Consider the following 57,671-nt stretch of genomic DNA (forward strand, 5'->3'; position numbering starts at 1 on the left):
ACGTTCCCGACGAAGTTCGTCTCCTCGAACCCCACCCGGTGCCGGATCTCGTAGTACCCAGCCATATCGCTCAGTCACTCCTCCGGGTCGGTCACACGTTCGGTTTTCCAGGTCAAGCATGTAATACCGTCGCCGCCGGGCGACACTCCGATCGTGCTTTGACCGGCGTAAACCCCTGAAAGCACTGGTGAAGAACACAAATGTGGGCCGCTGTCCGTCCACACCGGACAGCGGCCCACACGTTCTTCCGGTCAGGCGGCGCGGCTGACGCCCGTCGCGCTCGCGTCGAAGCGCGGCGAGTTCTGGTAGGCGGCCAGCCGCCACTCACCGTCGCGCCGGACGACCAGCCAGGAGGCCCGGATCGCGCCGTTCTCCGACACCTCGGTCTCACCGGACTCGAGGACACCGCCGCTGCTCAGCAGGATCGCCACGTCCGGCCCGAGCACCCGGATGCCGATCGGCTTTCCGGTCACCTGGGTGCCCTTGTACTTGCCCTCGAACGCCTTCGCGAAGTAGTCGCGGATCTCGTCACGGCCGTTGCAGAACACGCCGGCCAGGATCATGGTGCCGTCCTCGACGAACAGGTTGGCGATCGTCTCCGCCTCCCCGTAGGCCCACCCCGACACCATCCTCTGTGTCAGTGCGGCGATCGCGGCCTGGTCCGAACTGGCGGTCATGGTTTTCTCCGTTCCTGGGGGTCAACGCTAGATGTAGAGCGAGTTGGGTTCGAGTCCACACAGGACCCGGCCGTAGAGCTCGAAGTTGGTGTTCGGGTGCATGAGGGCGTGCAGGTTGACCGCCTGGATGTCCCGGTTGATCCGCTGCATGGGGATCCCGCTGTAGATGGAGGATCCGCCACTGGCCGTTGCGAGGATGTCCACCGACTCCTTGGCCAGCCGCACCACCGCGCCGACGTCGGCGCGTGCCCTGGCCCGCTCCTCGAGCTTCCACTCGGTGCCCTCGGCGCTCTTGGTGTCCACCTGGGTCGCCAGGCGCCGAGCGTGGAACTCGGCCTGGTCGCTCTTCAGCGTCGCCTCGGCGACCTGGAAGTGGGTGACGGGCGCCTCGCGCTGGCTCTCGTAACCGGTGTAGGTGATCTTCCGGTCCGGAAGCCGCTTCAGGAAGAGTTCCTGAGCGCCCTTCGTGATGCCAACCAGCGTGCCGACCGAGGCCGCGGAGGCGACCGGCAGCAGCGGCGCGCGGTACACCGGGGAGTTGGCGTTGCGCTGGGAGGCGATCTGTCCCTGCAGCACGGCCGGCAGCGGCAGGATGCGCTCTGCGGGGATGAACAGGTCCTTCGCCACCGTGCTGACGCTGCCGGTGCCACGCAGGCCCGACGTGTGCCAGTCGTCCACGACCAGCAGGTCCGACATCGGCACCAGCGCCATGATCGGGTACGGCTCACCGTCCGGCGGGACGAGGATCGCGATGATCTCCTGCCAGTGCGCGTGGTGGGCGCCGCTGATGAAGCCCCACTTGCCGTTCACGACGACACCGCCGTCGACGGGAGTGGCCATCCCAGACGGGCTCAGCGTCCCGCACACGCGGACGTCCGGCGTCGAGAAGACCTCGTCCTGCACCTCGTCGGGGAACTGGCAGGCCATCCAGGTCGGGATCCAGTACACCGACGCCACCCACGAGGTGGAGCCACATCCCTGGCCGAGCGCCGTACCGACGTCGACCAGCGTGTTGCTGTCCACCTCGTAGCCGCCGAAGTGCTTGGGCCGCCGCAACTTGAACACGCCGGCGTCGGCCAGCGCCTCGATCGTCTCGTCGTGCAGCCGCCGGTTCTCCTCCGCCCAGGACGCGTGCTTTCGCAGGAGCGGGATCAAATCCGACGCCTTGCGCGCGATGTGTTCGCGCGTCGGGATCGTGGTGGCCAAGATATCCTCCAAGCAAAAGGAACGGGCGCCGGTAGTGCCATTTCGAGGTTGCGCTCGCGAACGCCAGAACGCATCTCCCGCCTTGCGGGTTAGGACAGTGGGCGGGCGAGCAGGTCCACGCCGTCCGGCGGTCCGGTCAGTTCGCCGACCTTCACCCATCCCCACCGGCGGTACAGCTCGCGTGCCGGCGCCTTGGTCGACGCCGCGAGCACCGCGCACCGTTCGGTGCGGTCGGCCAGCAGCTCGTCCAGCAGTCCTCGGCCGTGCCCCTGGCCCCGCAGCTCCGGGACGACCGCGAGCTCGTAGACGTAGAACAGCGGCCAGCACACGTCCGCGGGCGCGGGCGTGGCGGCTCTCGGGTGCCACCACCCGTCGTCGCGGCGCACCCCGTAGGCGAACCCGCCGAGCGCACCGCAGTCGCGGACGCCGGTCACGCAGAACCCGGGGAGCGCGGCGTGCTCGGCCAGCTGCCGGGCGAACCCGGCCGCTGCCGCCGCGTCCTCGTGGTACGGCGGTTCCCGGTAGACCCGGTGGTAGACCTCGCGGAACTCCGCGACGTCGGGGACACCGGCGGCGCGCTCATACACCGGCGGTCTCCCGCCGCGCGTGCCCGGGGAGCACCCGTTCCAGCCTGCGCAACACGAGGACCGCGCCGAGACAGCACGCGCTGAGCGCGAGCCACGGCAGGACTGGTCCCTTCGCCAGCAGCCAGGTGAAGCCCGCGGGCGCCATGACCCTGGCCACGCTCCACATCAGCTCCTCCAACCCGAGATAGCGGCCCCGCAGGTGCTCGGCCGCGATCGCCACCGTCAGCGCGCTGCTCGTCGGCGCCTGGAGCAGTTCCGCGACGGTGAAGACGACCATGCCCAGCGCGAGCAGGCCCAACGCCATCCCAGCGTCCCCCGACGGCACCATCGCGAACAACGCGAACGACACCACCCAGATGCCGGCGGCCAGTTGGAGCACCCTGGTCCTGCGGTGCCGTTCGATCATCCCGGCCACCGCGGTCTGTGCCAGCACCACCAGTGCGGTGTTGATCGCGAACAGCACCCCGGGCTGCCACGCTGGCAACCCGCGTGCCTCGATCACGTAGGCGCTCATGAGGACGGTCAACGCGAGGTCGCACAGCGCGAACACGCACACCGTCGTCAGCACACCGAGGAACGCGCGGTCGGAGAGCACCTCCCGATACCCACCGCGTTCTCGCGGTCGCCCGTCGGCCCGTCGTGGTGGCTCGCCCGAACGCCACGACGCGAAGAGCCCGGCCGCGGCGAGGAACGAGATCGCGTTGAGCAGCACGACCGCGGTGTATCCGCCGGTGCCGCCCCAGGTGACCAGCACGCTGCCGACGAGGCCGCCGACACCGATGCCGACATTGCGCAGTGCCCGCTCCATCGCGTACCAACGCACCCGCTGCCCGTCGTCGGCGACCTGGGCCACCAGCGCGGCGGCCCCCGGCCAGAACATGCTCTCACCCCACAGTGTGATCGTGACCAGCACGACCAACTGCCATGGCACGTCGGCGAACACGTAGCCGCCGAAGGTCAGCACTCGGATCAGCAGGCTCGCGATCACCACTCGCCGCGGCCCGAACCGGTCGACCAGTTGGCCTGTCAGCGGGCCGGCGGGCAGGGAGAGCAGCGCGGCGACCGACAGGATCGCGCCGACGGTGGTCAGTGGAATTCCCTTGGCGGCGTGGAAGTACACGACCGCGAACGGCAGGAAGAGCCCGGTGCCCAGTGCGTCGACGGCCTGCGCGACGATCAGGGGCACGCGCCCCCGGGTGTTGGGGAGGGCGAGCGCGTCGATGAGAGCCATCATGTCCCTCAGGCGTGGGGCAGCGGGAAGACGTTGAACTCGTTCTCGGCCAACGGTTCCGTTCGCCAGCCGAGTTCCACCGCGGCGCGGCTGATCCGGCCGTTCCCCCAGAACGGCAGCCCGGCGGGAAAGTTCGACACCAGTCCCGGCACGAGCGTGTGGACCGCGCTGAGCCCGGCGGCCTCGACGTCACAGGTGGTCATGTCGACCGTGATCACCTCGAAGCCGCGGGCCTCGACGCGGGCCAGGTACGTGGCCAGCTTTCGCTCACCGAGGTCCGGGAGGCCGTCCCATGAGCGGGTGGGCAGGTCACGCACCAGCGGCGCGACTCTCTCCCCGGCCCTCGGGTCCAGGTAGATCTGCTGCTGGCACAGCAGGTCGCGGACATCGGCGAAGTCGTCGCGGTACGAGTCGAGATAGCGCCGGTCGGCCCGGTACGGCTTGAGGTTGCCCAGGTGCGGCAGGTCCGCCTGTCCGCTGGCCAGCTCCTGCTCGTTGTCCAGGTAGTGGCAGGTGTGGTGCAGTGTGAACCCCTCGGCGAGCGCCTTCTCCGCCGCGGCCATGGCGTTGGGCCGGGTGGCGAAGCCGACGGTCAGCCACCCGGTCTCGCGGTCGCGCACCGTCGCGGCGACGACCGGGACACCGAACTCGTTGTCCAGGTGAATCAGCGTGACCTCGTAGGTGTCGAGGCTGTCGGCGATCAACGCGCGGATCCCGTCTGGCAACGGCAGTCGCGGAAGGCGGGCGGCGTTCGCCCACCACAGCATCGTGGTGTCGCGCTCGATCACCTCCTCCAGCCCTGAGGTGATGGCGTGCTCGGTGTCCACGCCGGCGGCCACACCGGCCACCAGCGGGTCGGAGTAGCGGACGGGGTCGTACTCCCCGTGGGAGGCAAGGAAAGCGGGCACCCAGACTGGCTCGCCGGTCGTCCAGGAGCGGCCCTCGACCCACGCGCACTCCGCGTCCACGGTGAGCGGCGCGAACGGGAAGCCGTCCGACTGGTACTGCCGCGCCGAGAACAGGTGCAGCCGGCGGGGGTCGAGCACGGGCACGCCCGCGCGACTCAGCTCGGCGTAGCTGCCGTGCCGGAGCCGGTCCTTGGGCAACCAGCTGCCGCAGTACCGCTCCACCGCCTCGCCGACGGCGCTGCGGCGGGCCGGGTCGAAGTCGGACCACGAGGTGCCGAAGGCCTGGCGGTCGTTGGGCCAGTCGGCGACGCGCCGCATGTCGGCCACGTCGACCGCACACACCCGCAGCCGAGCCGGCATACCAGGAATCGGGGCCAGTTCGTGCACGCCGGTGACCACGCCGACCTGGTCGTCGACCAGCAGGTTCGCCTCGGCGTCACCGCGGACCACGGGCCGGGGGCGGGTTGGCACCGGCAGCACGGTCCGGCGGAGCTGGGTGAGCGAGCCGGGGTCCAGCTCGACCTCGGGCAGGGGCTCGCCAGCGATCCAGCGTTCGAGGTGGACGCCGAGCTGCGCGGCCACCCAGCGAGCGTCGCCGCCGCGGAAACCGGGGCTGTGCTCCTCCGGTGCGGCCATGATCGCGTCGACGATCCGGGGGTCCTGCGCGGCGGACCGCCTGCGGTCCACGACGTCGGCGAAGTCGACCGTGACGCCGGGCGTGATCGCCGGCCCGAGGATCGCCCTGCCGCGTTCGCGACGCAACGGCAGCCAGCGCAGGCCGAACCGGGCGCACTCCTCGCCGATGCGGGTGAGCTGGGCGTAGGCGGGGTGGTCGAACGCCGCGACGAGCACGGTGTCGCGGACGTCCACATCGGAGAGATCCGCGGGCGCTGGCGCGACACGGGCGTAGCCGCTCAGCGCGTGTGCCAGCGCGGCGGTGAGGTCCGGCGAGCCGGTGGTGAGCACGGTGGTGCCGGCGTCCCGCGTTCCCGAGACGGGACGCAGACAACCGTCCTGCGCGAGGACGTCGACCACCTCGGCGTACTCGGGCGCCATGTCCACCAGAAGCTCGGCCCGGGTCCGGGTCCCGTCGCAGCGCGCGGCCCACGCCCGGAACTCGGTGGTCGGCGCGGAAATGTAGAACTGCCCACCGTTCGGGGTGACGAGGAGGCACAGATCCCGTTCGAGGTCGTAGAGTTCGACGTCCACGAGCTCCAGGTTCACGTCTTCTGCTGGCATTTCAGCCCCTCGTCGAATAGGATTGCGGTATTAAAAGGCCACGGCCTTGGGGGCCAGCCCAAGACCGTGGCGTGTACCTGCTCTGTCAGTCAGGTTTACTTCGCGACCGCGCGGTTGTGCGTAACCGCGCGGTTGTGCGTCACGGCGCGGTTGTGCGTGACAGCCCGGTTGTGGGTCACCGCGCGGATGCTGGTGGTCTCCACCGTCGAGATCATGCAATTACCTCCTGGTTGTTTGCGATTTCTCGCGTCACCACTCGGGGTGACGATTACTAGTGTTGGGCATATCGCCTCTAGTGCGCGACTTCTCCCGTGCTCGCCTGATGGTTGTTCGCCCCTCGCCGCATCCTCGCCAACTGTTGGACCCCCGCTGAACTCTCGACATAGCACGCAAAGAAGCAGGCCGGGTGACGTGGTCACCCGGCCTGCTTCTCTTGTGGGAGGGGAGTTCAGCGGCGACGGCGCCGCAGGGTGTCGACGGCGAACGCGCCCGACCCGAGGGTGCCGATCAGCAGGAAGATCCAGCTGAACAGCGCGGCCGGCTCGCCGCCGTTCGGGATGGGGAACAGCGCGATCGGCTGGTGGACGGTGAAGTAGGCGTAGGCCATCGCGCCAGAGCACAGCAGTGCCGCTGGCCGGGTGAACAGGCCGACCAGCACGAAGGCGCCGGCGACCAGGTGGATCATCGAGCCCCACCAGTCCGGCCAGGAGAACGCGGCGACTGTGCCGCCCAGGCCGTCGACGCCACCGAAGGCGCCCCACAAACCCACCAAACCGTGACAGATGAACAGGAACGACACCACCACGCGAGTCACGCCGAGAACAGCGGCCGGCACCTTTCCGGTGACCGGCGAGTCCGTCGACGTAGTGGGTGACTCGGTGGTGTGCAGGGTCGCAGTCATGAACTGTGCATCCTTCCGTTGAGAGGAATCCGAACCTTCTTCGTCAGGGTCGAAGAAGGCACGACCGGATCTTTCGGCCCGGTCCGAACCAGACGAACGTGGTGAGCGAGCACCTCCACGAGACTCAGGCCAGTGCGGCGAACACCCCCAGCCCCAGCAAGGTGATGCTGGACACCAGGCGCTGCCAGAACTGGAACTTCGGGTTGCGGTCCAACCACCGACCGACCGCCACGGAGCCGAGCGCGTACAGCAGGTCCAGCGCCAGCGCGATGACGAAGAACACGAGGCCCAGGATCAGTGTCTGGCTGGGCACCGAGCTCCGGTCCGGGTCGATGAACTGTGGGAACAGTGCGAGGAAGAACAGCGCCACCTTCGGGTTCAGCACGTTCACCAGCGCGGCGCTGCCCAGTGTGCGCAGCAGTGACTGGTCGGGCACCACCTGCGCCAACTGGCTTTTCGGGGCACGGGACGCCCGGTAGGCGAGGTACACGAGGTACGCCGCGCCGGCGTACTTCAGGACGTTGAACGCCACCGGCGACGCGGCGATCAACGCGGAGATGCCGATCACCGTGCCGAAGACGTGCACGAGCGTGCCAAGCTCGACCCCGAAAGCGGACGCGAACGCCGCACGGCGACCGTAGCTGATCCCCTTGCTCAGGATGAAGAACATGTTCGGTCCTGGCACGATCACGAGCAGGAACGCCGTGCCGGCGAACAGCAGGAGCGTCGCGGTCGGCGGGATGCTGAGGTTCATGGCGATGTTCCGTTTCCGTGCGCTTTCATCCGTCCCGTCCACCTCGGCGTGTCCGGCAGCTCGAGTCCGAACTGGTCGAGGACCCGGCTGACGACGTGGTCGACGACGTCGTCGACGGAGTCGGGTTTCAGGTAGAACGCCGGCACCGGCGGGACGATCACCGCGCCGAGCCGTGACAGGCCGAGCATGTTCCGCAGGTGGACTTCCGACAACGGCAGTTCCCTCGGGATCAGCACGAGCTTGCGGCGTTCCTTCAGTGTCACGTCGGCCGCGCGCGGGATCAGGCCCTCGCCGTATCCACTGTGGATCCCGGCGAGTGTCTTCATGCTGCACGGTGCGATGACCATGCCGTCCGTGCGGAACGACCCGCTGGCGATCACGGCACTCGCGTCACCTGGCGCGTGCACGTGGTCGGCGAGGTCACACACCTCGCGCGCCGAGTACTCGGTCTCCATCTCCAGCGTCGCCCGGCCCCAGCGGGACAGCACAAGGTGCGTGCTCACCCCGAGCGCACCGAGCGCCGCAAGCAGTCGGATACCGATGATCGACCCGCTCGCTCCGGTGATACCCACGACGACTCTCATCAGGCGGCTCCCTTCGCCGGCATGGCGAAGCTGCGCCGCACGGTGTCACGCAACGCGAACGGCACCGTGGCGTCGATCAGCGTCCGCTGCCCGTCGCCGGCCGGCAACCCGCGGGCACCCGCCCAGGCCGCGGTCTGGGATGGGTCCATGGCGAGCGGCCGGTATCCGGTGAACGTGACGGCGCCGCCGAGGTTGCAGCGCGTGGTGACCGCCCACCAGACGTCCTCCGCGCACCGCACGTCCACGTCGTCGTCGACGCAGACGATCAGCTTGACGAACGGGTGCCGGTCGAAGATCCGTCGCGCGAGCGGCGCGAGATCCTCGTCGCGCACGGATCGCTTGCGCACGGCCAGGAACAGGGTGAGCATGCCACCACCGGCCGGCGAGAGGTGGACGTCGTGCACGATGCCGAGGTCGTCACCCATGGCGACCGACAGCGCGCCGGCGAGGCCCAGGATCACCGACTGCTCCCGGCCGGGGCCGATCACCGCCTGGTAGACCGGATCCCGCCGCGTGGTCACCGCGGTCACCGTGAGCACAGGGACCGTGTCGCGGGCGTCGCCGTCGTAGCCGAGGAACTCCGGCATCGACACGTCCGGCACGCCGTCCACCGACTCCGCCGTGACCTGGTCGTCGAGATGGCCCTCGAGCACGATCTCCGACTCGGCCAGCACGTCGGTGTCCTGGCTGACCGCACCCGCCAGCGCGATCGACTCCCCCGCCAGCGCGCCGGCCACGGCCAGCTTGTCCGCCGTCGGCGCGAGCAGGTCCGCGGTCAACGCGGCGGCGACGACCGCGGCGGGCGGCGCGCCGATGTTCACCGAAACCGGCAGTCGCTCCCCTGTGGACACCGCACGGTCGTGCAGCGCGCGCAGGCGACGGCTCGGCAGCATCCAGATCGCGAGCCGGTCCTTGCCGACGATCAGCATGCGATGTGTGGACAGCGCGACGGCGCCGGTGTCCGGATCCCGTGCGTACACCACCCCCAGCGTCAGGTACCGGCCCGCGTCCCGGGGGGTGGCAAGCAGCGCTGGCAGCGCCGTCACGTCCACTTCGGACGCGACCAGCTCCTGACAATGCGGGCGCTCGACCCGATGTGGCGGCCGTGCCGCGGCGAGCAGGTCGGCGACGGCGACGGGGCTGGCGTGCGCCGGCAGCCCGGGCAGCCACGACCGCACCCGCGGCTCACTGCCGTACGCCCCGAGGAGCACCGGCATCGCCGCGCCGCCGGTCCGGTACGTCACCACCTTTTCCTCGCGCGCGAAGGAGTTCGCCGGGATGCCGGCGTACTGGGCGGCGAAGTGCGCGATGATGCCGTCTGCGGGCACGTCGTGCTCGGCGCGGTCGCCCTCGCACAGCGCGGCCAGCGCGGCGCGGAGCGAGTTCGCCGGGTTGCCGGTCACCGCAGACACTCCCGAAGCTCGGCCAGCCACGCGCCGGGGCTGGCCGAGGAGAGCAGCCCGGTCCCGACGAGCAGCCCGGTGTAACCCGCCTCGATCAGGCGGGCGCCGTCGGCCGGGCTGGTGATCCCGCTCGCGCTGACCGCACACAGGACGTTGGCCGCACGCAGTGCCGCCAGAAGCCGCACACTGCGGTTCAGGTCGCCATCGCCGCGTTCGCGGGTGGCGATGTCCTTGTTGTTCACCGCGACCACGCACTGCTCAGGGCGGCGCAGCGCGGCAAGCTCCTGTTCGTCCACGATCTCCACGAACGGCGTGAGACCGAGTGCCAGTACCGAGTCGACCAGCCGGTTCAGCACGTCCGCCGGCAGCAGGCCCGCGGTCAGCAGCACCGCGGACGCGCCGTGGTCGGCCGCGGTCCGCAGCTGCGCCTTGCGGGTCAGGAAGTCCTTCTGCAACACGGGAAGCGTGGTGTGCGCGGTGACCCGTGGCAGCAGGTCGGCGGTGCCCCCGAACCACCGTCCGGTCACGACGGACACGCAGCCGATCCCGTTGTCGGCGTACGCGTCCAACACGTCCTCGACAGCACGATCACCAAGAAGCGCCACACCGGCGGAGGACCGCAGCTTGATCTCCCCGATGACCGGCACGGTCGCACTCTCCAAAGCGGAGGCGAACTTACTCACGCCGCCTCCTCGCCCGCTTCGTGCCATGCCTGACGGATCGCGGCAACCCGGGTCACAGCGAGGTGGCCGTTCGCGTCGCGGGCCGCGGAGTCCACGTCGATGCCGAGGAACTGGGGATGTGCCCGGACCGCGGCGAACCGTGCCGCGTTGGTGGCGGAGATGCCGCCGGCGAGCAGGAACGGCGCGTCCGCCGCTTCCGCGACCGAAAGCGCCACCGCCGGGTCGATCTCGCGGCCGGTGCTGCCGACGCCGCCGTCCGCACCGACCGCGTCCAGCAGGAACACGTCCACGCCTGCCCGCCGGTAGGACCGCAACAGCCGCTGCTCGTGCGACACCGCACCGTCCACATGCAACACCTTGACCACGGTCGCGCCGGTGGCCTTGATCGCACGCACGACCGGCGGCGCCTGGTAGCCGTGCAGCTGTACGACGCCGATCCCGGACTCGGTCAACGCGTCGGCCACCGCGGCCGGGTCACCGGTGAACGTGACGAGAACCGGTGTCCGGCCCCGCGCCACGGCCGCCGCGGCGAGCTCCGTGAGCCGTGCGCGGTCGAGGTCGGCGTGCCCACCGGAAACGCCGTGCCACAAGCCGATCAGGTCGGCGCCCCCGTCGGCGAGCGCGGACACGTCGACGCCGCTGGTAGCGCCACACACCTTGAGGAGCGTGGCGCCCAGCGGCGTCTCGAACGGCGTCAGATCAGGCATCAGGCACAACGGGTAGATCGTTCAGCGCGGCCGCCACCCCGACGGAGTCGTACGGCTCGTCCCGCAGGTCGCCGGTCAGGTAGGCCTGGTACGCCGAGAGGTCGAAGTGCCCGTGCCCGGACAGTCCGAAGACGATGGTCTCGCCGCGGCCCTCCTCCTTGCAGCGCAACGCCTCCGTGATGGCCGCGGAGATGGCGTGCGTCGACTCAGGAGCGGGCACGATGCCCTCGGACTTCGCGAAGGTCAGACCCGCGGCGAAGCAGTCGGTCTGGCTGATCGCGACCGGCTCGATGTAGCCCTGCTCGACCGCGCCGCTGACCAGTGGCGCCATCCCGTGGTACCGCAGACCGCCGGCGTGGAAGGCGGGCGGCACGAACCCGTGGCCGAGCGTGTGCATGCGCAGCAACGGGGTCAGCCCGGCCGTGTCGCCGAAGTCGTAGGCGAACTTGCCCTGGGTCAGGGTCGGGCACGCGGCGGGCTCCGCCGCGATCACGCGCACGTCGGACCGCCCGGCCAGCTTCTCGCCGATGAACGGGAAGCTGAGCCCACCGAGGTTGCTGCCGCCGCCGGCACAGCCGATGACCACGTCGGCCTGGTCGTCGGCGAGTTCCAGCTGCCGCAGCGCCTCCTTGCCGATCACCGACTGGTGCAGCAGCACGTGGTTGAGCACGCTGCCGCCCGCGTAGTTGGTGAGCGGGTCGTTCGCCGCCAGCTCGACCGCCTCGGACGTGGCGATGCCGAGGCTGCCGGTGCAGTCCGGGTCGTCGGCCAGGATCGCGCGGCCCGCAGCGGTTTCCGTACTGGGGGACGGCACACAGCGCGCGCCGTAGGTCTCCATCAGCAGCCGGCGGTAGGGCTTCTGGTGGAAGCTGACCTTGACCATGTAGACGGTCACGTCCAGCCCGAGCAACGCGCCGGCGAAGGACAGCGCCGAACCCCACTGGCCGGCGCCGGTCTCGGTCACCAGCCGGGTGATGCCGGCTTCCTTGTTGTAGAACACCTGCGGGATGGCGGTGTTCGGCTTGTGGCTGCCCGCGGGGCTGACGCCCTCGTACTTGTAGTAGATCCGCGCCGGGGTGTCCAGCGCCTGCTCCAGCCGGCGGGCGCGGAACAGCGGGGAGGGCCGCCACTGCGCGTACAGCTGGCGCACCTGCTCGGGGATCTCGACCTCGCGCTCCGTGCTCAGCTCCTGGCGCGCCAACTCCTCCGGCATGATCGGGGCCAGGTCGTCGACGGTGATCGGCGCGCCGGTCCCCGGGTGCAGGAGCGGGTCGAGTCCGGGTAAGTCGGCCGCGATGTTGTACCAGGTAGTCGGTAGGTCCCGCTCGGTGAGCTGGAACTTGATCTGGCCGGTCATGCTGCGTCTCCTTGGCTGGTCTGGTTACGGTCGGCGTCGGCGACGAGCGTGCCGGCGACGAACCTCGTCGGGCTCGCGAACAACGCGGGGTGGGCGGCCCGGAGCCCGGTCAGCACCAGGTCGTAGGGGAAGTCGTCGAACTCCCCGTGTTCGGTGAGGAACTCCATGTGCTTGCGACCCTTGAGGTCGTACGGGTGGTGGAGGCTGTCGTGCTCTCCGTCGAAGTCCAGTGGCGCGATGCCGTACAACCGGCACAGTGTCCGGTTGAACACCGGCGTCGCGCGGACCCAGCGCTGTCCGTTGTGGACGACCGTGAGGCCGTGGAAGGTGAACACTTCGCCGCCGACCAGCTCCAGCAGCCGTGGCGAGGCGAGGTGGTTGCGCACGTCGGTCAGCAGCAGCTTGCTGGGCACACCGACCGCGCGCAGGGTCGCCGCGTAGAGCACCGACTTGTGCAGGCACATGCCCGTGCCCCGGGTGATCACCTGGCTGGCTCGCAGTCCCGCACGGGACAGGTCGGCGCCGAAGACCTCGTAGTTGACGCGGTCGCGGACCGCCTTGTACAGCGCGACGGCCCGCGAGATCGGGTCGTTCGCGTCCGCCGGGAGCCACCGGTGCACGAACTCGGCGACCTCGGCCGAGTCGTGGTCGAGGAACTCGGTCACGCGCAACTGCGCGTCGGTCACCGTCATGCCGCCCTGCTCCCGCCGAGTCCGAGAGCGCTGGCGATCCGGTTGCGCTGGATCTCCGACGTGCCCGAGTAGATGGTGCCGGCCACGGCGTTGCGCAGGTCCTTCTCCACGCCGTACTCGGCCATGTAGCCGTTGCCGCCGAGGATCTGCACCGCGGCCATCGCGGAGGCCATGTTCTGCTCGCTGGCGACGAGCTTGGTGATCGCGAGGTCGGTGGTGATGTTCTCACCGGCCGCGAACTTCGCCGCCGTGTCGTAGAGCCATTTCCGCGTGGTCTCCACGCCGATCTTCATGTCCGCGATCTTGTGCGAGACGGCCTGGAACGACCCGATCGGCGACCCGAACGCGGACCGCTCCTTCGCGTAGGCGATGACCTGTTCGAGACGGTGCTCCATCTCGCCCAGGTTGATCACGAACGAGCAGAGGATCTCCCACTTCATCACGTGGTCCAGGACGAGGAAGCCACCGCCGGGCCGGCCGACGACGTGCTCGGCGGGCACCCGGCAGTCGTCGAAGAACAGCTCGGTGAGCGGCGACGTGCGCAGCCCCATCTTCGGAATCGGGTTGCCCACGGCGAAACCCGGTGTCTCGCGCTCCACAACGAACGGGGTGATCCCCAGTGGCCCGCCGTCGGGGTGGGTGCGTGCGTAGACCACGAAGACGTCGGCGACGGCGCCGTTGCTGACGAACGTCTTGCTGCCGTTGAGCACGTAGTGGTCGCCGTCCCTGCGTGCGGTGGTACGCATGGCCAGCGCGTCGGAACCGGATCCCGGCTCGGTGATCGCGTGCGCGCCGATCCGGTCACCGTCGCAGATGGCCGGCAGGAACCGTGCCCTCAGCGCCTCGTTGCCGAAGCGCTGGACGGGAATGCCCGTGCTCACGATGTGTGTGGACACGGAGAAGTTGAGTCCACCGTCCCGGCACACGTTGCCGAGACCCTCCAACAGGTACATGGTGGTGAGCAGGTCCTGACCGAGCCCACCCCACGACTCGTCGAACGGGATCCGGAGCAGGTCCGTCTGCTGGATCAGCTTCCATTTGTCGTAAGGAAACGTGCCGGCGGCGTCGGCGGCTACGTGGTCGGCACTCAGCTTGTCCGACCACGCGGCCAACGCCTCACGTAATCGTCGTTGTTCTGGGCCCCAGTTTTGCATGATTCTCTCCGCTAGTCCGGTGCCCCATGCTGGCATGTTTCCGGACGCGGTTCTTACGCGATCGTGCTGTCCTTCAGTAGCTGGAGAACTCTGCGGCGTCGAGGGAATGGACCTCGTCACCCCGGAGTGCCGGGCTGAACACGCAGACTAATCGCAGGTCCTCGTGCGGCGAGGCGATCAGGAAGTGCGGGTCGTGGTCGTCGAGTGCGTAGAGCGTGCCCGGGGTCAGCGGGTACGAGTTGCCTGCCATGTCGACGACCTCGCCACTGCCCTCGATGCAGTAGCAGGACTCCAGGTGGTTGCGGTATTCCAAGCGGGACTTGGTGCCGGCGAGGACGATGGTGTCGGTGACGGTGTAGTTCATCCCGTCGGACTGGAGCAGGAACCGGCGGCTCACGCCGTTGCCCCAGTCGATCGAGGGAACCTCCGAGATGTGCCGGACGAACATCGTGCTACTCCTCAGGTCTGATCAGGTTTGTGACGAAGGTGGACAGTGCGGCCACCGGGTCGGACTGCTCGTTCAGCGCGTGCTCGACCGCGGACACCGCGGCGCTGCCGACGACGGCGGCGTCCGCCCCGAGCTCGCCGATCGCGGCGACGTCGCCGCGGTCACGCACGCCGAACCCCACCGCGATCGGCGCGGTCGCCGTCTGGCGCAGCGCGTCGACGGTGCCGCGCAGCTCGGTGAAGTCCTGGTCGGACCGGGTGCCGCTGCGGCCGTACCGGGCGACCAGGTACACGTAGGCTCCGGCCCGGTCCGCCGCCTCGGCAACCACTTCCGTTGCCGAGTTGGGATAGCAGGTGGTGACAATGGGCACAGCGTGCTCGGCGGCGGCGTCGTGGTACTCGTCGCGCAGCAGCGGCGGAAGTCCGTGCAGCAGCAGGCCGTCCACCGGTTCGGCCGCGACGCGGTCGAGGAACCAGTTGAGCGACCGTGGTTTCACGGTGTGGCTCCAGTCGGCGAGCAGTGCGATCTTCATGTGCCGCAGCTCCCCCGCGACGTCCCCGACGAACCGCAGTGTGCTGTCCAGGTCCACACCGGCCTCGAGTGCGCGGGTGGCGGACCGGCGGACCACCGGGCCGTCGGTGAAGGAGTTCGGAAAAGGAACCGCCAGTTCCAAACAGTCCACCCGCTGTTCGTCCAGCGCCAGCACCACGTCCCGCAGAACGGGTAGGGGCGGGTCACCGGCGTTGAGGAACACCGCGAGTCCCGGCGCGCTGCCGGTGAAGAAGCCGTCAGCCATGACGGCCTCCCGTTGGCAGCGGTGTCCGGGCGGCCAACCGCTTCGCGAGGTCCAGCGCGGCACCGTCCTCGATCGCGACCCGCGCCGCGCGCACGCCCTCGGCGAAGCCGGGAGCGACGCCACCGAGCACCGCGAGCGCCGCCGCGTTGAGGCAGACCGTGGCGACGGCCGCCGCGGGTGCCTGTCCCGCGAGCAGCGCCAGGAACCCGGCGGCGTGGTCGTCGCCGGCGGGCCTGCCCAGGTCGGCGAGCTCGCCGCCGCCGAGCCCGAGCGCGTCCGGGTCGACCGTGAACTCACCGAGGCGGTTGTCGTGCACGTGGCTGGTGGTGAGGCTGAGCAGCTCGTCGGCACCAAGATCGTTGTGGCACAGCCAGATCCGGGTGTCCGGTGTGGCCGAGGCGAGCTCACGGAAGGCGGGAAGCGCCGCCGGGTCGGAGATCCCGGTGAGCTGCGCGCCCGTCGACACGTTCGCCAGGAACGGGCCGAGTGTGTTGACGAACCCGCCGATGGCACGCAGGCCGAGCGGCACGACCGTTCTGGCCAGCCTGGGCAGCTCGCTCGGGTACACGAACTGGCCGGCGAACGTGATGCCGGTCCGGTCGAGCTGCGCCACGGCCTCCTCTGCCGAGCGGGCCAGCGGAATGCCCAGCTTCTCCAGGATGTCGATCGAGCCGACAGTGCCGGAACCGGCCCGGGAACCCGTCTTCAGCACCTTCACCCCCGCCGCGGCGGCCACGATGGCCGCCGCGGTGGAGATGTTCACCGTCGCGGGGCCACCGCCGGTGCCGACGATGTTCACCGCCGACGGCAGCCGGACCGGCGGCGTCGCCCGCCGCTCGGCCAGCGAGGAGAGGAAGCCGGCCGCGGTGCCCGCCTCCAGCGTCCTCGCCGACAGCGCGGCGAAGAGAGCTGCCGCCTCCGCGCGGTCCACCCGCCGGTCGGCGAGGGCGTCCCAGAACTCGTGCCAGGACGCGGCGGTCAACGTCTCACCGCGGACGGCCGCGGTGACGATGGCGCTCATGTCAGTTGATCCCCGCGGGCTGGCCGGCGCGGGTGACGAACGCGTCGATCGCCGACACGCTGCGGAAGCTGTCCGGCTCCAGCTCGAGGTCGTCGATGGCCAGCTCGAAGCGGTCCTCCAGCCACGCGATGACCTTCAGTAAGCCCAGGCTGTCCACGACTCCGGTAGCCAGTAGGTCGTAGTCGGCGGGGAGGTCGGCCGGGGCGCTGCCGGGCAGGAACTCCTCGACCACGAAAGCGGTGATGACGTCGATGTTGCTCATGTGGAATGTCCTTTTCAGAGATTCGCGGGACGGACTGCGATCACCTTCAGTAAGCCCAAGCTGGCTACAGCACCGATGGAAAACAAGTCGCGCTCCATGGGCACTTCAGGGATTCAGGAGAGGCGGCTGCGAAGGAGCTGGCGGTCCGGCTTTCCGGTGGACGTCCTTGGCAGGGCGTCGTCGATGATCTGGAGGGTGGACGGAATGGCGGTGCGGGGCAGGCGGTCGGCCAGGTACTGCCGTAGTTCCAGACCGGTGAGACGGGAGCCGTCGCGGCGGCGGGAGATCGCGTGTAGCCGGTTGCCGGCGACCGGGTCCGGGACGGCGATCGTGACAGTCTCGGTGATGTCCTCGTGCTCGGCGAGGACGCGCTCGATCTCGCCGAGGTTGGTGCGCACGCCGCGCACCTTCACCTGGAAGTCGGTGCGGCCGACGAGGGTGATCCCGCCGTCCGGCGCGACCCGCACGAGGTCGCCGGAGCGGTAGTACGTCCGGTCGTCGGCACCGGTCGGGTGCGGCACGAACCGGCCGGGGTTGAGCTTCTCGTCCAGGTATCCGGTGGTCTGGAACGGGGTGCTGACGTACAGCTCGCCTACCCCGTCGCCCGTCACCACGGCCCCGGTGTCGTCGACGACGATCACCGTCACCCCGGCGAGCGGCTCGCCGAGCGGGATCGGGCCGGCAGGCAACGCGTCCCGGTCGAGCCGGTGGAGCATGCTGTCGTTGGTCTCGGTGCAGCCGTACAGGTTGTACAGCTCCGCCGAGGGGAACATGGCGGGCAGCGCGGCAAGCGTGCGCTCGTGCAGCGTGTCGCCGGTGACGATCACGTGCCGCAGGTCCGGGAACTCACCCGCGTCCGCCAGTAGCTGGAACGCCATCGGCACCGACTGCATCACGGTGACCCGGTGCCGGCGCAGCAGGCCGGCGAGGTAACGGGCGTTGGTCGCGCGCTCGGGGTCGACCAGGACGACGCGGCCGCCGTGCTTGAGCGTCGCCCAGATGTCCAGCAGGCACAGGTCGAAGTTGAGTGGGCTGTAGTTCAGGACCGTGCTGTCCGGGCCGAGGCCGAACCGCGTGCCGGCCCAGTCGGTGAACCGGTCGACGGCGCCCTCGGTCAACGGCACGACCTTCGGCGTCCCGGTCGAACCGGAGGTGGTCAGGTGGAAGGTGCGCGCGTCCGGTCGAGGCGCGAACTCGGTCGGCTGCCAGGAAACGTCGGTGGTGGCGGGAAAGTCGTCCGGCGACACGACCGCGGCGCAACCGGCCGCACGGAACAGCTCGGTGCGGGTGCGCTCGGCGAGCGTGAGGGAGGGCAGGAGGAACGGGCGGCCGGCGAGCAGGCTGCCGAGAACGAGTGCGATCCCGTCCGGCGTCTTCGGCGCCAGCAGGCCGATCAGGGAGTCCGGGTTGCCGGCCAGTGCCCCGGCGAACCCGGTCGCCCTGCGGAACAGCTGGCCGTAGGTGATGGTCTCGTCGCCGTGCTCCAGTGCTGGCGCGTCGGGTGTGGTCTCGGCGTGGCGGCGGAGCGCGGCGACGAGTAACTCGGTGCTCAAGGAGGGCCTCCCCGGTTGGCATTTCGTTGTTATATAACACCGTAATTTCGCGGCTCGAAGCTTGGCAAGAGCCACCGGGGCAGGCCGCACGATTGAAGAAATCGCCGTTATGTCACGTGTGGACCGAGGGGAGAACACCGCATTCACAAGGATGTCCAGGCCAGGACGGCGGTGTGATGCTCAGGGCTGATCCCCACGTTCTCCGAAGGGATGACCAGGACATGACAGCCGCCAGGAGTGCGCCAGCGAACGGCTACCCGTCCCCGCCGGAGCCGGGGCTGACGCCGGAGGAGGCGGTCGCCCGCGCCGAGCGGATCGCGGCGACCCTCGTCGACCGGCAGGCAGAGACCGAGCAGCGCGGGTACTACGCGCTGGACACGCACAACGAGTTCCTCGGCGCGGGCCTCTACCGGCTGCTGGTGCCGCGGCGGTACGGCGGCTACGAGTTCGGCCTCGGTACGTACCTGCGGGTGGTGTCCGCGCTCGCCCGCGGCTGCCCGTCCACGGCGTGGATGTACACGTTCGGCGCGGCGCACGCCCACATCGCCGCCTCGCTGTTCGAGGAGGCGGCACAGGACGAGATGTTCGCCGGCGGCGACTTCATCTGCCCGGCCACGGTCGCGCCGGTCGGGTTCGCCGAGCGGGCCGAGGACGGCGGCTGGATCATCGACGGCGTCCACGGCTACAGCTCCGGCTCGCCGTACGCGACCCACTTCATCGGCCACACGCTGGTGGCGGGCGAGGACGGCGAACCGCCAACGCCGATGATGTTCGTCGTGCCGCGCGCACAGTGGCGGCGGCTCGACGACTGGGGCGCGCAGCTCGGTCTGAAGGGCAGCGGCTCGCACAGCGTCGCGATCGAGAAGGCGCACATCCCCGAGTACTTCGCCCTGCCTGGCGTCCACATGGGACAGACGAGTGTCGTGGACGGCACCGTCGGACAGGAGCTGCACGGCACGTCCCTCTACGGAGGTGGGGTGTTGAGCGCACTGCAGTTCCAGTTCGGTGCGCTGGCCGTCGGCATGGCCGCCGGGGCCCTGGACGCCTTCGCCGAGCTGATGCGTGCTCGCAAGACGATCTTCCCGCCGATCACCCCGCGCACGGAGGATCCCGACTACCAGCTCCACTACGGCGAGGCGGCCGGCCGGATCGCGACCGCCGAGGCGGCGTTGTCGGACGCGGTGCGGCAGTGGGAGGAGGCGGCCGCGCGCGGCCCCGGGGTGTTCACCCGCGAGGTCGACCTGCGACTGTCCACGATCAGCCGCGAGGCTGTTCGGCTGTCCTGGAGCGCGGTGTCCGAGAAGCTGTTCCCGACCGCGGGGTCGAGCTCGGTACGCGCGGGTGCTCGCATCGAGCGGGTCTGGCGTGACATGTCCACTGTGCACAGTCACGCCGGGTTGAGCATCTTCCTCGCCAGCGTCGCCAACCGCGAGCTGGCCAAGCTGGTCTTCGACGTGGCGAGCTGACCCATGACCGAACCGACCCGGCCGCTCACCGGCGCCGAGTACATCGAGAGCCTGCGCGACGACCGCGAGATCTACCTCTACGGTGAGCGCGTCAAGGACCTGACGCAGCATCCCGCGTTCCACAACCCGGTGCGGATGACCGCGCGGCTCTACGACGCGCTGCACGACCCCAAGCACCGCAGCGTGCTCACCACGGACACCGACGCAGGCGGCCCTCCCGGCTACACCCACCGCTTCTACACAACGCCACACACCGCCGAGGACCTGATCGCCGACCAGGCGGCGATTCGACGCTGGGCACGCATGACCTACGGCTGGATGGGCCGCAGCCCGGACTACAAGGCGTCGTTCCTCGGCACGCTCGGCGCGAACGCCGACTTCTACAGCCCGTTCGCCGACAACGCACGGCGCTGGTACCGGGAGGCGCAGGAGAAGGTCCTGTTCTGGAACCACGCGATCGTGAACCCACCGGTGGACCGGGACCGGCCACCGGAAGAGGCCGCCGACGTGTTCGTCCACGTGGAACGCGAGACGGACAACGGGCTGATCGTCAGCGGGGCGAAGGTCGTGGCGACCGGGTCGGCGTTGACCCACTACAACTTCATCGCCCACTACGGACTGCCGATCAAGGACCGCAAGTTCGCGCTCGTGGCCACCGTGCCGATGAACGCACCCGGGATGAAGCTGATCTGCCGTCAGTCCTATTCGGCCACGGCCGTGCTGGCCGGCAGCCCGTTCGACTACCCGCTGTCGTCCAGACTGGACGAGAACGACACGATCCTGGTGCTGGACAAGGTTCTCATCCCCTGGGAGAACGTCTTCATCTACGGCGACACCGCCAAGGTCGGGATGTTCAGCGGGCAGTCCGGGTTCATCGAGCGGTTCACCTTCCACGGCTGCACCCGGCTCACCGTGAAGCTCGAGTTCATCGCCGGCCTGCTGGCCAAGGCGCTGGAGATCACCGGTGTCAGCGACTTCCGCGGCGTGCAGTCGAGGCTGGGCGAGGTGCTCGCCTGGCGGAACCTGTTCTGGGCGCTCTCGGACGCGGCCGCCCGCAACCCGGTGCGGTGGCGCAACGGCGCGGTGCTGCCCAACCCACGCTACGGCCTGGCGTACCGCTGGTTCTCCCAGCTCGGCTACGCGCGGATCCGCGAGATCATCCTGCAGGACGTCGCGAGTGGACTGATCTACCTGAACTCCAGCGCCAAGGACTTCCAGAACTCGGACATCCGGCCGTACCTGGACAAGTACCTGCGCGGCTCACACGGCGTCGACGCGGTCGAGCGGGTCAAGGTGCTGAAGCTGCTGTGGGACGCCGTCGGCACCGAGTTCGGCGGCCGGCACGAGCTCTACGAACGCAACTACGCCGGCAACCACGAGAACACCCGGGTGGAGCTACTGCTCGGACAGATGGGCGACGGGCAGTTGGACGGGTACAAGGACCTCGTCGACAAGTGCCTGGCCGAGTACGACCTGGACGGCTGGCAGGTCCCGGACCTGGCCTCGTTCGAGGACCTTGGCGACATCGGCCGAAGCGCACTTGGCAACTGACGAACAAAGACGGAGCCCGCGGCCACCGCCGCGGGCTCCGTCGTCTTTCCTGTCAGTGGTTGAGTACCGGCGCGGGGCCGGAGAGCTGGAACAGCTCGACGAAACTGGGCAGCAGCTCGGCATCGCCGGTCACCGTCACCATCCCGGCGGCGATGGCGTCGTCGGTGCTCACCGCACCCACGAGCAGCTCCCTGAGCACCACCCCCGCGTGGATGACGAGGTCGGCGCCAGGCAGGGGGCCAGGACAGACCGTGAGGGTGCCCCGGTTCACCACCGCGTTCACCACGGCCTCGTCGACGTTCAGCTCGAACGCGACAGTCAGCTCGCGCGCGGCCTCGGGGCGGAACATCGAGCGCAGCGCCATCGCCAGCGCGTCCTCGGTGAGCACGTCCTCCGGGCGCGGGGCACCGAGGGACATCGCGCCCCACCTGCTCAGCGCGAGCAGCGCGTCCTCGACCGACCGACCGTACTCGGTGACCTCGTAGACGGCCTCGTCCCCCGCCGGCCCCAGCCTGCGCACCACGCCGCCGCGCTCCATCTCCCGCAGCCGCATGGAAACCTGGTCGACCGAGATCCGCGGCAGGCCCACCCGAAGCTGGGTCACCGTCTTCGGACTCACCAGCAGGTCCCGCATGATCAGCAGCCCCCAGCGCTCCCCGATCATCTCGGCGGCCCTGGCGAGCCCGCAGTACTGGCCGTAGTTGTCCATGGTGACGGTCTGCAGTTCGTTCAGCACGGCGCCCAGCTGGGTCGACCCGGTGGCGGCGGTGGTGAGTTGAAAGAGGTCGCTTCCGACGGTCACCCCGTCGAAGTCCATGACGACCTTCCAGCTGTTGCCAGCCATGCGCGATCTCCTGTCTGCTCAGCTGTGTTCCTGCCAGGGTCGAACACGGCGGGTGGAGAACGCACCTTCTAGGTTGCGTCTTGCGGGCGGAGTTGCCCTGGTGAGCGCTCAACGCCGAGCGGAGCATTCTCGGAGATGCGGAACCCCGGCCTCCTGAAGAGGATGTGACGTGAGGCTGACAGCCGCCCATCGGCGTGCCCGTCGCGACAATTGTCCAGAGGAGTAGTCATGAGCGAGGCCGTATCCAACGTCACCGGTCAGAGCGCGTTGCCCGAGGTGACCGCCGGCACGTACGTGATCGATCCCGTTCACTCCTGGGTCGGCTTCTCCGTTCGGCACCTGATGAGCAGGGTGCGGGGCCGGTTCACCGAGTTCGCGGGCGAGATCGTGGTCGGCGAGACGACGGAGACGTCCTCGGTGACGGCGACCATCGAGCTGTCCTCTGTGGACACGGGCAACGAGATGCGGGACAACCACCTGCGCACCAAGGACTTCTTCGACATCGACGAGACCCCGAGGATGACGTTCTCGAGCACCACCATCCGCGCGGACGGTGACTCCTGGGTGCTCATCGGCGATCTGACGATCCGGGACGTGACCAAGGCGGTGGAGCTCCAGCTGGAGTTCCTCGGCGTGGACCCGACCGGTCTGCAGGGCGAGCAGCGGATCGGCTTCGACGCGAAGACGTCGATCACGCGTGGCGAGTTCGGGGTCAGCTTCGGACTGCCCATCGAGGGCAGCAAGATCGTCATCGGGGACAAGGTGGACATTCACCTGGAGATCGAGGCCGCCCTGAGCGAGTGAGCGTCGCCGACGACGGGACCACACCGTGACTCTTGTAGGTACGACTGCCGGGCGGCGGGAATGGGTCGCGCTCGCCACCCTCGGGTTGCCGACCCTGCTCGTCGCCATGGACTTCTCCGTTCTGTACCTGGCTGTTCCGCATCTGAGCGCCGACATGGCGCCGAGCGGGACCGAGCAGCTGTGGATCGTGGACATCTACGGGTTCCTGATCGCGGGGTTCCTGGTCACGATGGGCACCCTCGGCGACCGGATCGGCCGGAAGAGACTGTTGCTCATCGGCGGGGCGGTGTTCGGCCTCGCCTCGGTGGCCGCGGCCTACTCCACCAGCCCGGAGACGCTCATCGCGAGCCGTGCGCTGCTCGGGGTCGCCGGCGCCGCGGTGATGCCGTCGACTCTGGCGTTGGCCAGCGGTCTGTTCCCCGACCCCAAGCGGCGCAGCCGGGCCATCGCGATCTACCTGAGTTGTTTCATGGGCGGACTGACGCTCGGACCGGTCGTCGGTGGTCTGATGCTGCACTACTTCTGGTGGGGCGCGGCGTTCCTCGTGGCCGTACCGGGGATCTTGCTCCTGCTGATGCTCGGCCCCTCGCTGCTTCCCGAGCAACGCTCGCCGGTCGCCGGCCGGCTCGACCCGGTCAGCGTCGCGCTGTCCCTCGCGGCGATCCTGCCGTTCGTGTACGGGCTCAAGGAGCTGGCGCGCGACGGCTGGTCGTTGCTTCCCGCCGCGGCGACCGTGTTCGGCGTCGCGGTGGGTCTGGTGTTCGTCCGCCGGCAGCGGGCCCTTGTCCACCCGCTGCTCGACCTGCGGTTGTTCGCCAACCGGACCTATCGTTCCGCGCTGGTCGTGATGTTCGTGGCCGGCGTGGTGGGCACCGGGACCTACCTGGTGATCACGCTGTACCTGCAGAACGTCGCCGGCGTCTCGCCGCTCGTGGCCGGACTGCTGCTGGCGCCGCCCGCGATACTGATGATCATCGGCAACATGGTCAGCCCGGCCATGGCCAACCACGTCCGCCCGGCCTATCTGATCGCGGGCGGGCTGTTCCTCGCCGGGCTGGGCTACCTCACGTTCACGCTCACCACCGCGACCTCCGGGCCCACCATGATCTTCGTGGCGTTCTGCGTCGCCATGGTCGGCACCGGTCCGATGGCCGCGCTCGGCAACCACCTGGCCATGGGGTCCGCGCCGCAGGACAAGGCCGGCGCCGCGGCGTCGATCATGCAGACGGGCAACGAGTTGGGTCTCGGCCTCGGGGTCGCGGTGTTCGGCACCCTGGCCACCGCCGTGTACCGGGGCAATGTGGAGAGTGCGCTCGGCTCGCTCCCGCCCGACGTGGCGGAAGCGGCCCGCGAGAGCATCGACGGCGCTGTCGCCGCGGCGGAGCGACTGCCCGCCGACGCGGGCGCCGAACTCCTCGCCACCGCTCGGGACGCGTTCACGTCCGGTGTGCACGCGGTGGGCGCCGTCAGTGCCGTCGCCTTCACCGGCCTGGCCGTACTCGCCGCGGTGGCACTCAAGCACGCGCGGAACGTGCACGGCGAGGAGCCGGCGCCGCCGCCGGAGCCCGATCCGCTCGACGAGATCGACGAGTTCGAACGGTGTTCCGAGACGCTGCCGTGGGGGCCGTACTGCTCGACGTACCGGCGGCGTTGACGCGCACTCACGGAGATGTTCCGGTCATGCCCCGCCGGCAAGATGGTGGGGGTAAGCCGGGTTGCACTCGCCTCCTCAAGTCGATGGGAACGCCGAATGCACGACAAGTACGGCCCAAGCCTGCTGCGCGCACGCCATGACCAGGTCCACGTGACCGACGAGGCGGTGGCGGAACTCTCCTCGTTCAAAGCCAAGCCGATCAACTTCAAGATCGGGTTCTGGGATCCGGAGAAGAACGGCGTCCGGTACCTCAAGGCGCTGATCTACAACTTCGCCGCAGGCCTGTCCGACGAGAACTGGAAACGGTTGCGGCGCATCAACAACCGCGGCGTCGGCGAGCCGATCACGATCACCTACGACGGCGAGCCGGTCTGCATGGACTACCTGCTGGCCGTGTTCGAGCTGGAGTTCATCGCGAACCACGTCGAGCTGGACGGGGCGCGGGTACTGGAGATCGGCGCAGGGTACGGGCGCACGTGCCACACCATGCTGTCCAACCAGGACGTGCTGGAGTACCACATCATCGACCTGCCGAACTCCCTCAAGCTGTCCGCGGGATACCTGCGTTCCGTGCTCGAGGAGGAGCAGTTCGCGAAGATCCGGTTCACGCCGATCGACGAGATCGACGAGCGCTACGCGGACACCGAGTTCGACCTCAGTCTGAACATCAACTCGTTCGCCGAGATGAACGCGGAGACCGTCGACAACTACCTGGCGATGATCGACGAGCGTAGCCGCTACTTCTACATCAGGGACCCGGTCGGGAAGTACCTGGACGGCAGCCTGGACGGCCACTCCGAAGGACGCGAGATCGTGGAGCTGGCGCTGAACACCGGCAAGCTGCGGGACGTGATCGACATCCACGACAACCGCGCGGTCGAGGCACACGCGCCGGCGTTCGTGGAGGCGTACCGGCCCGGTCCACAGTGGAGCTGTCTGGCCAACGCGTGGGCGCCGCCGTGGAGCTACTACTGGCAGGCGGTCTTCGGCAAGGAGGCTACGCAGCAGCTCGTCCTCGGCGAGCAGCTGCGGCTGGAGAACGAGATCCGTCCATGATCCCGCTGTTCAACGTCGCGATGTCGGAGCAGGCGGCCCTCGACCGGGTCGCCGGCGTCCTTTCCAGCAGAAGGCTGGAACATGGCCCGGTCGTCGCCGAGTTCGAAAGCGCTCTTGCCGGCGAGATCGGCAACCCGAGGCTGGTGGCGCTCAACAGCGGCTCCTCCGGTCTCCACCTGGCGCTCGATATCGCGACCCGCGGCACGCCGCCGGGTGAGGTGCTGTGCACCCCGCTGACCTTCGAGGGCACCAACTGGCCGGTGCTGGCCAACGGGCAGCGACTGCGCTGGGTGGACGTCGACCCCGCGACGTTGAACATGGATCCCGACGACCTGGCGAGGAAGATCACCCCGGAGACCCGGGCGATCCTTCTCGTGCACTGGGCCGGATATCCGGTGGACCTGCGTCGGATCCAGCATGTCGTGGCCGAGGCGGAACTCCGGTTCGGCATCCGGCCGGTGGTCATCGAGGACTGCGCACAGGCCTGGGGCGCGACGTACCGCGGTGCGCGGCTCGGCAACCACGGCAACCTCTGTGTGTTCAGCTTCGGCGCGTTGAAGACGCTCACTTGCGGCAGCGGCGGCCTGCTCGTGCTGCCGGACGACGAGCTGTACGAGCGGGCCAGATCCCGCCGCTTCTACGGCATCAACCGCAACTCGGCCCGCGCCCACGGCGACTACGACGTGTCCGAGTGGGGCTTCCGCTTCTACCTCAACGACATCGGGGCCGCGATCGGGCTCGCCAACCTCGGCTCGGTGGCGGAGTTGTCGGCACGCCACCGGGAGAACGCCTCCTACTACGACAAGGAGCTCGCCGGGCTCGACGGGCTCGAGCTGACCGAGCGGGCCGACGACCGGGAACCCTCGTTCTGGGTGTATCCGGTCAAAGTGGACGACCGCGAGTCGTTCATGCGCAGGCTCGCCGACGCGGGCATCGCGACGAGCCTCATCTCGCGGCGTAACGACGCGCACAGCTGCGTCGCCGGGTCCAGCACGCCCCTGCCCGGCCTGGACAGCGTCTACGACCGGGTCGTGTACCTCCCGGTCGGCTGGTGGTTGTCCGAACAGGACCGCGAACACATCGTGGACACGATAAGGGTGGGTTGGTAACCCCGTCCCACTTGTTGTTTTCGAAACCAATGGTCGCCGGCGGTCCGAACAGACCACCGGCGACCGTTTCGTGCTGTCAGCAACCGTCCTGGGACGGGGTCCGCACGATCTCGTCCCTCGGCGTGCCCATGTAGTGCACCACGATCTCGTGGTTGGTGGAGGTCACCGCCGACTCGGCTCCCTTGCGGTAGTACAGGTCGACCGTGCAGTCGGTCTGCGACAGGTCGGGGTCCTGACCGGCCTTCAACCCGGCGACGATCCTCGGGACGTCGTAGGCGAGCGGCACGTCCCGCAGGAGGTAGTAGGACTCCTTGAACTCCTCGACCACCTCGTCGCCCGGCAGGTCCCCCTCCGGCCGGTAGACCGGCCGGGTGAGCAGGTCGTACCGGAACACCTCGGCGAGCAGCGGCGCCATGTCGGCCGGGAGCAACGGGTGGATCGACTCCGTCCACCACCGGTTGAGCAGGCGCTCGGCGTCCGGCTCGGTGAACAGGAACTTGATGGCCTCACCAAGGCCGTTGGTGCCCAGCTCGCTCTGCCAGCCACGCAGCAGCTCCGCCGCAGGGTCCGCGGCGGCGGCGACCCAGTCGTGGAGGTTGCGCAGCGCCTGGGACTGGGACACGCCAGCCAGCCTGCGGAGGGCGACCCAACTGTGCCGCAGAATGGAGTTCTCGGCGACGACCCGCGCCCAGAAGATGAACCGCTGCATCTCCTGGTTCTCCTCGAAGGACATGGTGTCGTGCGCGAGGATGTACTCGAAGTCGTCGGTGTCACCTCGGACGGTCTTGAGACCGAAGAGGCTCTTGCGCTCCGCGTAGTTGGTGTTCGGCAGCAACAGCATCGGGTAGACGGCGATGCGCGACATGCGCGCGGCCAGCCGGTCGTAGCCCTCCATGAAGGACTCGACGGTCTCACCGGGGGCGCCCCAGATCAGCTCCGCGTAGCAGTCCAGACCCTCCTCCGCGAGCCAGGTCGTCAGGTCCTCCCAGTCGTTGACCTTCATGTTGCGCCGTCGCATGCCTTCGAGCGCGTCGTCGCTGAGCGACTGCAGCGCCAGCGTGAACGAGCTCTTCATACCGGCGTCCTTCATGGTCTGGACGATGCGGTAGAAGTTCTTCGACTTGTTCTTCGCCCACGAGGTCTCCAGCGCGCGGGGGAAGCCGAACCTGTCCCTGGTCTCGATCAGCGCCTCGACGAAGTCGTAGTCGCCGGGGAGCAGGCCGAAGTTGGCGTCGCAGGCGACCACCGTGTGTACCTCGAGCTTGCCGAAGACCTCGAGCTCCTCTCGCAACCGCTCGAGGGAGAACGCCCTGACCTTCTGCCCGGTCGCACCGCCCCAGTAGCAGAACGAACACTTGTAGGGGCAGCCCCGGTTGGTCTCCATCAGGGCCACGTCGTAGCGGAACTTCCCGTCCTCGTCGACGAGGTCGAGCGCGCCGGTGAGGACCGGGGAGGGGATCGTGTCCAGGTCCGCGATCCGGTCGCGATCGGGGTTGTCGATCACCTGACCGTCGGCGCCCTGATAGGAGAGACCGGCGATGGCACCGAGGTCGTGCTTGCTCGCACCGTCCAGGTAGGCGAGGAGGAGCTCGGAGAAGGTCAGCTCCCCCTCGCCGTTGATCACGACGTCGACGTCGGGGTACATCCGGAACACACGGGCCGACTGGTTGGACACGTGGTTGCCGCCGAACACCACCAGGCCGTTCGGGTTGAGCTGCTTGAAGGTCTCCGCGAGTGCGCCGAACGAGTTGTAGTTCCAGCCCAGCACGGAGAAAGCGAGGATGTCCGGCACACCGGTGGTGAACATCGAGTTCGCGATGAAGGTGTTGGTCGTGGCGCCCCGGAAGTTCTTGATCTGGATGTCCATCGCACCCTTGATCCGGCTGTCTGCCATGGCCGTCGACTTGAGATATCCGGATGCCAGCGGCATCGACTCCAGGGGCATGTCCCAGACACCCTGCTGCACCAGATATACCGATGTTTTGGCGGGGATTTCCGCTCCCCGATCGCTTGGCACGGACTTTCTCCTTGCTCCCTTGTGAAGCCGGTGTCGAGGACTGGATGGCGACGTCAGCAGCGGATGGCGAAGCCGGTGATGTAGCGGGTGTTGGAGCGGTAGAGGATCTCCTCCGACAGGTCGCTCAGGATCTCGTCGACCTGGTTGTTGTAGAGGACCTCCGACCGGAACGACCCCCAGTTGACGCGGCCGTTGGTGACCTTCAACGCGATGGCGTTCGCCAGGAAGAGCACGGCGCGGCCGAGGTGGCGCAGGGAACCGTGCACGTTGCGCTGGTACTCGTGGTAGTTGTCCATCGTCCACACGTTCCCGATGAGCACGCCACCTGGCTTGACGAACGTCCTGAGCCGGTCGATGACCTCGCGCACGCGGCCAAGGTGGTGGATGGCGCCGACACAGATGACGACGTCCGCCTTTTCGAGCTCCAGGTCGGCCCAGAAGTCGCCGTTGACCAGGCGCAGGCGAGGGTCGTTCACCCGGCGCTTGGCGATCTCGAGTGCCTTGGCGGAGACGTCCACCCCGACGATCTCGGGTGCCGGCGTGTACTTCGCCACGGCCCTCAGGTAGTCACCCGGGCCGCAGCCGAACTCGATGGTGCGCTGCGCGTCCTGGGCGTACTTCTCGATCAGCTCGACGATGCGTCGTTCGTTGTCCTCGATCTCGGGACCGCCGAGCGTGGACCTGTTGTAGCGGGTGGGGTCCCAGGCGCGGCGGGCGAAGTACTCGCGTCCCCTGGGCCGTTGGCCCTTGACCAGTTGGCGGCCGATACCGAACAACACCTCTGCAAGCATGTGCCCTCCAGTGCTTTCGAATTGGACCTGAGTCAAATGGGCGCGGCGGCGGCCGGCGGTGCCATGACCCGCGATTTGCCCGACCAACGCATCGTCACATCGGCGCGAACGGCCGGGCATCTTCCACGGTGCGCGCTCGGGGACGAATCGGGGCGACCTGGACCGGGACCCGAATCGCACGCACAGAGTTGTGGGCGGGGACAACGGAAAATAGCCTGTGAAAACCCGGTGTGCTCAGGAAACAAAACGTTCGAGGAGAATTCATGCGAATCCTGTTCACCTGCTATCCCGCGAATGTGCACGTTTATCCGTTGACACCGGTCGCGACCGCGCTGCAGCACGCCGGGCACGAGGTGCTCGTCGCCTTCCACGACCACCCGGGCATCCGCGGCTCCATCGAGCGCGTCGGCCTCACCCCGGTCCCCCTCGGCGACTCGAACGAGCACGACCCCCGGTTCCGCAAGGACGCGGCGCAGCTCCGCAGCGCCGAGGAGGTCCTCGCCTACGCCGAGGCGATGAACCTGTCCGACAAGGACCTCGAGCACTGGATCCCCTACTTCCAGCAGGTCAGCTGCGGGATGTCCGACTACGGCCGGGCCGACCTGCCCTACGCGACGGACCTGATCAACTTCGCCCGGTCCTGGAAGCCGGACCTGGTGATCTGGGACCCGGTGTTCGGGCCGGCGGGAGCGGTCGCGGCCAGGGTCGCCGGGGCCGCGCACGCTCGCTTCCTCGGTCCCTGCCTTGACTGGCCGTCCTACTTCCACCGCAAGCTCGAGGCGGCCAGGCCGGCCATCCGCGCCGCGGGGCTGGCGGACAACCCGATGACCGACCTGATCCGGCCGCTGGCCGACAAGTACGGCGTCTGGGTCGACGAGGAGCTGCTGTTCGGGCAGTGGACGATCGACCCGCTGCCGGAAGGCATCCGGATGCCCACCACGCAGCCGAAGGTCGCGGTCCGCTGGGTGCCCTACGCCTACCCGGAGCCGCTGCCGGACTGGCTGGTCCAGAAGCCGGAGAAGCCGCGCGTGACGCTGTCGCTCGGTGAGTCGCTGCGCCGGTTCGTCGACGGCGACTGGGGCCGTACGCCCAAGATCTTCGAGGCCGTGGCGGACATGGAGCTCGAGCTCGTCGCGACCGTGAACGACTACCAGCTCAAGGGCATCGACCGCATCCCGCCGAACGTGCGCGTCATCGACTGGGTGCCGATCAACCGGCTGCTGCCCACCAGCTCGCTGCACATCCACCACGGTGGCAACGGCACCTGCCTGGCCGCGGTGGCGAACAAGGTGCCGCACATCGTCACCGACACCGACGAGTCGATGCTGATGGAGTCGCTCCCGTCGGACGAGTCCTCGGAGTTCGTGGTGAAGTCCGGCACCGACTTCGGCGTCGTCGAGGACGAGGAGCCGGAGAGCACGTTCAAGATCCCCGCCAAGCACGTGATGGGCCCGATCTGGGCCGAGCACGTCACCAAGTACGGCGCCGGTATCCGACTGAACTACCAGAAGGAATCGGTCGAGGAGATCCGCACACAGATCGAGCGCGTGCTCACCGAGAAGTCGTTCAAGAAGGGCGCCCAGGCGCTTTACGACAACTGGATCGGGACGCCGACGCCCAGCCAGATCGTCCCCAACATCGAACAGTTGACGGCCGAACACAAGCCATGACACCAGGCTATGACAAGAATGCCGCGGCCACCGGATATCGGTGGCCGCGGCATTTTGTCACCGGTCGTCACTTGCGTATCGGAAAACAGAGGTGGGTCACCCGCTCGCCGACGAACACCCGGGGGTTCTCCAGCATCCGCAGCGCGCCGCCCTCGTGGAAGAACCGCTTTCCGTGGCCGAACAGCACCGGCACGAGCTCGAGGTGCACCTCGTCGGCGAGGCCGGCCTCGATGACCTGGGTGCCGATGTCGCCGGCGCTCACCGAGACGTGTCCGTCGCCGGCGAACTCCCTGGCCTGCGCGATCGCGTTCTCGACCCCGTCGGTGACGAAGGTGAACGCCGCGTCCGGGTAAGGCCAGTCTGCGGGCGGCTCGTGGGTCACCACGTACAGGTGCTCGCCACCGGGCACCTCGCCGTTCCACCCGTTGGCGTGGTCGAACGAGTTTCTGCCGACCACAATGGCGCGTACGGGCAGGAACTCCGCGCGGATGTATTCGGCGCTGGCGTGGGCGACCCGAAGCCCCGCATAGTCGCCGTCGTCCGTCACGGCGACGTCACCGCTACCCATCCAGTCGAACATCGGGCCGATTCCGTCATTCTCGTCCGCGATGAACCCGTCAACCGAGACCGTCGCGTTCACAATTACTTTGGCCATGACTTGACTAGCAGCTCCCATGCAGTTTCGGAAAAGTTTCCCCGCGAGGCTAACAGACCAGGCGGCAGAGCGCCAGCACATGGCACACGGAATGTCAAGCAGGTAAGTGGAAATGCCGAACTGGCCGGTGCGGTCACGACCGCCCGGCCAGTTCGGCATCAGTTATTTCACTATGACCGGATCCGGGACGTGGGCCGGTTCGCCGGTTCGCGTCGCGTTATCGGCGACGCTTTTCTTCGAACGGCTCCAGTACTTCATCGCCGGAAGTTCGACGCACCTGTAGAGCAGCCAGCCGCATGCCACGTTCGTGAGGAGCAGGCCCAGGATGAGCAGGATGCCACCGAACGTGCCGTACTCGGCGTCACCGAACACAGCTGGCCGGATCGCGAAGATGACGATCGCCTGGGCCAGGAAGAACCCGAAGGAGATCTTGCCCAACCACACCATCGGCCCGGTGCCCAGCACGGTGCGGCTACCACGCAGGTTGGCCGACGCGAGCGAGCCGACCACCGCCGCCAGCGGGATCATGTTGAGCAGCACGACCCGGTACGGCGACGGCACGACGAACGTGAGCAGGTAGCCGCCCACGACCAGCGCCCCCACCAGCGCGAAGGGGATGCGCGGCCACCGGCCACTGATCACGATGCGCGCCACGATCATGCCGAGGACGAACTCGAACAACCGCATCGGCGGGAACAGGTAGACGAACCAGAACTGCGGGATCGACACCTGGTCGAACGCCGGGGTGTCCGGAATGACCGTCAGCGTGAAGACGCAGGCGGCGGCCGCCAACAACACCATGCCGCCCGCCCAGAACCACAGCTTGTCGTCCGCGATCCGCTTGATCGGGAACAGCAGGAACGGGAAGAGGACGTAGAACAGCATCTCCGCGTTCAGCGACCAGGCCGGGCCGTTCGCGCCGCCCCAGAAGGTCATGTCGGAGAACCAGGTGTCGATCAGGAACAGGTTCAGCAGGCCGTTGTTCGTGGTGAACGCGGACGCGAACAGGAGCATCGCGAGCGCCCAGGTCACGGCGTGGCTGGGGAAGATCTTCACCACGCGGCGCCGCCAGTACGCCGTGACCCGCTCACCGGGCTTGGCAGACCAGGTGATGACGAATCCGCTGAGCATGAAGAAGCACGACATGGCCATCAGGCCGGCCCCGTAGCCGAGGTTGCTGAGGACCGCGGTCAGGCCTGCGTCGCGGAACGGCTCAGGGGCGTCGGGGTTGCCTGGGTTCGTCGGGTCCGCGACGTGGCAGAAGAACACCATCAACGCGGCGACGAACCGTACGCCGGTCAGCGCGGGCAGGTCTGGTCGGCGTTTGCTTGACGATTTTAAATCGACAAGCGATATGTTGGCGGACAATGTCAACTCCTCTACGTCAACTGGCCTAAACCAGATAAACGCCGCATTGGCGGGAGCTCCGCTGAACGCATGGCTTACCCTCACTCATTCGCGATTGGCCACGACGGCGTGCGCAATATTTTGCGACCTCAGGATAAGCGGCGCGACAACGGTCGACATTATTCGCTGTTGCGCAGCCGCAGGTGCGCAACCAGGCATAGGCGCGCCGAACCCGGGCGGGTGACGAACAACCCGCCCGGGTTCGGATTCCGCTTCTGGTGCTCAGGCCGCGGCCCGGTCCACGTCGGGATCGGTCTCGTCACTCGCGTCGGGGGCGTCCTCGGCGGGCGCACCGTGTCCGGCGCCGAACGGCAGGACATGTCCCAGCCCGCGCCACGCGATCGCGGCGACGATGACGAAGCCGACCGCGGTGATCACCGCGACGGTGATCAGCCCGGCGTTGAACGCCTCGCGCGCGGAGGCGAGCAACGCGTTCGCCTGGCCCGCCGGCAGGTTGGCCGCGGCGGCCACCGCACCGGTGATGCCCTCGCTCGCCGACGCCGTGACGTCCGCGGGCAGCCCGGCTGGCACGGTCACGTTCCCCTGGTACACGGCGGTCGCCACGCTGCCGAGTACCGCGACGCCGAACGCGGCGCCGAGCTCGCCGCCGGTGGAGACCAGTCCACCGACCGCACCCGCCTTCTCCGGCGGCACGTTCATCATGACCACCTGGTTGGCCACCGGACCGATCGGGCTTGCCCCGATCATCACCACGGTCAGGCCGATCATCACGATCAGCACCCCGCCGACGGACTCGGCCAGCGTCAACAGCAACGACCCGGCCATCGCGATCAGGAGCCCGACGGCGATGACGTGACCAGGCCGGAACACGCCGGCGAACTTGGGCGCGATGTTGTTGAACGCCAGCCCGATCAGTGCCGCGGGCAACATCCACATGCCGGCGGCCAACGGCGACAACCCCTCGACCAGCTGCAGGTACAGGGCGATGACCAGGGCGAGCGCGCCGGCGAACAGTCCACCGGAGACGAACACCGACATCCCGGAGCGAACCACCTTGTTCTTGAACAGCTTCAGGTCGAGCAGCGGGTTCGGGATACGCGACTGCCGCCGCACGAACAGGAAGATCCCGACGGCGCCGAGCACCAGCAGCAGCGCGGGCCGCAGGTCGAACCCGGACCGGGCGACCTCCTTCAGCGCCGCGACCACGGGCAGGATCGCCACCAGGAACAGCGCGACACTGCGCAGGTCGATCGGGGCGCCGTCCGGGTTGCGCGACTCCTTCAACAGGACCGGCCCGGCCAGCAGCAGCACCAGCATGATCGGTACTCCCATCAGGAAGACCGAGCCCCACCAGAACGAGTCCAGCAGGATCCCGCCCACCGGCGGACCGAGCACGACGCCGCCGCCGAGCGCGCTGGCCCACACACCCAGCGCCGTTCCCATCTGCTTCGGGTCCTGGAAGATTCCGAAGATCATCGCGAGGGTCAGCGGCGCCAGCGCGGCACCGGACGCACCGAGCAGCGCGCGGGCGACGATCAGCATCGGCACCGAGGTCGCGAACGCGCACAACAGCGAGGCGACCACGAACACCGCGGCACTGGCCAGCAGGATCTTCCGCCTGCCGAACCGGTCACCGACGTGTCCCATGGTGACCGTCAGCCCGGCCACGATGAACGCGTAGATGTCGGTGATCCACAGCTGCTCGACCGGGCCTGCCTGCAAATCCGCGGCGATGTGCGGCAACGCCAGTAACAGGACGTTCAGATCCAGCGTCACCAGCAGGGTGGGCAGAGTCAGGACGGCCAGCGCTATCCATTCTCGACGCCCGGCCTTCGGTGGCGCGTTATCGACGGTCACGTTTCTTGTCCTTCCCGTTGGCTACACGTCGGGCACCGCCGCCACGTACCCCAGCTGTAAACCCAGGACACCGCGGGCTGTGTCTCTTCGTTCCGCACGTTGACGCTGGCACGTCGATCACCGCCGCGCATCTTTCTGCGTGCGCTCCTCGATCCGCGCCGCGCCGGTCCATGCGTGCCTGATCAATCCGGCACGCCGCGAGAACGGGGAAATACTTGACAAGTTGTACCTTCGAGGCAATCCGAGGAAAGGAAACAGGATGAACATGATGGCCAGAGAGCGTGCGGTCGTCCTCGGTGGCAGCATGGCCGGCACCCTCGCCGCGCGCATACTCGCCGAGTCCTTTTCGGACGTCGTGGTCATCGACCGCGACGACCTCGTCGGCGTGCGGGAGTCGCGCCGCGGCACACCACACTCACACCACGCGCACGGCCTCCACTCACGCGGCCTCATGATCGTCGAGGAACTGTTCCCCGGGTTGACGGAGGAGGTCCTGGCCACCGGCGCGTGGAAAACCGACATCGGCCGGATCCGCTGGCACTTCGACGGACGGCCCATCGCACCGACCGACACCGGGCTGGTGATGCTGGCGCCGTCCCGACCGGTGCTCGAGTACCACGTGCGTGGCCGGGCCGCCGCGTTGCCGAACGTCCGGTACCTGGAACGGCACGACATCCTCCGGCCGTTGAGCACCCCGGGACGCGACCGGGTGACCGGCGTCCTCGTGCGCAGGCAGTCCGACGGCAAGGAGTTCGAGATCGAAGCCGATCTGGTGGTCGACGCCACCGGCCGCGGTTCGCGCACGCCTGCCTGGCTGGCCGACCTCGGCTACCAGCGACCGGCGGAGGACCGCGTCAAGATCGGCCTCACCTACACGACCCGCCACTACCGGGTCGATCCGAAGTGGTTCGAAGGCGCGCAGTCGATCGTCTTCATCGCCTCTCCGGCACACCCACGCGGCGCGTTCTTCGGCCAGCTCGGCGGGGGCGTCTGTGTGCTGTCGTTGACCGGGATCCTCGGCGACGTACCGCCGACCGACCCCCGGGGCTTTCTCGAGTTCGCCCGCACGCTGCCGTCGCCGGTCATCTACCAGGCGATCCGGGAGTCGGAACCACTCGAGGACGCGGTCAGCTTCCGGTTCCCGACGAGCGTGCGCCGTCGCTACGAGAAACTGCCCCGCTTCCCGGCCGGCCTTGTGGTGCTCGGCGACGCCGCGGCCAGCTTCAACCCGCTGTACGGCCAGGGCATGACCGTCACCGCGATCGAGGCCATGGCACTGCGCGACATGCTGCGGGCGAGCAGGACGGGCGACATCGACACGAAGAAGTTCAACAAGGTGGTCGCGAAGGCGGTCACGACTCCGTGGGAGATGAACGCCGGCGGCGACCTCGCCTACCCCGACGTGCCGGGTGAGCGCACCGCGAAGATCCGGTTCGCCAACGCGTACATGGCGCGTCTGCAGTACGCCACAAGCAAGGACCCGAAGGCCACCGAGGCGATGATGCGGGTGGCCGGCATGATCGACCGGCCGGAGAAGCTGTTCAAGCCGAGCCTGGTGGCCAGGGTGTTGCGGCTCTCGCCGGGCATGCCGGAGCCCGGTCCGTCCTGGTTGGACACCGAGACCCCGGGGAACGCGCCGGAAACGGATTTGCCGAAAGCCGCGTGAGAAGCACGACAGATGGGGCGGACACCGTGTGTCCGCCCCATCCTGGCTCCCTCGACCGGGCCCGTCGCACGCCGGTGACGCTGTTCAGCGCCTCAGCCGCACGGCGAGGTCCGTGACCCGCGACCACTGACCCCACGCGATCAGCGCCGCCACCAAGAGAAAGACGATCGGCATCGTCGCGTCCGCCTCGAGCACGAACACGTTGGTCACGGTGGCGCCAACCATCAACGCGACCAGGCCGAGCGCGGCGAGTCCGGACAGGGCGGGGATGAGCAGACCGACCGCGCCGGCGATCTCCGCAAGGCCGACCAGGTAGCGCAACCACTGCCCCGCGCCGATGGCGGCGAACATGTCCACCATCAGCTGGTCACCGATCAGCTTGGACGCGCCGGCGATGACGAACTGGATGGCCAGCAGGGCTTCGAGCACCCACAGCACCACGATGATGGCACGGCTCCGCCCTGGTGCGACCGTCGGCTTGGCGGCAAGGGTTTTGTCCATTATGTCCTCCTGTCTCTGAGCATCCAACCGTGACAGTCCGTCACGTCGGCGGCATCTTCCGTCGTGCTCTGTCGGCTGTGCTGTTACTTCCCGGCGAGTGCTGCCAGCTCGTCCACCACGGCTGACAGGGCCGGCTGCGCGGTGACCTCGCCGGCGAGTTCCCTCGCGGTGCGGGCGAACCGGGGACCGCGCAGCAGTTCCTCACAGTGCCGCGCCACCTCGGACGGGGAGAGCTCGTCCGGGCGCAGGCACACCCCCGCGCCGGAGCGCACCACGGCGTCGGCGTTGTCGAACTGGTCGTCGAGCGCCGGCAGCACCAGCTGCGGAAGGCCTGCGCCGATCGCGGTCAGGGCGGTGCCCTGCCCACCGTGGTGGATCGCCACGTCGCTGGCCCGCATCACATGGGACAGCGGGAGCCTGCCCACGTGCCGGACGGCGGCGAGCAGGTACGTCGGCCACCTCGCCGCGATCTTGTCGTCGACCGCGATCACGACCTCGACGTCCAGCAGTGCCAGCCGCTCCACGATGGGCGCCAGGGTCTCCGCCGCGCCGTCGGGGCCGAGCCGGGGCAGGACCGTGCCCATCGTCAGGCACACCCTCGGCCGCTCCCTCGGGCGCCACGCCCAGCTCGGCACCCGGCCGTCACCGTCGTGGGGCACGTTCCGCATGCGCCCCTGACCGGCGGCGTAGGCCGGGCGCAGGCTCGGCGGCCACGGGTTGAACACGAGTGCTGGCCGGGGCACCGTGGACAGTCCCAGTGCGGCCAGGTCGGCCGCGAGCTCGTCGATCGCGGCCGACGTGTACTCCGGCAGCGGCGCGACGCCCCAGTGCAACTCGGCGGCCGGCACGGCGAAGGTCGCGGCGGCGATCGGGCCAGCGGCCTCGGCGCGTTCGCTCACCACCACGTCCGGTCGCCAGGAGTCCACGAGCGACAGCACACCGGGCAGGTTGGCCGCCGCGATCCTGGCGAACACCCGGCCGTTGGTGTACCGCCGCTCGGCGAGTCGGTCGGGGTCGCCGCCCGCGACGAGGTCGTGGAAGCTCGCCACCGGCCCGACGGAGGTCGCGGCGAGCCCGGAGCGCAGCACGTCGGAGACGAAGTCCTCCGAGGTGGCGACGAGCGCCTCGTGCCCGGCGGCCCGGCAGGCCCAGGCCAGCGGCACCAGTGGAAAGAAATGCCCGGGCAGGGGAACCGTCGTGAACAGTATCCGCATCTTTGTCTCTCCACACGCGACGGACGGCGGAGGAGTTCACCCCGCCGCACTTTCGTGCAGGCGCAACAGGGTGTACCCGGCCACCGTCGAGTTGTCCCGGATCCGGCCGTCGGAGATCATCAGCTCGAACTCGGACCTGGCGAACCACCGGTGCCGCATGTCCTGCTCCTCGATCTCCCGGTTCGGCCGGCCCGGCACGAGGTCGGTGGCGAGGAAGACGTTGAGGACCTGGCCACTCGCGCCGTGCCAGCTGAACAGGCTGCCCAGGGATGTCATCGACCCGGCGCGCAGCCCCGTCTCCTCGGCGAGCTCACGGTGCGCGAGCTCGACCGGGTCGCCGCTTCGCCGGTCGGGGAAGCCGCCCTGCGGGAACTCCCAGAACCGTCCGGCGACCGGGTAGCGGTACTGGTCGACCAGGTGGAAACCGTCCCGTTCGAGCGCGATGACCATCGCGGCGTCCGGCCGGTCGACCACCGAGTAGATGCCGTGCGACCCGTCGGGCCGCTGGATCCGGTCCTCGCGAACGCTCAACCACGCGTTCTCGTACACGAGTCGGGTCGACAGCTGCCGGATCGGCACTTCCTCGGAGTCGAAAATGGACGCCACCGACCCAGTCTATTGATTTCTGTTTCGCAATCTTCTTCACTGGTGCGAAAACTCCGGCTCCCGTGCCGTTCGTCGAGCTAGCACGTCAGGAGATGCCACGCCAGTCGCGACGCGACGAACATTGTCGGCACCGACCCGATCGACCTGGCTCAGATGGGGGCGAAAATGAGTTTTTCTTTCGGCCGGCGGGATTGTCAGGTAGCGATCGTCGGACTCGGTTATGTCGGCTCGTGCATCGCCGCGGTGCTGGCCGAGCGAGGTCTCGACGTGGTCGGTATCGACACCAACACCAAGCTGATCGACGAGCTGCGCGACGGGCACTGCCGGTTCGTCGAACCCGGGCTGTCCGACCTGATCCTCGGTGGGATTTCCGCCGGGCGGCTCCAGGTGACCACCGACTTCGCGGCGGTGAAGGCGGCCGACGTCGTGCTGATCACCGTCGGCACCCCGGTTCGGGACGACGGCGCGCTGGCCGACGAACAGCTGCGGGACGCCTGCGCCGCGCTGAGCCAGCACCTGTGCGCTGGCCAACTGTACGTGCTGAAGAGCACCGTCCCGCCCGGCACCACGCGAAACCTCGTGCTGCCCCTGCTGGAGGCGAGTGGGCTGGTCGGCGGTGTGGACTTCGGGCTGGCGTTCACCCCGGAACGGCTCGCCGAAGGCACCGCACTCGGGGAGCTGCGCACGCTGCCGATAGTCGCGGGTGGACTGGACGCCGACAGCACGGCGGCCGCCGCCGAGTTCTGGCGTTCCGCGCTGGACGTCGAGGTGGTGCCGCAGGAGTCCCTGGAAGCCGCCGAGATCATCAAGTTGGCGGACAACTGGTGGATCGACCTCAACATCGCGCTGGGCAACGAGCTGGCCAAGTTCTGTGCCCTGTACGGCGTGGACGCGCTCGACGTCATCGCGGCGGCCAACATGATCCCCAAGGGCACCGGCAACGTGAACATCCTGCTGCCCAGCGTCGGCGTCGGCGGCTCCTGTCTGACCAAGGACCCGTGGATGGTCTGGCACGCCGCTCGCGAGCGCGGCCTGGAGATCCTCACCGCCCCGGCCGGCCGCGAGGTCAACGCCGGGATGCCGGACTACACCGCGCGCCTCGCCCTCGACGAGCTGGTCCGGCTCGGCAAGGAACCGGCCACCTCGAAGGTGGCGGTCCTCGGGCTGGCGTTCAAGAACAACACCGGGGACCTGCGCCACACACCCACCCAGGCCGCGGTCGCCGCGCTGGAACGGGCCTGCGCCGAGGTGACCGTCTACGACCCGCGGGTCGACCCGGAAGAGGCCGACGAGCTGTTCGGCATCACGCCGTCGCGGTCCATCGAGGACGCCGTGAAGAACGCCGACTGCCTCGCGATTCTCGCTCTGCACAATGAGTTCCACGACATCGACTTCGCCGACCTGCCGGTGCGGGAGTCGTGCCTGGTGCTGGACGGTCGGGCGTACTACTCGCGGGAGAAGATCGCGGAGCTGCGGGCACTCGGCTACCACTACCGCGGAGTCGGGCGATGAGCCGACATGCGGTGGTCACCGGTGGGTTCGGGTTCATCGGCGGCCATCTGGTGGACCGGCTCCTCGCCAGGGGCGACGAGGTGACCGTGTTCGACAGCGTGCCACCGCCGGCGCACCTGCGGACCGGATCCAGGCACGTGGTCGGGGACATCCTGGACCGGGACGCCCTCGGCGAGGCGATCAGGCCGGGCGTCGACATGGTGTACCACATGGCCGCGGTCGTCGGCGTTGACCAGTACCTGGCCCGGCCGCTGGACGTCATCGACATCAACTTCTCCGGCACCCGCAACGTTCTCGACCTCGCCGAGCGGGCGGGCGCGCGGGTCGTGGTGGCCAGCACCAGCGAGGTGTTCGGCAAGAACCCGGCGGTGCCGTGGCGCGAGGACGACGACCGGGTGCTGGGCTCCACATCCGCCGACCGATGGACCTACTCCTCCAGCAAGGCGTTGACCGAGCACCTCACGTTCGCCTTCGCCCGTCAGCGCGGCCTGCCGGCCACGATCGTGCGCTACTTCAACGCATACGGCCCTCGGCAGCGGCCCGGGTTCGTCGCCAGCCGCTCGGTGCACCGGGCGCTCAACAACCGGCCGGTGGTCGTGTACGACGGCGGCCGGCAGACCAGGTGCTTCACCTACGTCGAGGATGCCATCGACGCCACCCTGCTGGCCGCCGAGCACCCCGCGGCGGTCGGGCAGGCGTTCAACATTGGTAGCATGGCCGAGAACACGATCGGCGAACTCGTCGAGCTGATCCGGGAACTCACCGGCGGCACGGCACCGACCACGGCGATCGACTCCAGCGTCTCACTCGGACAGTCCTATGAGGATTTACCGAGACGCATACCGGACAACACCAAGGCGCGCGAGACCCTCGGCTGGCAATGCACGACGTCCCTGCGGGACGGTCTCACCCGGACGATCGACTGGGCCAGGGCCAATCCGTGGTGGCTCGCACTGCCCGACAGCGGCGCCGCCTGACCACTGACGAGGATGCACCTGATGACAGACATTTCCGGGTACAGCTGCCGCGTGTGCGGTGGCAAGGTGGCGGAGTTCGTCGACCTGGGACAGCAGCCGACGGCGAACGGGTTCCTGCTCCCGCACGAGGCGGACGACGTCTTCCTGTTCCGGCTCGCCGTCGGCGCGTGCGAGGACTGCGCGCTGGTCCAACTGCTCGACGAGGTGCCGCAGGAGTTCCGCTACCACGCGAACTACCGCTACCACGCGTCCGGTTCGGCGAGCCACCGCAAGCACTTCCAGGGCAACGCCGAGCACTTCCTGCGAACCGAACTCACCGGGCCGGACCCGTTCATCGTCGAGATCGGCTGCAACGACGGGGTCATGCTCGGCACGATCGCCGCGGCCGGCGTGCGCCACCTCGGTGTCGAACCGTCCACCAACGTGGCGGAAATCGCGGAGGCGAAGGGCGTCCGCGTGCTGCGACAGTTCTTCGACGAGCAGACGGCGACGGCGATCCGAGCCGAACACGGCCCGGCCGACGTGGTGTTCGGGGCCAACACCATCTGCCACATCGCGCACATCGGTTCCGTGCTGCGCGGCCTGGACACCCTGCTCACCCCGAACGGGATCTTCGTGTTCGAGGAGCCCTACCTTGGCACGCTCATCGACGGGATGGCCTTCGACCAGATCTACGACGAGCACGTCTTCTACTTCAGCGTGACGTCGGTGCGCAACATGGCCGAGCAGTACGGCCTCGAACTGGTCGACGCGGAACACATCCCCATGCACGGCGGCGAGATCCGCTACACACTGGCACGCGCCGGCGCCCGGACCCCGAAACCCGCGGTGGCCCAACTGCTCGCCGACGAACAGGCGAGGGGCCTGTCCGACCCGGAGACCCTCGCCCAGTTCGGCCACCGAGTCGAGAAGATCCGCGAGGACCTGCTGGCACTGCTGAACGACCTCAAGGCCAAGGGAAAGACAGTCGTCGGCTACGGCGCCCCAGCCAAATGCACGACGGTGACCAACTACTGCGGCATCGGCACGGACCTGGTCCCATTCGTAGTCGACTCCACCCCGGCCAAGCAGGACCACCTCGTGCCTGGCGCCAACCTACCCGTGCGGCCACCATCGGAGTTCACGGACGCGTACCCGGACTACGCCCTACTGTTCGCCTGGAACCACGCCAAGGAGATCATGGCCAACGAGGAGGCCTTCCGCGCCTCCGGCGGCCAGTGGATCGTCTACGTCCCCGAGGTCCACATCCGCTAGGCGGTATTGGGGATGGCTGTGTTTTCCGGCCCGGCGAGTGACTCGCCGGGCCGGATCTGTGCGGGTTGCCGCCCCGGGGCTCGCCGAGCGGGCGAAGCCCCGCGAAGCCCCCGCGAAGCGGGCAGGCGAAGCCCCCCGATGCGCGCAGGCCCGGTGGTCCCACCACACGTGGACTCGCCCTCCCTTGCCTTCGTGTCGCGAGGGTCGAGCGGCTCGAGCCGGCTGCCACGTGAGGAAGGTCGTCCTTCATCACGCCCGCAGTGAGGAAGGCGTCCTTCATCGCCCGCCGATACCGCGAGTGGCGTGTTCGCGCCACGGAACGATGTCCCCGAAGACGCGCTCATGGCGTTGAACCTGGATCCATCGATGATCTTTGTCGGGTGTCGCACCTTGCGGGAAGTTTGCGGGCCTGGTCAAGCCGCGCTTCGCGGGCGTCGGGGCGCGCAGCGCCCGACGCCCGCCCGCTGGGTGTGTCCCGAAAGACGCGTTCGGGGCATCGCCGATGTCTCGAAAGACGCGCTGATGACGTTCAACGACCTGAAAGCGTCTTTCAGGACAGCGCCGGTGGTACAAACAGCACTGGGCTTCCCGCGCGGTGTCCGTGCGCGAAGCGGGGTTTCGCCCGCCGGACCCACAGAACCACTACCGGGCAACATGATCACCGGCATGATTTGGGCTGAACGTCCCCATCGCGCCGTTCGAGACATCGGCCGGACGGCCAGCAGAACCTAGTGGCGCACGAGCGTCCCATTCGCTCGAACTCACCAGAGAAAGTTGTCCACAGGTCCCCGCGACCAGGGGTTTTGTCGGTGCCACTTGGTACGATGGCCTCGGGGTGGCCCCCCGGGTATGGGTGGGGGATGCCTACGCAACCATCTGTGTTGGCGTTGATCATGAACCGCTTGCCCGGGGAACGTGGGTGATGCTGTGCGGGCCGCGAGGCCAAGCGTTCAGCCGGCTTCCAGGGCGTCCGGGGTTGTCGGGGGGTTCGCGAGGCAGGCGGCGTTGTAGTGGTCGAGTAGGGCTTGTGCCTCCTGCGTGGCGGCGAGGAAGCGGGGCGCCGGGTCCGGGCGGGTCGTCAGCACGTCGTGTATGGCCGCGGTCAGGGTGTTATGGATGCGGTTCAGGTCACCGATCATCGCACCGCTTGCTGCTGGGGTCAGGTTTGACGCGGCGACCTGTTCGGCCCCTGCGCGGAAGTACGGGTGCTGGTCGAAGAAGCCCTCCGCGGCGAGCTGTGACTGGGCGGGCACCGTCAACGGCAGCGAACCGGCGTACTGTCGCTTCACCGCGTGGTACGGGTTCAACAGGTGTTGCGTGAACGCGAGCGCGCCGTCTTCCTTCTCCCGGGGTAGGCCCGCGGTCAGGAACAACGACTGTCCACCCAGGAGCTGGCCCGCGTACGGCACGTCCCCGTTGTGCGGTAGGACTCCCGTGCTCAGCGAGAACCCGGCGGACGCGGCCATGTCGGCGATCATCAGGCCGACCGCGGACGAGCTGACGACGAACGCGACCTCCTGGCGCTGGAAAGCCTCCATGCCAGCGAGCCAGTCCCGAGGTTCACCGGTGTGGCGGTAGTGGCCGCGGGCATGCATGCGCTGCCACCACCGCACGTAGTTCATCATCTCGGGGGAGTTCAGGGTGACCCTGGTGGCGCGTCCGGACCGGCCGTTGTCGTTGTCGCCGAGTAGGCCGCCCTGTGCGGCAACCTCCATCTGGAACATCCAGCCGTGGTTGGCCCACGTGATGCGGTGTGCCGGACCGTCGGGGAGACGGGCCACCGCGGCGCACGCGGCCTCGAGCTCCCGCCACGTCCTGGGCATCCGGTCCACTCCGGCGCGCGTCAGCATGTCCTGGTTGGCGAACAGGATGGCGGTCGACACGTTGGTCGGCATGGAGAGCAGTTCGTCGCCACGGCTGTAGTACGCGCGCACGGCGGGCACGAGGTCGTCGACGACCACCGGCTCGCCAAGGATCTTGGTGCGCTCGCCGATGGCCCGCTGGATCGGGGTGAACAGCGGTTGGCCGTTCGCGGCGCGGGTGTCGAGCGCCACCTGGGTCGCGGTGAAGTAGTACTCGGCCAGGTCCGGTGGGTTGCCCTGCTCGACCGCGCGGGCGACCTCACCCGGCAGGTCGCGGAAGGGGACCGCCCGGAGCCTGATCTCGTACCCGGGGTGGGTCCGGGTGAACGATGCCACCGCTTCCGCCACGGGGTCCAGGAAATGCGGGATCGGATGATCCGCGAGCCAGACATCGAGGACGATCGGCTCGGCAGACTCTGCCACGGCTTCCTCCAGTGCGGACACGTAGCCATGCTATGGACCGGGCCGCCGGCTCGACATCCTCCGCGATGCGGTGGTCGTGGGGCGGAACACGCCCGCCCCTCGACCGTCCTCAGGCGACGACCTCCATCTGCGCCATCATGCCCAGCGCGGAATGCTCCAGGTAATGGCAGTGGTAGACGTACTTGCCGAGATGGTCGGTGAAGGTGACCTGCACCCGGACGGTCTCCCCCGGCGCGATGAAGATGGTGTCCTTGCGGCCTGCGTCGTCCAGGCTGGGCGGTGCGCCGTTCCGGTCGAGTACCCGGAACTGCTCGAGGTGCAGGTGGAAGGTGTGGGGTATGCCGAACTCGACGTCGTCGTTGCGGACGTGCCAGATCTCCGTCGTGCCGCGCTTGACCCGGAAGTCCACCCGGTTCGGGTCGTAGGGCCGGCCGTTGACGAGGGCGACCGGCTCCGCACCGGACAGGTCGAACTTCATCGCGATGTCACGCTCGACGGTGGCCGGGGGAAGCGCGGGCAGTGGTCGCAGCACGGCGGGCACCACGCTCGGGTCGGGTGCCGCGCGTGTCACGTCGAACCGGAGCACCGGACCGCTCACGTCGTAGAGCACGAGGTGGGAGCCGATCGGGTGGCCGGAGAAGTCGATCACGACGTCGGCCCGCTCCGCGGAGCCCAGCACGATCTCGGAGCGAACCACCGGGGCCGGCAGGAGCCCGCCGTCTGAGCCGATCTGCACCAGGGCGGCGCCACCGAGACTGAGGCTGAACGTCCGCTCGTTGGCGGCGTTGAGCAACCGGAACCGGTACTTCCTCGCCGCCACCGGAAAGTTGGGCGTCACCACGCCGTTCGCCAGGATCGTCGTGCGGTTCGGCGGGTGGCTCGGGTAGACGAGCGCGCCGTTCGCGTCGAGTTCGGCGTCGCGGAGCATGATGGGCACGTCGTACGGTCCGCCCGGCAGGCCGAGGTTCTTCTCGGCGTCATCCTCGATGATGTAGAACCCGTGCAGTCCGAAGTAGACGTTCTCGGCCTCGAGGTGGTGGGCGTGGTCGTGGTACCAGAGTGTCGCGCCCTGCTGGGTGTTCGGGTAGTCGTAGGTGCGGCTCTGCCCGGGGGCGATCATGTCCATCGGGTGGCCGTCACTGCTCTGCGGCACGTGCCCGCCGTGCAGGTGCACGTTCGACGCCACGTCCAGCTCGTTGGTGAACGTGACCCGAACCGGTCGGCCGGTCTTCGCGCGAATGGTGGGGCCGACGAACTGGCCGGCATAGGTGCGCACGGCCGTGGGATGCCCGGTGCGGAACTCGGCCTGGCCCGGCTGGATGGGGATTCGGTATAGGTCGACACCGGTGGCTCGCGTCGGCGTCAGCTGACGTGGTACCGGCATACGTTGGCTGAACTGGGTCTCTGGACGGATGGACCGCGTCCCGGCCACCGGCTCGACACCATGTCCATTGTGGCCGGTGCCGCCAGGAGCCGGGGTCTGTCCTTTCGGGAGCAGTACGGCCCCACCCAGGATGCCGCCCGCGGTGATCCCGCCCAGCGTGAGTAATCGTCTTCGGTTGAGTAATCGCCGGTCTGGCATGTGTGGTGCTCTTTTCTTGTCTGGCAAGGGGATCAGGCGGCGGGCCGGACGGTCAGCTCGAAGCTGGACACGCGCCGGTCCTGCTGGATGGCGTCGACGTCGAACCGGACGTGCCCCGTTCCGTCCGGTTGCTCCGCCGAGAGCCTGGCGTGCAGGACGGTCGGCAGGTCGAAGTCGGCCACCGCCAGGTACTCCGCCGTGACCCCGCACATCTCCAGGCCCGTGGCCGGCAGGCCGAGCCGGCGGGAGGCCGCCACCAGGGACAGCTGCCGGGTCGCCTCCAGCTGGACCATCGCGAAGATGTAGTCGGCGGGGTGGTCGAACATCACGGGGTGCCGAAGGTCCGCGCGTATCGAGGCGCGGTAGCCGTCGTCGGCCTCGCTGACGGCGGTCAGCAGGACGTTCTCCGGGTTGAGCCGGCCGACCTCGGCCGGCGCCAGCTCGCTTGGGCCGGGAGACGACACCGCGCCCATCTTCGCCGGCAGCCCTCGCCCGGTCCGCAGGCGGGTGCGCATCTGCCCCCACACGGACCGGCCCATCAGCGACTGCGCCATCCTGGCCCTGCCGACCACGACCTCGCCGACGCGCACCGTGAACGCCCAGACCAGGGCGGAGATCTGCCCGGACCGGCGCGCCAGGTGCTCGACGACGCAGTCCACCGCGACGTTGACCGGTTCGTCCGTGTCGAACGGGGTGGTGTCGACGAACTCCCCGGACAGCTCCTTCATCAGGAACTTGGCGTCGCTCGGGCCGCCGAGCGGCACGTCGAACTGCTCGTGCGCGACGACGAAGCAGGCCTGGCGGCAGATCTCGACCAACGTCGCCAGATCCGGCACCCGGTTGCTCACCAGGAACTCGTTGTAGAAACCGTGGGACCTGGGCAACGTCGCGCCCATGACCGACTCCCGCGGTCCCCGCACCGCGAAGCTGGTCAGGAACACATCGTCGAACCCGTCCTTGTGCACCAGCGCCTTCGGCAGGATCTGGTGGTGACTGACGTCCTTGTCCTCCACGGGACGCACTCCTCTCCGTGACTCTCGCACGGTCACAGGTCCAACATGACGTCGTTCGCGCCGAGCCAACGGTTGAGCCACAACGCCATCTCGAGGCTCCCCCGGTCGTACGCCCGGCTCACCGCGCCGGGCTCCCGGGACGCGACCACGCGCGCCTTGTCGAGGTCGAGCAGCGGGCGGGCCGGCGCGTCCGGGTCCGCGAGGAGCTCCTGCAGCTCGGTCCGCAGAGCGGCCTCGTACCCCGGGTCCTGTGTGGCCGGATACGGCGTCTTGACCCGCTCCAGGATCGAGGTGGGCAGCAGGTCCGCCACGGCCGCGCGCAGGAGGCTCTTCTCCCTGCCGTCGAAGTTCTTCATCTGCCACGGCACGTTGAAGACGTACTCGACGAGCCGGTGGTCGGTGAACGGGACCCGCACCTCGAGGCTCGCGGCCATGCTCATCAGGTCCTTGCGGTCCAGGAGGGTCTGCACGAACCGGGTGAGGTTCAGATACGTGATCTCCCGCATGCGCCGGTCCTCGGCCGGCTCGCCCGGCAGCGCGGGAACCTCCGCCATCGCCTCGGAATAGCGCTGCCTGCGGTACTCGGGCAGGTCGAGCTTCTCCACCAGCCCCTTGTCCAGCAGGCCGAGGCCGCCGAAGTAGCGCGACGAGCCGGACGTGAGCCACGGGAACGTGTCCGCGCGGATCGCGTTGGGGTTGTGGAACCACCGGTACCCGCCGAACAGCTCGTCGGCCGACTCACCCGACAGCGCGACCGTCGAGGTGAGCCGGATCGCCCGGAACAGCAGGTACAGCGACGGCCACATGTCGCCCCAGTAGGCGGGTGGCCGGTCGGCGGCGTACAGGACGGCCGCGCGCACGGCGGGATCGACGAGGTTCGCGCTGTCGAGCAGGATCTCGGTGTGGCGCGAGCTCACGAACTCGGCGAGCTCCTTGGCGAACGGAGCGTCCGCGGAGCCGCGGACCGCGTCGGCCTGGAAGATGTCCTCGGCCCCGGCGAAGTCGACCGAGAACGACCTGACCTGGTCGCGGCCCAGGGTCTTCGCCGCCAGCGCGGTGACCGCGGAGGAGTCCAGCCCGCCCGACAGCAGCGAGCACAGTGGCACGTCGGAGTTGAGCATGCGGTAGACGATGTCCTCGAGCAGCTCGCGGACGTGGCTGATCGTCCCGGGAAGGTCGTCGGTGTGGGGACGCGCCTCCAGCGACCAGTACCGCTGGTCGACGACGCCGCCGTGGTTGACGCGGACGAGGTGTCCTGGCCGTACCTCACGGATTCCGACGTAGACGCTCTCCTCCGGAGTCTTCACCATGTCGAAGACCTCGCAGAGCCCGTTCGCGTCGGTCCTGGCCTGTGCCATCGGGTTAGCAAGGATGGCCTTGGGTTCCGATCCGAAGAGGACGCCGTGCGGCGTCTCCATGTAGAAGAGCGGCTTCACGCCCATGCGGTCACGGACCATGACCAGCTCTTCGGTGCGGGCGTCCCAGACCGCGAAGGCGTACATCCCCAGCAGTCGGTCCACACAGGCCGTTCCCCACTCCAGATAGGAATGCAGCAACACCTCGGTGTCGCTGCGGGTCCGGAAGTGGTGGCCGCGGGAACGCAGCTCAGCCCGTAACTCGCGGAAGTTGAATATCTCCCCGGAGAAGGTGAGGACCGCCAGCTGTTGGTTGTCGTCGCTGAACTCCATGGGCTGCGCGCCACCGACGATGTCGATGATGGCGAGCCGGCGATGTCCCAGCGCGACGTGTCGCCCGGACCAGACCCCTTCCGCGTCGGGACCCCTGTTCTCGAGCGTCCTCGCCATCGCCCGGATCGTGGTGTCGTCCTTGGACAGATCCCGACTGAAGTCAACCCAGCCCGCGATTCCACACATGAGTTCTCCAACCCCCAGCGCCGCTGATCACGCGCTGCGAGATAAGTTCTGGTTGACCAGGTCGAGCAGGCCGTTCGGTGTCTCCACGGCGAGCACCGCGTCGAGCGAGAGCTTCACCGGGTAGGCGCTCTCGATCTCGACACAGGTGTTGAACAGGGAGAGCGAGTCGAATCCCAGTTCCTCAAAGGACACGTCGCCGACCTCGTCGTCGAGTGCCCGTTCCGCCGCGGGATCCCGGTCGCCGCACGCTTCCATCAGTTCCGTGAGCCGCTGCAAGGTAAGCGCAGACACGTCGCCTCCCAGGTCTTTCGGTAAAGGTGTGCTGTAGCTGGGTAACATCCTCTGCCAGTGAGCAGACGAGGACATCTCTGTGCTTGCTGAGTCCTCAGCGGTCGCCGGCGTGCTTGGCGACGAACTCGGCGACGCTGCGCGGGCGCAGGTCCACCCAGTTCTCCCGCACGTAGTCGAGGCAGCTGTCGCGACGGTCCGGTCCGAACGCGACCGTCCATCCTGCCGGCACGTCGGCGAAGCCGGGCCACAGCGAGTGCTGGTTCTCCTCGTTGCGCAGGACTGTGTAGTTGGCGTCCGGCACCTCGAACGGGTTGGTCATCTGCGCCTCTCCTCCCGGCTCAGGCCGCGGCGGCCTCGCTGTCGATGTACTTGGCCAGCCCGGCCACGGTCGGGACGTCGAACAGCACGTTGATCAGCAGGTCGACGCCGAGCTCGGCCCGGATCCGGCTGAGCAGCCGCATCGCCTGCAGCGACTGGCCGCCGAGGTCGAAGAAGCTGTCGTCGATGCCGACCTTCGCCACCTCGAGCACCGAGCTGAAGATCGCGCACAGCGCTTCCTGCCGCGGCGTCTCCGGCGCGCGATAGGTCGACACCGCGTCGAAGTCGGGTTCCGGCATCGCCTGGCGGTCCAGCTTTCCGTTGGGGGTCAACGGAAGGGACTCGATCTGGACGAACGCGGCCGGCACCATGTAGTCGGGCAGCGTCTCCCTGACGTGGGCGCGCAGCGCCCCAAGGTCGATCTCGCCTGCGTCCGGCACGACGTAGCCGACCAGCCGCTTCTCCCCCAGCTCCAGCTCACGCACCACGACCACGGCGTGCGCGATGCCGGGGAAGCCGGCCAGCGCCGCCTCCACCTCGGCCAGCTCGATCCGGAAGCCCAGGATCTTCACCTGGCTGTTCGCCCTGCCGACGAACTCGATCAGTCCGTCCTCGCGGCGGGCCAGGTCGCCCGTGCGGTACATGCGGGCGCCCGGCGCGCCGAACGGGTCCGCGACGAACCGCTCCGCGGTCAGGTCCGTGCTGCCGAAGTAGCCACGCGCGACGCCGCGGCCGGAGATGTAGATCTCCCCCTCGACGCCCGGCGGAACCGGGGACAGCCGGGCGTCGAGGATGTGGATCGTGACGTCGGACAGCGCGTCGCCGACCGGGACCACCGTGCTCGGCCGCCAGTCCGCGGTGAGCGGGTGGTGCGCGGAGAACAGCGTGCCCTCGGTCGCGCCGTACATCGCCCTGATCACGATGCCGGGGCAGACGTCCAGCACGCGGCGCACGGCGGCGGGTGCGATCACGTCGCCACCGGTGAGGATCTCCGACAGCCCGGTGAAGGTCTCCGGCGCCACCTCCGCGACCACCCGGAACAGGCCAGCCGTCACGTGGATCCCGGTGATCTTCTCCTCGACGATCAGCCCGCGCAACACCTCCGGCGCCAGCTTGCCCGGTGGGGCGACGACGATCCGGCCCCCGTGCAGCAGCGGCATCCAGATCTCGTAGGTGGAGACGTTGAACGCGTACGGCGCCACCATCAGCACCCGCGCGTGCCGCTCGGGTGTCCACTGCGGATCGAAGATGAGCCGGAGCGCGTCCCGCTGGGTCACCGCGACGCCCTTGGGGTGGCCGGTGGAGCCCGACGTGTGGATCACGTAGGCCAGCTGGTCCGGGTGGATCGGCACCGCGGGATCGGTGACGGGCTGCCCGGCGGTGGCCGGGTCGTCGTCGACGATCACGGTCGGCACGCCGGTCGGCAGGCCGGCGTCGCGGTTGGTGGTGTCGGCCAGCAGCACCACCGGGGTCGAGTGGTCCACCACCCACTGCCTGCGGTCGGCCGGGTAGCCCTCGTGCACCGGGACGTACCCGGCACCGGACTTGACGGTCGCGAGGATCGCGACCACCAGGTCGATGGACCGTTCCAGCAACACCGCCACCCGGTCGTCCTGGCGGACGCCGAGCCCGATGAGGCGGTGCGCGAGCTGGTTGGCCCGCTCATCCAGTTCCCGGTAGGTCAGCGTGGCCGTGCCGGCGGACACGGCGACCGCGTCCGGTGTCCGCGCGACCTGCTCGGCGAACCGCGCGGGGATCGAGACAGCGTCCATCAGTGTGCTCCCATTACCTCTCGCCGCGGGGGTGGGCTAGCTGGCCAGCTCTTCCGGCAGGTCCGGGGCGTCGGTGTCCCGGAAGGCCTTGAGCGCCAGCGGTCCGTCGAAGATGTCCCGCGTGCCGGACACACCGGACAGCACCCGCGCGAAGTCGATCTTGCGGGGCCGCTGGCGAAGCGGGTCGATGTTCTGCTGCGCCGCGTCCCAGTAGTCCTCCTTGGACTTGGTGCGGTCGTAGAAGAAGCGGATGAACTCCAGCAGCGAGTTGAGGAAGTCGACGTAGTTGCGCTCGTAGCGCGCGAAGAGCTTCTCCTCGCTCTCCGGGTTGCGCAGCGCCAGGTCGGCGGTCTCGGCGAGGCCGAGCGAACCACGCAGGGCCAGGCCGACGCCGGTCGACAGCAGCGGGTCGATGAACGCGGCCGCGTCGCCGACCAGCGCCCAACCCGGTCCGTAGAAGTTCTTGCAGGTGTAGGACCAGTCCTTGATCGTGCGGAAGGCGCTGACCCGGGTGGCGTCCTTGGTGAGCGAGGTGATCTCGTCGGCCGCCGCGAGCTCGGAGGCGTGCAGCTCCTCGAGGGACTTGCCGGACTCCTTGTACTTCTCGATCGGCGTCACGTAGCCGACGCTCACCGTTCCGTCCGACAGCGGGATGAACCAGAACCAGCCGTTCGGGCGGTTCTCGGTGAGCGTGTCGCCCCAGCGGGTGCCGCCGTAGCGCCGGCAGTTCTGGAAGTACGCCCAGACCGCGATGTTGCGCAGGTCCTCGTGGTAGTCGATGAGCCCGAACTTGCGTGCGAGGAGGTGCTGCTGTCCAGTCGCGTCGATCACCAGCTTGCAGGTCGCCTCGGTCGGCTCGGAGTCGCCCTTGCGCAGGTAACGCACGCCGACGGCGCGTTCCCCCTCGAAGAGCACGTCCTGTGCGTTCGCCTCCTCGATGACCAGCGCGCCCAGCTCGCGGGCCCTGGCGAGCAGCACCGAGTCGAAGTCGGCGCGGCGGACCTGGAAGGTGTACTCGTACTCCGAGGCCTCGGTGAACCGGAAGTCCCAGGCACCCTGGTTGCGGCCCCACAGCAGCGTGCCGCCGTACTTGCGGACGAAGCCCATGTTGTCCAGCCGCTCACGCAGGCCGAGCGCTTCGATCGTCGGCATCGAGCCGGTGATGAGCGACTCGCCGATGTGGTAGCGGGGGAACTTCTCCTTCTCCAGGACGAGAACCTTGTGGCCCTGCTTGGCGAGCAGTCCAGCCGTTGCCGAACCGCCGGGACCGCCGCCGATGACGATGACGTCGAAGTCGTTGCCAGCCATTGTCGTGAATCCTCCGTCGCGTGGCTTTGTCAGTTCCCGTCGCGGTTGCGCTGTGTCTCGACGGCCTGGTAGAGGTTCTTGATGTTCGAGCTGCCGAACGTGCTCGCGCCGGCCCGCTCGATGATCTCCAGGAAGATCGTGTTCCTGGGGTGCACGGACTTCGCGAAGATCTGGTACAGCTGCCCGTCGTGGTCCTCGTCGAGGAGGATGTCCAGCGCCTGGAGATCCTCGATGCTGTGCCGGTCCGGCCGCACCCGCTCGGCAAGCGCGCTGTAGTAGGTGTCCGGAGTAGACAGTAGTTCGACGCCCCGGTCACCGATCTGCCGCACGGACGAGAGGATGTTCCCTGTGGACAGTGCCATGTGCTGCACGCCTGCGCCGCCGTGGTCCTTCAGGAAGTCGTCGATGTGGCCCGACTCCAGTGAGGCGTCGGCCTCGATCAGGGTGAACGTGACCGCCCGCGACTTGCTCTGCACCACCTTGATGTACATCGCCTGGTCGCCGGTCTCGATCCGCTCGCTGAGCGTCAGGTCGAAGTCGAGCGACCGCTGGTAGTACTCGACGGTCTCGTCGATCTGGCCCGGCTCAACGGCCACCGCGAAGTGGTCGACCCTGCGCAGCCCGGTGCCCAGTCCCGTCACGTTGCCGCCCGGCGGGACCAGCCCGTGCGAGTCGTGTGCCGAGGAACCGGCCGGGCGCTGCACGAAGGTGTGCGTCACGTCGCCGAAACCGATGATCGTGGCGGTCACCACCCCGTTCCGTTCGGTGGGTGGCGCCACCGGCCGCGCGCCACCGCGCACGGCCTCGGCGAAGGCGGCCGCGGCGTCTCGCACCCGCAGGCCGATGTTGGCGACGCCGTCGCCGTGCCGGTCCACATAGGCCGTCGCGGGATGGTCGCTCTCGACCGGCTCCGTGAGCACCAGGTCGATCTCGCCCTGCCCGACGCAGACCGATCGCACCCGCTGCTCGGCGGAGGACTTCGTCGCCGCACGGACCGTGAACCCGTAACCGTCGACGAGCCAGTCGAGATTCTGCGCTATGTCACCGACGTAGAACTCGACATGGTCAACGGTCATGTTCTCGAAAACCTGCGTGCGCGCTGTGGTCATCTGATCCCTCCCGTCACTGCCCTCGACGTTGGCATCCCCCACGCGGACGTGCATCTTCCCGATTGCCGGACCGATCGGCACGTTCGGATAACCGGGCGAACGCGTCCCGTTGCTACGGTCGGTCAGCAGCGACCGTCACGTCTCTCGAGGAGCCGGGAATGACACCTGCCGAAACCCCGTCCGACCGTTTTCCGCTCTCGGCGAATCTCGAGCTCTTCTGCATTTTCGACAAGGGTGACGACGAGGGCGCCTTCGGTCCCCGGCACCTGGTGAGCCACGGCTGGCGCGTGCTCGGCGAGATCGACGTCGATGCTCTGCGCGGTGCGCTCGCCGACGTGGTCGAGCGCCACGAGATCCTGCGCACCGAGGTGGTGCGCGGCGAGGACGAGCAGTACCAGGTGGTGCACCCGCCCTGCCCTGGTGAGGTCGTCGTGATCGACCTGCCGGCCGACGACCCACGGCCCCGCGACGAGCGGACCGACGAGTTCGTCAACCAGATCGAGTACTCCGAGCTGAGCGCCAAGGTGATGCCGCACATCCGCGTGGTCGTCGGACGCTTCGACGAGCGCGACAACGTGCTGGTCATGCTCACGCACCACACCGCCAGCGACGGCTGGTCCATGCAGGTGCTGATCCGCGAGCTCGCCGAGCGCTACGCGGAGCGCACGGGTTTCGGGCCGGCCAACCTGCCGGAACCGGTGCAGTACCGCGAGTTCACGGCCTGGCAGGTGGACGCCCTGAAGTCGGCGAACGCGAACCGGGCGCGGGACTACTGGCGCGACACGCTGCGCGGGGCGCAGATGTCCATGATCGAGATGGACCAGCCAGAGGGTGTGGTTCCCGGGTACGCGGTGCACCGGTTCGTCTGGCCAGCCGAGCTCGCCACGGCCACCCAGCACCTGGCCAAGGCGCTGCGCGCGTCACCCTTCATGGTGCTCACCGCGGCGTTCACCGCCTTGTGGCACAAGATGACCGGCGCGACCGACGTGGTGTGCCCGACCCTCACCTCCGGCCGGGCCGAGTCCCGCTTCACCGACGCCGTCGGCCCGTTCTTCAACCTGGTCCCGCTGCGCACCGACCTGTCCGACTGCGGGTCGTTCTCCGAGCTGGTCACCAGGACCAGGAGGACGTGCCTCGAGGCCTACGCCCACGAGCTGCCGTTCGCACACATCGCGGCCGAGGCGCCGGACCTGAACACACCCTACGCCGCCGGGAACCTCTCGGCCTGCGCGTTCCAGGCGTTCCAGTTCCCGACCAACATGGACGACTCCACCTTCGGGGATCTCACCTACACCGAGGTGCGCAAGAGGACACAGTCCTATCCGAACACCTCCGACATCCCCAACGGGATCGTGTTCACTCTGGACATGCTGCCCTCCGGCGAGATCGCCGGGCACGCCAGGTACAACAAGGCGGACTTCCTGGAGCCCACGATCGAGAAGCTGTGCGGCGACTACCGAGAGATCCTGACGCTGGCCACGGTCAACCCCACGATCAAGCTGCGCGAGCTGTGAACGGCAGGGGAAGGGAAGCACCATGAAGACGCAGCCCCACAGGCGCGCGGTCGTATTGGGTGGCAGCGTCGCCGGTTCCCTCGCGGCGCGTGTCCTCGCCGAGGAGTACCAGGACGTTCTGGTCGTGGACCGCGACAAGGTGCTCGGCGTGGGAGTGGCCCGCAGAGGGGCGCCGCACGCATACCACGCCCACGGACTGCACGCGCGCGGTCACCTGATCATGAAGGACCTGTACCCCGGTCTCACCGACGAGCTCGCCGCCACCGGTGTGCCGCTCGGTGACCTCGGCGAGCTGGAGTGGTACTTCAACGCGAGGCGCCTCCAGCCCGCCCGCACCGGACTCGTCACGGTGAAGGCACCCCGCCCGGTGCTGGAGAACCACATACGCGCTCGGACCGCGGCCCTCGCGAACGTCACGTACCTGGAGGAGCACGACATCCTCCGGCCGGTGACCACCGCCGACGGCAGCCGGGTCACCGGGGTCATCGTGCGCCGGCAGGCCGACGACGCCGAGATCGAGCTCGAGGCCGACCTGGTCGTGGACGCGACCGGCCGCGGCTCCCGCACCCCCGCGTGGCTCGACGAGCTCGGCTACGAACGCCCGGAGGAAGAGAAGGTCAAGGTCGGCCTGGCCTACACGACCCGCCTCTACCGTCCCGATCCATCGTGGACCGGCGTCATCGAGTCGATCAACGTGGTCGCCTCGCCCGCCCACCCGCGCGGTGCGTTCTTCGGCCAGATGGGACCGGACACCTGCATCCTGTCGCTGACCGGGATCCTCGGCGACCATCCGCCGACCGACCCCGAGGGCTTCCTGGAGTTCGCCCGCACACTTCCGGTGCCGGACGTCTACAAGATCGTGCGCGACCTGGCGCCGATCGGCGAACCGGTGCGCTTCCGCTTCCCGGCCAGTGTGCGGCGGCACTACGAGCGCCTGACCCGGTTCCCGGACGGCCTGCTGGTCATCGGCGACGCGTTCTGCAGCTTCAACCCGGTCTACGGCCAGGGCATGAGCGTCGCCTCACTGGAGGCGATGACACTGCGGAACGTGCTGCGCCGCGGCGAGGTCGCGCCACGTGAGGTCTTCCAGGAACTCGCCAAGGCCGTCAACGTGCCTTGGGACATCTCCGCGGGCGGCGACCTCGACTTCCCCGAGGTGGAGGGCAACCGCACGCCGAAGGTCAAGGCCGGCAACGCCTACATGGCGCGCCTGCAGTACGCAGCGACCAAGGACGCGCGGTTGACCACGGCACTCATGCGAGTGGCCGGCCTGATGGACCGGCCGGAGACACTGTTCAAGCCGACCACCGTGGCACGTGTACTGCGGCACGCACGGCGCCGCCCCGAGCCCGGCCCGTCCTGGCTCGACACGGCGCCGCCGGCCGAGCCACCCAAGGACCTACCAGAGGCAGCGTAACCCACGAACGGCCACAAAGGACGTTGCCGATTGACAACGTCCTTTGTGGCCGTTGCCAAGGCTGTGGTGGCGGCGGGCCGAGCAGGCACAGACACTAGTACTTGATGACCGCGCGGAAGCGGACCTCTCCCTTGCCAACCTTGTCGACGGCCTCGGCGATCTCCTCCTTGGCGAAGGTCTCCACGAGCGGGGTGACCTTGCCGCTGGCCGCGATGTCCAGCGCCTCACGCAGGTGCTCGGGACCATTGTGGGTAGCGCCGAGGATCTTCTGGTCCAGCGCGAAGAACGGGTGGGTGTTGGCGATGCCGAACGCGTCCTGCCCGTCGATGCCGGCGAGCACGAGCCGGCCGCCGACGCGCAGGCCCGGCAGGGTCAGCGCCGCCGCGGCGTAGGACGGGCTCGTGGCGATGATGACGTCAGCGCCCCCCGCCTCGCGCAGTTGCTGCCCGTCCG

The 57,671-nt window shown here is 68.6% G+C and carries 51 protein-coding genes (1 of these 51 running past the window's edge); 13 read left to right on the forward strand and 38 right to left on the reverse strand.

Annotation, left to right across the window (positions count from 1 at the left end):
- Window positions 1–251: 251 nt before the first annotated feature.
- The 19 genes from VF106_RS38320 to VF106_RS38410 all read right to left on the reverse strand — a co-directional run bounded on the left by VF106_RS38320 (window position 252) and on the right by VF106_RS38410 (window position 18,163).
- Entirely contained in the window at window positions 252–677 is a 426-nt protein-coding gene (locus VF106_RS38320) for an SgcJ/EcaC family oxidoreductase (protein ID WP_330844883.1), read from the reverse strand.
- 27 nt (window positions 678–704) lie between these two features.
- Window positions 705–1,883 (reverse strand): acyl-CoA dehydrogenase family protein, encoded by a 1,179-nt coding sequence (locus VF106_RS38325; RefSeq protein WP_414639157.1) that lies wholly within the window; start codon window positions 1,881–1,883, stop codon window positions 705–707.
- An 89-nt stretch (window positions 1,884–1,972) separates the two neighbouring features.
- Window positions 1,973–2,470: a GNAT family N-acetyltransferase gene (locus tag VF106_RS38330; protein WP_330844884.1), complete on the reverse strand. Its 498-nt coding sequence runs from the start codon at window positions 2,468–2,470 to the stop codon at window positions 1,973–1,975.
- A complete protein-coding gene (locus VF106_RS38335) occupies window positions 2,463–3,704 on the reverse strand; it encodes an MDR family MFS transporter (protein WP_330844885.1) in 1,242 nt (413 codons plus the stop codon). The genes VF106_RS38330 and VF106_RS38335 overlap by 8 nt, the downstream gene beginning before the upstream one ends.
- Window positions 3,705–3,709: 5 nt before the next feature.
- Entirely contained in the window at window positions 3,710–5,848 is a 2,139-nt protein-coding gene (locus tag VF106_RS38340; protein WP_330844886.1) for a SagD/YcaO family ATP-dependent cyclodehydratase, read from the reverse strand.
- 448 nt (window positions 5,849–6,296) lie between these two features.
- On the reverse strand, window positions 6,297–6,749 hold the full coding sequence (locus tag VF106_RS38345) for a DoxX family protein (protein WP_330844887.1): 453 nt from the start codon (window positions 6,747–6,749) through the stop codon (window positions 6,297–6,299).
- Window positions 6,750–6,873: 124 nt separating this feature from the next.
- Window positions 6,874–7,503, reverse strand: a complete 630-nt coding sequence (locus VF106_RS38350; protein ID WP_330844888.1) for a LysE family translocator — start codon at window positions 7,501–7,503, stop codon at window positions 6,874–6,876.
- Window positions 7,500–8,087, reverse strand: coding sequence for a UbiX family flavin prenyltransferase (locus VF106_RS38355; RefSeq protein ID WP_330844889.1), 588 nt, complete (start codon window positions 8,085–8,087; stop codon window positions 7,500–7,502). Before VF106_RS38355 ends, VF106_RS38350 begins: the two co-directional genes overlap by 4 nt.
- Complete coding sequence (locus VF106_RS38360; protein ID WP_330844890.1) at window positions 8,087–9,490, reverse strand: UbiD family decarboxylase domain-containing protein; 1,404 nt, start codon at window positions 9,488–9,490, stop codon at window positions 8,087–8,089. The genes VF106_RS38355 and VF106_RS38360 overlap by 1 nt, the downstream gene beginning before the upstream one ends.
- Window positions 9,487–10,173 (reverse strand): beta/alpha barrel domain-containing protein, encoded by a 687-nt coding sequence (locus tag VF106_RS38365; RefSeq protein ID WP_330844891.1) that lies wholly within the window; start codon window positions 10,171–10,173, stop codon window positions 9,487–9,489. Before VF106_RS38365 ends, VF106_RS38360 begins: the two co-directional genes overlap by 4 nt.
- Window positions 10,170–10,880, reverse strand: a complete 711-nt coding sequence (locus tag VF106_RS38370; RefSeq protein WP_330844892.1) for a phosphoribosylanthranilate isomerase — start codon at window positions 10,878–10,880, stop codon at window positions 10,170–10,172. Before VF106_RS38370 ends, VF106_RS38365 begins: the two co-directional genes overlap by 4 nt.
- A complete protein-coding gene (locus VF106_RS38375) occupies window positions 10,873–12,237 on the reverse strand; it encodes a TrpB-like pyridoxal phosphate-dependent enzyme (protein WP_330844893.1) in 1,365 nt (454 codons plus the stop codon). Before VF106_RS38375 ends, VF106_RS38370 begins: the two co-directional genes overlap by 8 nt.
- Window positions 12,234–12,929, reverse strand: a complete 696-nt coding sequence (locus VF106_RS38380) for a transglutaminase-like domain-containing protein (RefSeq protein ID WP_330844894.1) — start codon at window positions 12,927–12,929, stop codon at window positions 12,234–12,236. Before VF106_RS38380 ends, VF106_RS38375 begins: the two co-directional genes overlap by 4 nt.
- Window positions 12,926–14,083, reverse strand: a complete 1,158-nt coding sequence (locus tag VF106_RS38385) for an acyl-CoA dehydrogenase family protein (RefSeq protein WP_330844895.1) — start codon at window positions 14,081–14,083, stop codon at window positions 12,926–12,928. Before VF106_RS38385 ends, VF106_RS38380 begins: the two co-directional genes overlap by 4 nt.
- A 73-nt stretch (window positions 14,084–14,156) precedes the next feature.
- A complete protein-coding gene (locus VF106_RS38390; RefSeq protein ID WP_330844896.1) occupies window positions 14,157–14,531 on the reverse strand; it encodes an ectoine synthase in 375 nt (124 codons plus the stop codon).
- 4 nt (window positions 14,532–14,535) lie between these two features.
- Window positions 14,536–15,327 carry a tryptophan synthase subunit alpha gene (gene trpA, locus VF106_RS38395; protein ID WP_330844897.1) on the reverse strand — a complete coding sequence of 264 codons (792 nt, stop codon included), beginning with the start codon at window positions 15,325–15,327 and terminating at the stop codon, window positions 14,536–14,538.
- Window positions 15,320–16,348, reverse strand: coding sequence for an anthranilate phosphoribosyltransferase (locus tag VF106_RS38400; RefSeq protein ID WP_330844898.1), 1,029 nt, complete (start codon window positions 16,346–16,348; stop codon window positions 15,320–15,322). The genes trpA and VF106_RS38400 overlap by 8 nt, the downstream gene beginning before the upstream one ends.
- Before the next feature lies 1 nt (window position 16,349).
- The gene (locus tag VF106_RS38405; RefSeq protein WP_330844899.1) at window positions 16,350–16,610 is read right to left on the reverse strand and encodes a phosphopantetheine-binding protein; all 261 of its coding nucleotides are present in this window, start codon (window positions 16,608–16,610) and stop codon (window positions 16,350–16,352) included.
- A 113-nt stretch (window positions 16,611–16,723) separates the two neighbouring features.
- Complete coding sequence (locus tag VF106_RS38410) at window positions 16,724–18,163, reverse strand: AMP-binding protein (RefSeq protein WP_330844900.1); 1,440 nt, start codon at window positions 18,161–18,163, stop codon at window positions 16,724–16,726.
- Between the two features lie 221 nt (window positions 18,164–18,384).
- Between VF106_RS38410 and VF106_RS38415 the strand changes: the two genes are divergently transcribed.
- Entirely contained in the window at window positions 18,385–19,629 is a 1,245-nt protein-coding gene (locus VF106_RS38415; protein ID WP_330844901.1) for an acyl-CoA dehydrogenase family protein, read from the forward strand.
- Between the two features lie 3 nt (window positions 19,630–19,632).
- Window positions 19,633–21,180, forward strand: coding sequence for a 4-hydroxyphenylacetate 3-hydroxylase family protein (locus tag VF106_RS38420; protein ID WP_330844902.1), 1,548 nt, complete (start codon window positions 19,633–19,635; stop codon window positions 21,178–21,180).
- A 52-nt stretch (window positions 21,181–21,232) separates the two neighbouring features.
- On the opposite strand, the gene VF106_RS38425 is transcribed toward VF106_RS38420, so the two are convergent.
- Window positions 21,233–22,024 (reverse strand): HxlR-like winged helix-turn-helix transcriptional regulator, encoded by a 792-nt coding sequence (locus tag VF106_RS38425; protein ID WP_330844903.1) that lies wholly within the window; start codon window positions 22,022–22,024, stop codon window positions 21,233–21,235.
- Between the two features lie 228 nt (window positions 22,025–22,252).
- Here VF106_RS38425 and VF106_RS38430 point away from each other — a divergent pair, with 228 nt between their 5' ends.
- The 4 genes from VF106_RS38430 (at window position 22,253) to VF106_RS38445 (ending at window position 26,647) form a co-directional block, all read left to right on the forward strand.
- A complete protein-coding gene (locus VF106_RS38430; RefSeq protein WP_330844904.1) occupies window positions 22,253–22,828 on the forward strand; it encodes a YceI family protein in 576 nt (191 codons plus the stop codon).
- Between the two features lie 25 nt (window positions 22,829–22,853).
- Complete coding sequence (locus VF106_RS38435; RefSeq protein ID WP_330844905.1) at window positions 22,854–24,482, forward strand: MFS transporter; 1,629 nt, start codon at window positions 22,854–22,856, stop codon at window positions 24,480–24,482.
- 96 nt (window positions 24,483–24,578) lie between these two features.
- Window positions 24,579–25,538, forward strand: a complete 960-nt coding sequence (locus tag VF106_RS38440) for a putative sugar O-methyltransferase (RefSeq protein ID WP_330844906.1) — start codon at window positions 24,579–24,581, stop codon at window positions 25,536–25,538.
- Window positions 25,535–26,647: a DegT/DnrJ/EryC1/StrS family aminotransferase gene (locus tag VF106_RS38445; RefSeq protein WP_330844907.1), complete on the forward strand. Its 1,113-nt coding sequence runs from the start codon at window positions 25,535–25,537 to the stop codon at window positions 26,645–26,647. Before VF106_RS38440 ends, VF106_RS38445 begins: the two co-directional genes overlap by 4 nt.
- 76 nt (window positions 26,648–26,723) lie before the next feature.
- On the opposite strand, the gene VF106_RS38450 is transcribed toward VF106_RS38445, so the two are convergent.
- Both VF106_RS38450 and VF106_RS38455 read right to left on the reverse strand, forming a co-directional pair.
- Window positions 26,724–28,664 (reverse strand): KedN5 family methylcobalamin-dependent radical SAM C-methyltransferase, encoded by a 1,941-nt coding sequence (locus VF106_RS38450; RefSeq protein WP_330844908.1) that lies wholly within the window; start codon window positions 28,662–28,664, stop codon window positions 26,724–26,726.
- Between the two features lie 53 nt (window positions 28,665–28,717).
- Window positions 28,718–29,455 carry a class I SAM-dependent methyltransferase gene (locus tag VF106_RS38455; protein ID WP_330844909.1) on the reverse strand — a complete coding sequence of 246 codons (738 nt, stop codon included), beginning with the start codon at window positions 29,453–29,455 and terminating at the stop codon, window positions 28,718–28,720.
- 263 nt (window positions 29,456–29,718) lie between these two features.
- Here VF106_RS38455 and VF106_RS38460 point away from each other — a divergent pair, with 263 nt between their 5' ends.
- On the forward strand, window positions 29,719–31,125 hold the full coding sequence (locus VF106_RS38460; RefSeq protein ID WP_330844910.1) for a nucleotide disphospho-sugar-binding domain-containing protein: 1,407 nt from the start codon (window positions 29,719–29,721) through the stop codon (window positions 31,123–31,125).
- Between the two features lie 67 nt (window positions 31,126–31,192).
- On the opposite strand, the gene VF106_RS38465 is transcribed toward VF106_RS38460, so the two are convergent.
- The 3 genes from VF106_RS38465 to VF106_RS38475 form a co-directional block, all read right to left on the reverse strand.
- Complete coding sequence (locus VF106_RS38465; protein WP_330844911.1) at window positions 31,193–31,780, reverse strand: dihydrofolate reductase family protein; 588 nt, start codon at window positions 31,778–31,780, stop codon at window positions 31,193–31,195.
- Between the two features lie 162 nt (window positions 31,781–31,942).
- Entirely contained in the window at window positions 31,943–33,148 is a 1,206-nt protein-coding gene (locus VF106_RS38470) for an acyltransferase family protein (RefSeq protein WP_330844912.1), read from the reverse strand.
- Window positions 33,149–33,409: 261 nt separating this feature from the next.
- Window positions 33,410–35,005 (reverse strand): MFS transporter, encoded by a 1,596-nt coding sequence (locus VF106_RS38475; RefSeq protein WP_330844913.1) that lies wholly within the window; start codon window positions 35,003–35,005, stop codon window positions 33,410–33,412.
- A 265-nt stretch (window positions 35,006–35,270) separates the two neighbouring features.
- Here VF106_RS38475 and VF106_RS38480 point away from each other — a divergent pair, with 265 nt between their 5' ends.
- Window positions 35,271–36,671, forward strand: coding sequence for an FAD-dependent oxidoreductase (locus VF106_RS38480; protein WP_330844914.1), 1,401 nt, complete (start codon window positions 35,271–35,273; stop codon window positions 36,669–36,671).
- Window positions 36,672–36,755: 84 nt separating this feature from the next.
- Here the strand turns inward: VF106_RS38480 and VF106_RS38485 are convergent, their stop codons facing one another.
- From VF106_RS38485 to VF106_RS38495, 3 genes are all read right to left on the reverse strand, one after another.
- Window positions 36,756–37,172 carry a DoxX family protein gene (locus VF106_RS38485; protein WP_330844915.1) on the reverse strand — a complete coding sequence of 139 codons (417 nt, stop codon included), beginning with the start codon at window positions 37,170–37,172 and terminating at the stop codon, window positions 36,756–36,758.
- Between the two features lie 83 nt (window positions 37,173–37,255).
- Window positions 37,256–38,386 carry a nucleotide disphospho-sugar-binding domain-containing protein gene (locus VF106_RS38490; protein ID WP_330844916.1) on the reverse strand — a complete coding sequence of 377 codons (1,131 nt, stop codon included), beginning with the start codon at window positions 38,384–38,386 and terminating at the stop codon, window positions 37,256–37,258.
- A gap of 36 nt (window positions 38,387–38,422) precedes the next feature.
- Window positions 38,423–38,983, reverse strand: coding sequence for an NUDIX domain-containing protein (locus VF106_RS38495; RefSeq protein WP_330844945.1), 561 nt, complete (start codon window positions 38,981–38,983; stop codon window positions 38,423–38,425).
- Between the two features lie 174 nt (window positions 38,984–39,157).
- Here VF106_RS38495 and VF106_RS38500 point away from each other — a divergent pair, with 174 nt between their 5' ends.
- The 3 genes from VF106_RS38500 to VF106_RS38510 are packed head-to-tail and all read left to right on the forward strand — an operon-like array spanning window position 39,158 to window position 42,735.
- Complete coding sequence (locus VF106_RS38500; RefSeq protein WP_330844917.1) at window positions 39,158–40,504, forward strand: nucleotide sugar dehydrogenase; 1,347 nt, start codon at window positions 39,158–39,160, stop codon at window positions 40,502–40,504.
- Window positions 40,501–41,481 (forward strand): NAD-dependent epimerase/dehydratase family protein, encoded by a 981-nt coding sequence (locus VF106_RS38505; RefSeq protein WP_330844918.1) that lies wholly within the window; start codon window positions 40,501–40,503, stop codon window positions 41,479–41,481. The genes VF106_RS38500 and VF106_RS38505 overlap by 4 nt, the downstream gene beginning before the upstream one ends.
- A 21-nt stretch (window positions 41,482–41,502) precedes the next feature.
- Window positions 41,503–42,735 carry a methyltransferase domain-containing protein gene (locus VF106_RS38510; protein ID WP_330844919.1) on the forward strand — a complete coding sequence of 411 codons (1,233 nt, stop codon included), beginning with the start codon at window positions 41,503–41,505 and terminating at the stop codon, window positions 42,733–42,735.
- Between the two features lie 950 nt (window positions 42,736–43,685).
- On the opposite strand, the gene VF106_RS38515 is transcribed toward VF106_RS38510, so the two are convergent.
- The 9 genes from VF106_RS38515 to hppD form a co-directional block, all read right to left on the reverse strand.
- Complete coding sequence (locus VF106_RS38515; RefSeq protein WP_330844920.1) at window positions 43,686–45,041, reverse strand: extracellular solute-binding protein; 1,356 nt, start codon at window positions 45,039–45,041, stop codon at window positions 43,686–43,688.
- Between the two features lie 88 nt (window positions 45,042–45,129).
- On the reverse strand, window positions 45,130–46,602 hold the full coding sequence (locus tag VF106_RS38520; protein WP_330844921.1) for a multicopper oxidase family protein: 1,473 nt from the start codon (window positions 46,600–46,602) through the stop codon (window positions 45,130–45,132).
- Between the two features lie 32 nt (window positions 46,603–46,634).
- Window positions 46,635–47,615: an AfsA-related hotdog domain-containing protein gene (locus VF106_RS38525; protein WP_330844922.1), complete on the reverse strand. Its 981-nt coding sequence runs from the start codon at window positions 47,613–47,615 to the stop codon at window positions 46,635–46,637.
- 32 nt (window positions 47,616–47,647) lie between these two features.
- Window positions 47,648–49,489, reverse strand: coding sequence for an asparagine synthase (glutamine-hydrolyzing) (asnB, locus tag VF106_RS38530; RefSeq protein WP_330844923.1), 1,842 nt, complete (start codon window positions 49,487–49,489; stop codon window positions 47,648–47,650).
- 27 nt (window positions 49,490–49,516) lie between these two features.
- On the reverse strand, window positions 49,517–49,780 hold the full coding sequence (locus VF106_RS38535; RefSeq protein ID WP_330844924.1) for an acyl carrier protein: 264 nt from the start codon (window positions 49,778–49,780) through the stop codon (window positions 49,517–49,519).
- A gap of 94 nt (window positions 49,781–49,874) precedes the next feature.
- On the reverse strand, window positions 49,875–50,099 hold the full coding sequence (locus VF106_RS38540; protein ID WP_330844925.1) for an MbtH family protein: 225 nt from the start codon (window positions 50,097–50,099) through the stop codon (window positions 49,875–49,877).
- A 19-nt stretch (window positions 50,100–50,118) separates the two neighbouring features.
- Window positions 50,119–51,870, reverse strand: a complete 1,752-nt coding sequence (locus VF106_RS38545) for a non-ribosomal peptide synthetase (RefSeq protein WP_330844926.1) — start codon at window positions 51,868–51,870, stop codon at window positions 50,119–50,121.
- A gap of 36 nt (window positions 51,871–51,906) precedes the next feature.
- Window positions 51,907–53,178 (reverse strand): NAD(P)/FAD-dependent oxidoreductase, encoded by a 1,272-nt coding sequence (locus tag VF106_RS38550; RefSeq protein ID WP_330844927.1) that lies wholly within the window; start codon window positions 53,176–53,178, stop codon window positions 51,907–51,909.
- Window positions 53,179–53,207: 29 nt separating this feature from the next.
- The gene (gene hppD / locus VF106_RS38555) at window positions 53,208–54,287 is read right to left on the reverse strand and encodes a 4-hydroxyphenylpyruvate dioxygenase (protein ID WP_330844928.1); all 1,080 of its coding nucleotides are present in this window, start codon (window positions 54,285–54,287) and stop codon (window positions 53,208–53,210) included.
- Window positions 54,288–54,445: 158 nt separating this feature from the next.
- On the opposite strand from hppD, the gene VF106_RS38560 reads away from it, so the two are divergent.
- Together VF106_RS38560 and VF106_RS38565 are read left to right on the forward strand one after the other, a co-directional pair.
- Window positions 54,446–55,801 (forward strand): condensation domain-containing protein, encoded by a 1,356-nt coding sequence (locus VF106_RS38560; protein ID WP_330844929.1) that lies wholly within the window; start codon window positions 54,446–54,448, stop codon window positions 55,799–55,801.
- Between the two features lie 22 nt (window positions 55,802–55,823).
- Entirely contained in the window at window positions 55,824–57,218 is a 1,395-nt protein-coding gene (locus VF106_RS38565) for an FAD-dependent oxidoreductase (RefSeq protein ID WP_330844930.1), read from the forward strand.
- A gap of 94 nt (window positions 57,219–57,312) precedes the next feature.
- On the opposite strand, the gene VF106_RS38570 is transcribed toward VF106_RS38565, so the two are convergent.
- Window positions 57,313–57,671, reverse strand: the 3' portion of a protein-coding gene (locus VF106_RS38570) for an alcohol dehydrogenase catalytic domain-containing protein (protein WP_330844931.1). It continues 658 nt past the right edge of the window; 359 of the gene's 1,017 nt are visible here — the last part of the coding sequence; its start codon lies beyond the right edge, outside the window — the gene reads right to left on this strand; its stop codon occupies window positions 57,313–57,315.

The organism is Actinophytocola sp. (genome assembly GCF_036378875.1).
Classification (GTDB): domain Bacteria; phylum Actinomycetota; class Actinomycetes; order Mycobacteriales; family Pseudonocardiaceae; genus Actinophytocola.

Bases quoted from the DNA above. Each gene is read 5' to 3' on its own strand.
- VF106_RS38320 (WP_330844883.1), bottom strand. From the start codon at position 677: ATGACCGCCAGTTCGGACCAGGCCGCGATCGCCGCACTGACACAGAGG.
- VF106_RS38335 (WP_330844885.1), bottom strand. From the start codon at position 3,704: ATGATGGCTCTCATCGACGCGCTCGCCCTCCCCAACACCCGGGGGCGC.
- VF106_RS38340 (WP_330844886.1), bottom strand. From the start codon at position 5,848: ATGCCAGCAGAAGACGTGAACCTGGAGCTCGTGGACGTCGAACTCTAC.
- VF106_RS38345 (WP_330844887.1), bottom strand. From the start codon at position 6,749: ATGACTGCGACCCTGCACACCACCGAGTCACCCACTACGTCGACGGAC.
- VF106_RS38350 (WP_330844888.1), bottom strand. From the start codon at position 7,503: ATGAACCTCAGCATCCCGCCGACCGCGACGCTCCTGCTGTTCGCCGGC.
- VF106_RS38355 (WP_330844889.1), bottom strand. From the start codon at position 8,087: ATGAGAGTCGTCGTGGGTATCACCGGAGCGAGCGGGTCGATCATCGGT.
- VF106_RS38370 (WP_330844892.1), bottom strand. From the start codon at position 10,880: ATGCCTGATCTGACGCCGTTCGAGACGCCGCTGGGCGCCACGCTCCTC.
- VF106_RS38375 (WP_330844893.1), bottom strand. From the start codon at position 12,237: ATGACCGGCCAGATCAAGTTCCAGCTCACCGAGCGGGACCTACCGACT.
- VF106_RS38380 (WP_330844894.1), bottom strand. From the start codon at position 12,929: ATGACGGTGACCGACGCGCAGTTGCGCGTGACCGAGTTCCTCGACCAC.
- VF106_RS38385 (WP_330844895.1), bottom strand. From the start codon at position 14,083: ATGCAAAACTGGGGCCCAGAACAACGACGATTACGTGAGGCGTTGGCC.
- VF106_RS38390 (WP_330844896.1), bottom strand. From the start codon at position 14,531: ATGTTCGTCCGGCACATCTCGGAGGTTCCCTCGATCGACTGGGGCAAC.
- trpA (WP_330844897.1), bottom strand. From the start codon at position 15,327: ATGGCTGACGGCTTCTTCACCGGCAGCGCGCCGGGACTCGCGGTGTTC.
- VF106_RS38400 (WP_330844898.1), bottom strand. From the start codon at position 16,348: ATGAGCGCCATCGTCACCGCGGCCGTCCGCGGTGAGACGTTGACCGCC.
- VF106_RS38405 (WP_330844899.1), bottom strand. From the start codon at position 16,610: ATGAGCAACATCGACGTCATCACCGCTTTCGTGGTCGAGGAGTTCCTG.
- VF106_RS38415 (WP_330844901.1), top strand. From the start codon at position 18,385: ATGACAGCCGCCAGGAGTGCGCCAGCGAACGGCTACCCGTCCCCGCCG.
- VF106_RS38420 (WP_330844902.1), top strand. From the start codon at position 19,633: ATGACCGAACCGACCCGGCCGCTCACCGGCGCCGAGTACATCGAGAGC.
- VF106_RS38425 (WP_330844903.1), bottom strand. From the start codon at position 22,024: ATGGCTGGCAACAGCTGGAAGGTCGTCATGGACTTCGACGGGGTGACC.
- VF106_RS38430 (WP_330844904.1), top strand. From the start codon at position 22,253: ATGAGCGAGGCCGTATCCAACGTCACCGGTCAGAGCGCGTTGCCCGAG.
- VF106_RS38440 (WP_330844906.1), top strand. From the start codon at position 24,579: ATGCACGACAAGTACGGCCCAAGCCTGCTGCGCGCACGCCATGACCAG.
- VF106_RS38445 (WP_330844907.1), top strand. From the start codon at position 25,535: ATGATCCCGCTGTTCAACGTCGCGATGTCGGAGCAGGCGGCCCTCGAC.
- VF106_RS38455 (WP_330844909.1), bottom strand. From the start codon at position 29,455: ATGCTTGCAGAGGTGTTGTTCGGTATCGGCCGCCAACTGGTCAAGGGC.
- VF106_RS38460 (WP_330844910.1), top strand. From the start codon at position 29,719: ATGCGAATCCTGTTCACCTGCTATCCCGCGAATGTGCACGTTTATCCG.
- VF106_RS38465 (WP_330844911.1), bottom strand. From the start codon at position 31,780: ATGGCCAAAGTAATTGTGAACGCGACGGTCTCGGTTGACGGGTTCATC.
- VF106_RS38480 (WP_330844914.1), top strand. From the start codon at position 35,271: ATGATGGCCAGAGAGCGTGCGGTCGTCCTCGGTGGCAGCATGGCCGGC.
- VF106_RS38485 (WP_330844915.1), bottom strand. From the start codon at position 37,172: ATGGACAAAACCCTTGCCGCCAAGCCGACGGTCGCACCAGGGCGGAGC.
- VF106_RS38490 (WP_330844916.1), bottom strand. From the start codon at position 38,386: ATGCGGATACTGTTCACGACGGTTCCCCTGCCCGGGCATTTCTTTCCA.
- VF106_RS38500 (WP_330844917.1), top strand. From the start codon at position 39,158: ATGAGTTTTTCTTTCGGCCGGCGGGATTGTCAGGTAGCGATCGTCGGA.
- VF106_RS38505 (WP_330844918.1), top strand. From the start codon at position 40,501: ATGAGCCGACATGCGGTGGTCACCGGTGGGTTCGGGTTCATCGGCGGC.
- VF106_RS38510 (WP_330844919.1), top strand. From the start codon at position 41,503: ATGACAGACATTTCCGGGTACAGCTGCCGCGTGTGCGGTGGCAAGGTG.
- VF106_RS38520 (WP_330844921.1), bottom strand. From the start codon at position 46,602: ATGCCAGACCGGCGATTACTCAACCGAAGACGATTACTCACGCTGGGC.
- asnB (WP_330844923.1), bottom strand. From the start codon at position 49,489: ATGTGTGGAATCGCGGGCTGGGTTGACTTCAGTCGGGATCTGTCCAAG.
- VF106_RS38540 (WP_330844925.1), bottom strand. From the start codon at position 50,099: ATGACCAACCCGTTCGAGGTGCCGGACGCCAACTACACAGTCCTGCGC.
- VF106_RS38545 (WP_330844926.1), bottom strand. From the start codon at position 51,870: ATGGACGCTGTCTCGATCCCCGCGCGGTTCGCCGAGCAGGTCGCGCGG.
- VF106_RS38550 (WP_330844927.1), bottom strand. From the start codon at position 53,178: ATGGCTGGCAACGACTTCGACGTCATCGTCATCGGCGGCGGTCCCGGC.
- hppD (WP_330844928.1), bottom strand. From the start codon at position 54,287: ATGACCACAGCGCGCACGCAGGTTTTCGAGAACATGACCGTTGACCAT.
- VF106_RS38560 (WP_330844929.1), top strand. From the start codon at position 54,446: ATGACACCTGCCGAAACCCCGTCCGACCGTTTTCCGCTCTCGGCGAAT.
- VF106_RS38565 (WP_330844930.1), top strand. From the start codon at position 55,824: ATGAAGACGCAGCCCCACAGGCGCGCGGTCGTATTGGGTGGCAGCGTC.